This is a genomic window from Bacillus sp. UNCCL81 (assembly GCF_900112535.1).
Classification (GTDB): Bacteria; Bacillota; Bacilli; order Bacillales; family Bacillaceae_G; genus Gottfriedia; species Gottfriedia luciferensis_B.
Genome location: NZ_FOMF01000004.1, coordinates 57,672 through 115,152, shown reverse-complemented (window position 1 = coordinate 115,152; position 57,481 = coordinate 57,672). Strand labels below are relative to the sequence as shown.

The 57,481-nt window shown below is 33.2% G+C and carries 62 protein-coding genes and 2 pseudogenes (2 of these 64 only partly in view); 49 read left to right on the top strand and 15 right to left on the bottom strand.

Annotated elements, in window-relative coordinates; all coding sequences use genetic code 11:
- Window positions 1–59 carry the 5' portion of a hypothetical protein gene (locus tag BM319_RS10135; protein WP_091022426.1) on the bottom strand. Its footprint begins 436 nt before the window's first position, so the window shows 59 of its 495 coding nt (coding positions 1–59); it begins with the start codon at window positions 57–59; the stop codon falls past the left edge of the window.
- Between the two features lie 98 nt (window positions 60–157).
- Here BM319_RS10135 and BM319_RS10130 point away from each other — a divergent pair, with 98 nt between their 5' ends.
- The 4 genes from BM319_RS10130 (at window position 158) to BM319_RS10115 (ending at window position 4,006) form a co-directional block, all read left to right on the top strand.
- Entirely contained in the window at window positions 158–769 is a 612-nt protein-coding gene (locus tag BM319_RS10130; RefSeq protein ID WP_091022424.1) for a vWA domain-containing protein, read from the top strand.
- 109 nt (window positions 770–878) lie between these two features.
- Window positions 879–1,313: a DUF6526 family protein gene (locus BM319_RS10125; protein ID WP_091022422.1), complete on the top strand. Its 435-nt coding sequence runs from the start codon at window positions 879–881 to the stop codon at window positions 1,311–1,313.
- A 281-nt stretch (window positions 1,314–1,594) separates the two neighbouring features.
- Window positions 1,595–2,569, top strand: a complete 975-nt coding sequence (locus BM319_RS10120) for an LCP family protein (protein ID WP_091022420.1) — start codon at window positions 1,595–1,597, stop codon at window positions 2,567–2,569.
- 453 nt (window positions 2,570–3,022) lie between these two features.
- Window positions 3,023–4,006 (top strand): LysM peptidoglycan-binding and 3D domain-containing protein, encoded by a 984-nt coding sequence (locus BM319_RS10115; protein WP_091022417.1) that lies wholly within the window; start codon window positions 3,023–3,025, stop codon window positions 4,004–4,006.
- A gap of 57 nt (window positions 4,007–4,063) precedes the next feature.
- Here BM319_RS10115 and BM319_RS10110 read toward each other — a convergent pair whose 3' ends face one another.
- On the bottom strand, window positions 4,064–5,512 hold the full coding sequence (locus BM319_RS10110) for a L,D-transpeptidase family protein (protein WP_091022841.1): 1,449 nt from the start codon (window positions 5,510–5,512) through the stop codon (window positions 4,064–4,066).
- Window positions 5,513–5,984: 472 nt separating this feature from the next.
- On the opposite strand from BM319_RS10110, the gene BM319_RS10105 reads away from it, so the two are divergent.
- From BM319_RS10105 to moaC, 12 genes are all read left to right on the top strand, one after another.
- Window positions 5,985–6,983, top strand: a complete 999-nt coding sequence (locus BM319_RS10105; RefSeq protein ID WP_091022415.1) for an NAD(P)H-dependent flavin oxidoreductase — start codon at window positions 5,985–5,987, stop codon at window positions 6,981–6,983.
- 269 nt (window positions 6,984–7,252) lie between these two features.
- Complete coding sequence (fdhF, locus tag BM319_RS10100; protein ID WP_139226527.1) at window positions 7,253–10,180, top strand: formate dehydrogenase subunit alpha; 2,928 nt, start codon at window positions 7,253–7,255, stop codon at window positions 10,178–10,180.
- A 12-nt stretch (window positions 10,181–10,192) separates the two neighbouring features.
- Window positions 10,193–10,672 (top strand): helical membrane plugin domain-containing protein, encoded by a 480-nt coding sequence (locus BM319_RS10095; protein WP_091022411.1) that lies wholly within the window; start codon window positions 10,193–10,195, stop codon window positions 10,670–10,672.
- Between the two features lie 153 nt (window positions 10,673–10,825).
- Window positions 10,826–11,614: a formate dehydrogenase accessory sulfurtransferase FdhD gene (gene fdhD / locus BM319_RS10090; RefSeq protein ID WP_091022409.1), complete on the top strand. Its 789-nt coding sequence runs from the start codon at window positions 10,826–10,828 to the stop codon at window positions 11,612–11,614.
- A 54-nt stretch (window positions 11,615–11,668) separates the two neighbouring features.
- Window positions 11,669–12,694: a GTP 3',8-cyclase MoaA gene (gene moaA / locus BM319_RS10085; protein WP_091022406.1), complete on the top strand. Its 1,026-nt coding sequence runs from the start codon at window positions 11,669–11,671 to the stop codon at window positions 12,692–12,694.
- Window positions 12,695–12,953: 259 nt separating this feature from the next.
- Window positions 12,954–13,970 carry a molybdopterin-synthase adenylyltransferase MoeB gene (locus tag BM319_RS10080; RefSeq protein WP_069034323.1) on the top strand — a complete coding sequence of 339 codons (1,017 nt, stop codon included), beginning with the start codon at window positions 12,954–12,956 and terminating at the stop codon, window positions 13,968–13,970.
- A gap of 19 nt (window positions 13,971–13,989) precedes the next feature.
- Window positions 13,990–15,279, top strand: coding sequence for a molybdopterin molybdotransferase MoeA (locus tag BM319_RS10075; RefSeq protein ID WP_091022404.1), 1,290 nt, complete (start codon window positions 13,990–13,992; stop codon window positions 15,277–15,279).
- A 43-nt stretch (window positions 15,280–15,322) separates the two neighbouring features.
- Entirely contained in the window at window positions 15,323–15,793 is a 471-nt protein-coding gene (locus tag BM319_RS10070) for a molybdenum cofactor biosynthesis protein MoaE (protein ID WP_091022402.1), read from the top strand.
- Window positions 15,790–16,026 carry a molybdopterin converting factor subunit 1 gene (moaD, locus tag BM319_RS10065; protein ID WP_069034224.1) on the top strand — a complete coding sequence of 79 codons (237 nt, stop codon included), beginning with the start codon at window positions 15,790–15,792 and terminating at the stop codon, window positions 16,024–16,026. The genes BM319_RS10070 and moaD overlap by 4 nt, the downstream gene beginning before the upstream one ends.
- A 33-nt stretch (window positions 16,027–16,059) precedes the next feature.
- Window positions 16,060–16,554 (top strand): MogA/MoaB family molybdenum cofactor biosynthesis protein, encoded by a 495-nt coding sequence (locus BM319_RS10060; RefSeq protein WP_025568239.1) that lies wholly within the window; start codon window positions 16,060–16,062, stop codon window positions 16,552–16,554.
- The gene (gene mobA, locus BM319_RS10055; RefSeq protein ID WP_091022400.1) at window positions 16,551–17,120 is read left to right on the top strand and encodes a molybdenum cofactor guanylyltransferase; all 570 of its coding nucleotides are present in this window, start codon (window positions 16,551–16,553) and stop codon (window positions 17,118–17,120) included. Before BM319_RS10060 ends, mobA begins: the two co-directional genes overlap by 4 nt.
- 35 nt (window positions 17,121–17,155) lie before the next feature.
- Entirely contained in the window at window positions 17,156–17,638 is a 483-nt protein-coding gene (gene moaC / locus BM319_RS10050) for a cyclic pyranopterin monophosphate synthase MoaC (protein WP_091022399.1), read from the top strand.
- A gap of 40 nt (window positions 17,639–17,678) precedes the next feature.
- Here moaC and BM319_RS10045 read toward each other — a convergent pair whose 3' ends face one another.
- The gene (locus BM319_RS10045) at window positions 17,679–18,035 is read right to left on the bottom strand and encodes a Na-translocating system protein MpsC family protein (RefSeq protein ID WP_025568236.1); all 357 of its coding nucleotides are present in this window, start codon (window positions 18,033–18,035) and stop codon (window positions 17,679–17,681) included.
- A gap of 214 nt (window positions 18,036–18,249) precedes the next feature.
- On the opposite strand from BM319_RS10045, the gene mobB reads away from it, so the two are divergent.
- The 6 genes and pseudogenes from mobB (at window position 18,250) to BM319_RS10010 (ending at window position 23,991) form a co-directional block, all read left to right on the top strand.
- Window positions 18,250–18,783 carry a molybdopterin-guanine dinucleotide biosynthesis protein B gene (gene mobB, locus BM319_RS10040; protein ID WP_091022398.1) on the top strand — a complete coding sequence of 178 codons (534 nt, stop codon included), beginning with the start codon at window positions 18,250–18,252 and terminating at the stop codon, window positions 18,781–18,783.
- A gap of 43 nt (window positions 18,784–18,826) precedes the next feature.
- Complete coding sequence (modB, locus tag BM319_RS10035; protein ID WP_091022397.1) at window positions 18,827–19,483, top strand: molybdate ABC transporter permease subunit; 657 nt, start codon at window positions 18,827–18,829, stop codon at window positions 19,481–19,483.
- Window positions 19,484–19,622: 139 nt separating this feature from the next.
- Entirely contained in the window at window positions 19,623–20,270 is a 648-nt protein-coding gene (locus BM319_RS10030) for an MOSC domain-containing protein (RefSeq protein ID WP_091022396.1), read from the top strand.
- Window positions 20,271–20,536: 266 nt separating this feature from the next.
- A complete protein-coding gene (locus BM319_RS10025; RefSeq protein WP_091022395.1) occupies window positions 20,537–21,781 on the top strand; it encodes an NAD(P)/FAD-dependent oxidoreductase in 1,245 nt (414 codons plus the stop codon).
- A gap of 411 nt (window positions 21,782–22,192) precedes the next feature.
- On the top strand, window positions 22,193–22,843 hold the full coding sequence (locus BM319_RS10020) for an SMI1/KNR4 family protein (RefSeq protein ID WP_091022393.1): 651 nt from the start codon (window positions 22,193–22,195) through the stop codon (window positions 22,841–22,843).
- Between the two features lie 460 nt (window positions 22,844–23,303).
- Window positions 23,304–23,991, top strand: a pseudogene (locus BM319_RS10010) (ABC transporter ATP-binding protein).
- 413 nt (window positions 23,992–24,404) lie between these two features.
- On the opposite strand, the gene BM319_RS10005 reads toward BM319_RS10010, so the two are convergent.
- On the bottom strand, window positions 24,405–24,644 hold the full coding sequence (locus tag BM319_RS10005; RefSeq protein ID WP_175495590.1) for a hypothetical protein: 240 nt from the start codon (window positions 24,642–24,644) through the stop codon (window positions 24,405–24,407).
- A 304-nt stretch (window positions 24,645–24,948) separates the two neighbouring features.
- Complete coding sequence (locus BM319_RS10000; RefSeq protein WP_091022387.1) at window positions 24,949–25,968, bottom strand: substrate-binding domain-containing protein; 1,020 nt, start codon at window positions 25,966–25,968, stop codon at window positions 24,949–24,951.
- Window positions 25,969–26,424: 456 nt separating this feature from the next.
- Here BM319_RS10000 and BM319_RS09995 point away from each other — a divergent pair, with 456 nt between their 5' ends.
- The 9 genes from BM319_RS09995 (at window position 26,425) to manA (ending at window position 36,505) form a co-directional block, all read left to right on the top strand.
- On the top strand, window positions 26,425–27,747 hold the full coding sequence (locus BM319_RS09995; RefSeq protein ID WP_175495589.1) for an ABC transporter substrate-binding protein: 1,323 nt from the start codon (window positions 26,425–26,427) through the stop codon (window positions 27,745–27,747).
- Window positions 27,747–28,625 (top strand): carbohydrate ABC transporter permease, encoded by an 879-nt coding sequence (locus tag BM319_RS09990; protein ID WP_025568227.1) that lies wholly within the window; start codon window positions 27,747–27,749, stop codon window positions 28,623–28,625. The genes BM319_RS09995 and BM319_RS09990 overlap by 1 nt, the downstream gene beginning before the upstream one ends.
- Window positions 28,612–29,442, top strand: a complete 831-nt coding sequence (locus tag BM319_RS09985) for a carbohydrate ABC transporter permease (protein WP_025568226.1) — start codon at window positions 28,612–28,614, stop codon at window positions 29,440–29,442. Before BM319_RS09990 ends, BM319_RS09985 begins: the two co-directional genes overlap by 14 nt.
- A 24-nt stretch (window positions 29,443–29,466) precedes the next feature.
- Window positions 29,467–31,083, top strand: coding sequence for a glycoside hydrolase family 13 protein (locus tag BM319_RS09980; protein ID WP_286143713.1), 1,617 nt, complete (start codon window positions 29,467–29,469; stop codon window positions 31,081–31,083).
- Window positions 31,073–32,017 (top strand): MTP-1 family protein, encoded by a 945-nt coding sequence (locus BM319_RS09975; protein WP_025568224.1) that lies wholly within the window; start codon window positions 31,073–31,075, stop codon window positions 32,015–32,017. Before BM319_RS09980 ends, BM319_RS09975 begins: the two co-directional genes overlap by 11 nt.
- A gap of 35 nt (window positions 32,018–32,052) precedes the next feature.
- Window positions 32,053–33,114 carry a BtaManbiosPhlase gene (locus tag BM319_RS09970; protein ID WP_025568223.1) on the top strand — a complete coding sequence of 354 codons (1,062 nt, stop codon included), beginning with the start codon at window positions 32,053–32,055 and terminating at the stop codon, window positions 33,112–33,114.
- Between the two features lie 293 nt (window positions 33,115–33,407).
- On the top strand, window positions 33,408–34,637 hold the full coding sequence (locus BM319_RS09965) for an MFS transporter (protein WP_091022385.1): 1,230 nt from the start codon (window positions 33,408–33,410) through the stop codon (window positions 34,635–34,637).
- 27 nt (window positions 34,638–34,664) lie between these two features.
- Window positions 34,665–35,537: an ROK family protein gene (locus tag BM319_RS09960; RefSeq protein WP_025568221.1), complete on the top strand. Its 873-nt coding sequence runs from the start codon at window positions 34,665–34,667 to the stop codon at window positions 35,535–35,537.
- A 23-nt stretch (window positions 35,538–35,560) separates the two neighbouring features.
- Window positions 35,561–36,505 carry a mannose-6-phosphate isomerase, class I gene (gene manA, locus BM319_RS09955; RefSeq protein WP_091022383.1) on the top strand — a complete coding sequence of 315 codons (945 nt, stop codon included), beginning with the start codon at window positions 35,561–35,563 and terminating at the stop codon, window positions 36,503–36,505.
- 169 nt (window positions 36,506–36,674) lie between these two features.
- Here the strand turns inward: manA and BM319_RS09950 are convergent, their stop codons facing one another.
- From BM319_RS09950 to BM319_RS09940, 3 genes are all read right to left on the bottom strand, one after another.
- Window positions 36,675–37,193, bottom strand: coding sequence for a cysteine hydrolase family protein (locus BM319_RS09950; protein WP_069034211.1), 519 nt, complete (start codon window positions 37,191–37,193; stop codon window positions 36,675–36,677).
- A gap of 120 nt (window positions 37,194–37,313) precedes the next feature.
- Window positions 37,314–38,198: an RCC1 domain-containing protein gene (locus BM319_RS09945; RefSeq protein WP_091022381.1), complete on the bottom strand. Its 885-nt coding sequence runs from the start codon at window positions 38,196–38,198 to the stop codon at window positions 37,314–37,316.
- Between the two features lie 80 nt (window positions 38,199–38,278).
- The gene (locus tag BM319_RS09940) at window positions 38,279–38,914 is read right to left on the bottom strand and encodes a pentapeptide repeat-containing protein (protein ID WP_091022379.1); all 636 of its coding nucleotides are present in this window, start codon (window positions 38,912–38,914) and stop codon (window positions 38,279–38,281) included.
- 333 nt (window positions 38,915–39,247) lie between these two features.
- Here BM319_RS09940 and BM319_RS09935 point away from each other — a divergent pair, with 333 nt between their 5' ends.
- Window positions 39,248–39,640 carry a spore coat protein gene (locus tag BM319_RS09935; RefSeq protein WP_025568217.1) on the top strand — a complete coding sequence of 131 codons (393 nt, stop codon included), beginning with the start codon at window positions 39,248–39,250 and terminating at the stop codon, window positions 39,638–39,640.
- A gap of 307 nt (window positions 39,641–39,947) precedes the next feature.
- Window positions 39,948–40,316, top strand: a complete 369-nt coding sequence (locus BM319_RS09930; protein ID WP_069034208.1) for a DUF4180 domain-containing protein — start codon at window positions 39,948–39,950, stop codon at window positions 40,314–40,316.
- A gap of 3 nt (window positions 40,317–40,319) precedes the next feature.
- Here the strand turns inward: BM319_RS09930 and BM319_RS09925 are convergent, their stop codons facing one another.
- Window positions 40,320–40,859, bottom strand: a complete 540-nt coding sequence (locus BM319_RS09925) for a helicase (protein WP_091022376.1) — start codon at window positions 40,857–40,859, stop codon at window positions 40,320–40,322.
- A gap of 123 nt (window positions 40,860–40,982) precedes the next feature.
- Here BM319_RS09925 and BM319_RS09920 point away from each other — a divergent pair, with 123 nt between their 5' ends.
- Complete coding sequence (locus BM319_RS09920) at window positions 40,983–41,678, top strand: aspartate/glutamate racemase family protein (protein ID WP_091022834.1); 696 nt, start codon at window positions 40,983–40,985, stop codon at window positions 41,676–41,678.
- 58 nt (window positions 41,679–41,736) lie between these two features.
- On the opposite strand, the pseudogene BM319_RS09915 reads toward BM319_RS09920, so the two are convergent.
- Window positions 41,737–42,012 (bottom strand): annotated as a pseudogene (locus BM319_RS09915) (IS3 family transposase); the annotation flags it as partial.
- Window positions 42,013–42,089: 77 nt separating this feature from the next.
- Between BM319_RS09915 and BM319_RS25245 the strand changes: the two are divergent.
- The 3 genes from BM319_RS25245 (at window position 42,090) to BM319_RS25050 (ending at window position 43,727) form a co-directional block, all read left to right on the top strand.
- Window positions 42,090–42,353 (top strand): sensor histidine kinase, encoded by a 264-nt coding sequence (locus tag BM319_RS25245; protein ID WP_139226514.1) that lies wholly within the window; start codon window positions 42,090–42,092, stop codon window positions 42,351–42,353.
- A 21-nt stretch (window positions 42,354–42,374) separates the two neighbouring features.
- On the top strand, window positions 42,375–43,043 hold the full coding sequence (locus BM319_RS09910) for a response regulator transcription factor (protein WP_091022374.1): 669 nt from the start codon (window positions 42,375–42,377) through the stop codon (window positions 43,041–43,043).
- Window positions 43,044–43,595: 552 nt separating this feature from the next.
- Window positions 43,596–43,727, top strand: coding sequence for a hypothetical protein (locus BM319_RS25050; protein ID WP_282439847.1), 132 nt, complete (start codon window positions 43,596–43,598; stop codon window positions 43,725–43,727).
- 36 nt (window positions 43,728–43,763) lie between these two features.
- Here BM319_RS25050 and BM319_RS09905 read toward each other — a convergent pair whose 3' ends face one another.
- Entirely contained in the window at window positions 43,764–43,949 is a 186-nt protein-coding gene (locus tag BM319_RS09905; protein WP_025568211.1) for a hypothetical protein, read from the bottom strand.
- A gap of 748 nt (window positions 43,950–44,697) precedes the next feature.
- Between BM319_RS09905 and megL the strand changes: the two genes are divergently transcribed.
- Window positions 44,698–45,894, top strand: a complete 1,197-nt coding sequence (megL, locus tag BM319_RS09900; protein WP_091022372.1) for a methionine gamma-lyase — start codon at window positions 44,698–44,700, stop codon at window positions 45,892–45,894.
- Window positions 45,895–45,961: 67 nt separating this feature from the next.
- Here the strand turns inward: megL and BM319_RS09895 are convergent, their stop codons facing one another.
- A complete protein-coding gene (locus BM319_RS09895) occupies window positions 45,962–46,525 on the bottom strand; it encodes a hypothetical protein (RefSeq protein WP_091022369.1) in 564 nt (187 codons plus the stop codon).
- 526 nt (window positions 46,526–47,051) lie between these two features.
- The gene (locus BM319_RS09890; protein WP_025568208.1) at window positions 47,052–47,840 is read right to left on the bottom strand and encodes an HAD family hydrolase; all 789 of its coding nucleotides are present in this window, start codon (window positions 47,838–47,840) and stop codon (window positions 47,052–47,054) included.
- Window positions 47,841–48,056: 216 nt separating this feature from the next.
- Between BM319_RS09890 and BM319_RS09885 the strand changes: the two genes are divergently transcribed.
- The 4 genes from BM319_RS09885 to brfA all read left to right on the top strand — a co-directional run bounded on the left by BM319_RS09885 (window position 48,057) and on the right by brfA (window position 50,923).
- Window positions 48,057–48,623 (top strand): DUF1643 domain-containing protein, encoded by a 567-nt coding sequence (locus tag BM319_RS09885; protein ID WP_025568207.1) that lies wholly within the window; start codon window positions 48,057–48,059, stop codon window positions 48,621–48,623.
- A gap of 286 nt (window positions 48,624–48,909) precedes the next feature.
- A complete protein-coding gene (locus tag BM319_RS09880; RefSeq protein WP_025568206.1) occupies window positions 48,910–50,181 on the top strand; it encodes a helix-turn-helix domain-containing protein in 1,272 nt (423 codons plus the stop codon).
- A gap of 153 nt (window positions 50,182–50,334) precedes the next feature.
- Window positions 50,335–50,622, top strand: coding sequence for a hypothetical protein (locus BM319_RS09875; protein ID WP_025568205.1), 288 nt, complete (start codon window positions 50,335–50,337; stop codon window positions 50,620–50,622).
- A gap of 73 nt (window positions 50,623–50,695) precedes the next feature.
- On the top strand, window positions 50,696–50,923 hold the full coding sequence (gene brfA / locus BM319_RS09870) for a ribosome rescue factor BrfA (RefSeq protein WP_025568204.1): 228 nt from the start codon (window positions 50,696–50,698) through the stop codon (window positions 50,921–50,923).
- On the opposite strand, the gene BM319_RS09865 is transcribed toward brfA, so the two are convergent.
- Window positions 50,910–51,866, bottom strand: a complete 957-nt coding sequence (locus BM319_RS09865) for a hypothetical protein (RefSeq protein WP_025568203.1) — start codon at window positions 51,864–51,866, stop codon at window positions 50,910–50,912. The genes brfA and BM319_RS09865 overlap by 14 nt on opposite strands.
- 189 nt (window positions 51,867–52,055) lie before the next feature.
- The gene (locus BM319_RS09860) at window positions 52,056–52,973 is read right to left on the bottom strand and encodes an alpha/beta hydrolase (protein ID WP_254664601.1); all 918 of its coding nucleotides are present in this window, start codon (window positions 52,971–52,973) and stop codon (window positions 52,056–52,058) included.
- Window positions 52,974–53,161: 188 nt separating this feature from the next.
- Here BM319_RS09860 and nagZ point away from each other — a divergent pair, with 188 nt between their 5' ends.
- The 7 genes from nagZ to arsB form a co-directional block, all read left to right on the top strand.
- Complete coding sequence (nagZ, locus tag BM319_RS09855) at window positions 53,162–54,799, top strand: beta-N-acetylhexosaminidase (protein WP_049813507.1); 1,638 nt, start codon at window positions 53,162–53,164, stop codon at window positions 54,797–54,799.
- Window positions 54,800–54,902: 103 nt separating this feature from the next.
- Complete coding sequence (locus BM319_RS09850) at window positions 54,903–55,139, top strand: hypothetical protein (RefSeq protein WP_049813506.1); 237 nt, start codon at window positions 54,903–54,905, stop codon at window positions 55,137–55,139.
- Between the two features lie 78 nt (window positions 55,140–55,217).
- On the top strand, window positions 55,218–55,604 hold the full coding sequence (locus BM319_RS09845) for a RidA family protein (RefSeq protein ID WP_029715224.1): 387 nt from the start codon (window positions 55,218–55,220) through the stop codon (window positions 55,602–55,604).
- Window positions 55,605–55,733: 129 nt separating this feature from the next.
- Complete coding sequence (cdaS, locus tag BM319_RS09840; RefSeq protein WP_025568198.1) at window positions 55,734–56,360, top strand: sporulation-specific diadenylate cyclase CdaS; 627 nt, start codon at window positions 55,734–55,736, stop codon at window positions 56,358–56,360.
- A 201-nt stretch (window positions 56,361–56,561) separates the two neighbouring features.
- Window positions 56,562–56,879: an ArsR/SmtB family transcription factor gene (locus tag BM319_RS09835; protein WP_025568197.1), complete on the top strand. Its 318-nt coding sequence runs from the start codon at window positions 56,562–56,564 to the stop codon at window positions 56,877–56,879.
- Window positions 56,880–56,937: 58 nt separating this feature from the next.
- Window positions 56,938–57,375: an ArsI/CadI family heavy metal resistance metalloenzyme gene (locus BM319_RS09830; protein WP_025568196.1), complete on the top strand. Its 438-nt coding sequence runs from the start codon at window positions 56,938–56,940 to the stop codon at window positions 57,373–57,375.
- 19 nt (window positions 57,376–57,394) lie between these two features.
- Window positions 57,395–57,481 carry the 5' portion of an ACR3 family arsenite efflux transporter gene (gene arsB, locus BM319_RS09825; protein ID WP_025568195.1) on the top strand. It continues 957 nt past the right edge of the window, so the window shows 87 of its 1,044 coding nt (coding positions 1–87); its start codon is at window positions 57,395–57,397; the stop codon falls past the right edge of the window.

The window sequence follows — 57,481 nt, the reverse complement described above, 5'->3', positions numbered from 1 at the left end:
TCATCTAAATGACGTTTTACATATTGTTGTAATTCAATCAAAAATTCTTGGTTAAGCATTTTAAATTCCCCATTCCAAAATGTCTCTTTTAAGGCGACCTACCTACTAATTAATTCAGTTATTATTATAACATCAAGAATGAAGGGGCTGATTTAGAATGAACAAGAATAAAACAGAAATTATATTTTTAATAGATAGAAGTGGTTCAATGGCAGGGCTTGAAAGTGATACGATCGGTGGATTTAACGCATTTATGAAAAAACAAAGTAGTTTTGATGGAGAAACGAATGTAACAACAGTACTTTTTGACGATCAGTATGAAGTATTATGGGATGGGAAAGATGCACGTAAAGTAAAATTAACAGATAAAGAGTACTTTGTAAGGGGAACTACTGCACTTCTAGATGCGGTAGGTAAAACCATTTTAAATGTAGGCAACAGATTGTCTTTATGTAACGAGATGGAAAGACCTGGTAAAGTGATTTTTGTTATTACTACTGATGGGTTAGAGAATGCGAGTGTTGAATTTACGTATAGTAAAGTCAAACATCTTATCCATCACCAACAAGAAAAGTATAATTGGGAATTTATATTCATGGGAGCAAATATAGATGTAGCAAAAGAAGCCAGCAGCCTAGGAATTTTAGAAGAAAATGCTTATACTTTTGAATCTTCTAATGAAGGTGTTGAAAATATGTATAGTGTAATAAGCGAGGCTGTGTCTGAAAAAAGGATATATTATAAATTCAAATCTAGTAAGTCTTTTTGACTTATTAGATTTTTTTATTGTAAATAAAAATTCTTTAATGATAAATAAGTAGTAAGAATAATAATGTTAGAATAGGGACATAAAACAATTTTAGAGGAGAGATGTACATATGAAACCGCAAAGCTTAGATCATCACGTTAGATATCATCCAGTTTTCCACTTTTTTGGAGCACCATTAGCGTTAATCACAATCATTGGTTCAATCGTTAACCTATGCAGCGCAATAAAGAATAGCGATCATATTTGGTTAGCAGTCTTGATTTTAGTTACTTCGCTTTTATTAGTTGTATCGTTTTTTCTAACAAGACTATATTCCAACAAAGTACAAGACCGTGTCATTCGAATGGAAGAAAATTTTCGCCATTTTACACTAACTGGAAAACCTTTAAATCCTCAATTAACAATGGGGCAAATCATTGCATTACGATTTGCAAGTGATGAAGAATTTGTAGCGTTAAGTGAAAAAGCGGTAAATGAAGGACTGAGTTCGAAAGAGATTAAACAAAATATTAAAAATTGGCGAGCGGATGAGTATCGCGTTTAATTTTGTGCAGGGGACCTATTTTAGGTCCTTTTTCTTGTTTCGAGGGGAATTAGTCTATAAAGTTCGAGTAACAATACCAGCAAAAAAATTTGTTACCTATTAAATATAATAAATTCCCCTAATGCCGCTAACAATATGGATATAAAATAATCATTGCCTTGAAATACTAAATATGCTGAATAACTCTTAGTCAATTCTCTACTTATAAGCAATGCTTTAAATATTATCAGTCAAATTAATGGCCTCATACAAATATCTCTAAAGGAGCTCTTGCTAAACAAATGACAGAACAGAGAAATAAAATCAGAAAAACAAAAAGAAAGTCTCTTAGAATATTGCTATTGATCGTTCTAATTCTTATCGCATTTATTGGATATAAGGGTATAAGAACATATTATAAATTACAGAATGCTACCCAGGGGGAAGTTCTTCACTCAAGTTTGCGTAAACAAGAAATAAAAAATACTCAACCTTTTTCCATTTTATTTCTTGGAATCGAAAACTACGCAACAAAGGGGAAAGGTGGTAGAACTGATTCCATCATATTAGTAACTGTTAATCCCAAAGATAAAACAATACAAAAAATGAGTATTCCTCGTGATACATACGTGGAAATTCCAGATCAAAAAAGAAAATCTAAAATTAATGGTGCATATAACAGTGGTCTTCAATCAACTGTAAATACAGTAGAAAACTTTTTGCATGTCCCAATCGACTATTATGTTACTGTAGATTTTGGTGGTTTTAAAAATATTGTCGATGAGATTGGTGGAATTGATGTTGATGTTCCATTTGATTTTTGGCAATATTCGGATACTAAACCACGTTATAAAGTTTACTTCAAAAAAGGAAATCAACATCTAAATGGAACAGAAGCTTTAGCCTATGCTCGAATGAGAAAGCGCGATCCACGTGGCGATTTTGGACGTGAAGAACGTCAACAACAAGCTATGCTGGCAATTATCGATAAATTAAAGTCTCCGAAAACATTATTTAAAATAGATAAATATGCAAGTGTATTTAGTGAAAATGTCAAAACAAATATGAGCTTGTCTGAAGGCTTATACTTATTCAATGACATGAAAGAAGCTAATCCTAAAAACATCACGACATTAAAATTGGAAGGAAAAGACGATTATATTAACAGAATTTACTATTATATGCCGGATCAAACTAGCGTAAATGCAATAACAAAAAGTTTGAGAAATCATCTTGAGCTTGATAAATCACCAGCTAATTCAATTAAATCAAAATAAGTGCATGTATCATTAATTTTAAAAAAAGAGGTAAATGAGTAAGCATCTCATTTATCTCTTTTCCTTTTTATTTTAATATTCATGTTTAACTAAATAACAATTTACTTGATAAGAATATCAACAATCTACTCTAACAGAGCCCTCAAAGAAAAATCGCATTGTTGAAATTGTTTATCTATTGTAATCTATGTAATTTCCTTCGTCAGATTTTGTAATAGTCAGTAAAGAATAAAAGGAAGGGCTATATACCGAGTAATATGGGCTATTTACTTTGAAAAGAGTTTGAGAAAAAGCCCGTTTTTTTGCTGTTTGCTCAGTAATTTTAGTTAAACACCTGTAATAAACATGCGATGAAAGGAAATGATTTATCATCTCCCTGTTACTTTTTTGAGAAAAATCTATGTTACGATTAGTAAAAATTAGCAAATAAAGGAACATGGAGGGGAAAAAGAAATGATTAACAAAATTAAAGTTACAACCATTTTAGCAGCTGCTGCACTCTCAGTATCTGTAAGTGCTAATGTGCAAGCTGCTACCGTTGAAGTAAAAAAAGGGGATACTTTGTGGGATCTATCACGTGCGAATAATGCCACCGTTGAAAATACTAAAATGTTAAACGGGATTACTTCAGACTTAATTCATCCTGGTGATAAACTTATCATTGCATCAGAAAAACATTATGAAGTAAAAAAAGGTGATACATTATGGGATATTGCACAAAATCATGATGTAACAGTATCGCAAATTCAAGAATGGAACAATATACATACGGATCTAATTCAACCTGGATTAAACTTAGTCATTTTTGAAGGCGTAAAAAATATAGCTCAATCAAAAATGACAAATATAATTGCAACAAATTCTAAAACTACTTCAACAGTGAAGTCAGTACAAGAATCTCCAAAGATTGCATCGGCATCAAGAGAAGATGCTACTAAAACAAAGGAAATTGTACCAGCAACAAAGGAAAGTGCATCAACAACAAAGGAAAGTACACCAACAACAAAAGAGAGTGTACCAACACCTAAAGAAAGTACACCAACAACAAAAGAGAGTGTACCAGCAGCAAAAGAAAGTGTACCGGTAACAAAAGCTGATGCATCAACAGCAAAAGAAAGCGAATCTAAAACAAAAGATTCGGCTGGATCAAAAGTAATAATAATGGAAGCATCTGCCTATACAGCTTCTTGTAATGGGTGTTCTGGCATTACAGCAACTGGAATTGACTTAAAAAAGAATCCAAATACAAAAGTCATTTCAGTTGATCCAAGTGTCATCCCACTTGGAAGTAAAGTGAATGTAGAAGGTTATGGAGTAGCAATAGCCGGAGATACTGGTGGTGCCATCAAGGGAAATCGAATTGATGTATTTATTCCAAATAAACAAGATGCGATTAATTTTGGAAGAAAACAAGTGAAAGTAACGATCTTAGACTAAACATAAAAAAACACTGAAACGGTACATAGGGTTTCAGTGTTTTTATTATGCTATTTATTAGTAGATGACTACTGGCTCATACGTGCTGAGATTATCATATACGGTTTTCATTAGACTAGGTGGAGTGTTAACGCAGCCACCAGATCCTGCAGTCAGATAGGCATTGCTTGACCAGTTGCTTCTCCAGCTAGCATCGTGGAATCCTTGTCCGCTGTTTGTGAATGGTGCCCAATAATCGACCTTAACTTCATAAGAACCAAGACCGACATGTGAGCCCCTGAGGGTCGATGGTGTTCGTTTAAAAAGAATATACCAAACTCCTTTTGAAGTATCTTCACCGGTGATGTGTTTACCAGTAACAACATTCGTTGTGATAACCAATTTGCCATTTTTGTAAAGCCAAATACGCTGTTCGGCAATCGAGACTTCAGCATATGTATCGCCAATTCCATTGTTTGTGGTCGTATTATATCCATAACCTTCATTGTTCCAGCCATTTCCGATAATATGAGTAGGAGAGATAGATTTTTTTCCTGTTTCAAAAGCCTGTTGAACTAGTGTTGATTCTTTTTCAGCATCTAATGCCCAGCCATAGCCTTCTCCTTTAACTGAAATGACAGATCCTGAATGTGTCTTAAATGTAAAATTTTTATTTAATGTAGATTGAGAATTATTTATTTCAGCAATTTTGTTTTTAAGATTACTAGAGTCGATCGTAATTTTCATATCTTTTGACACAGAGGCGTTTTGAATTAATTCAGCCGCATTTAAAGAATAAACTTTATCTTGAACCTTATATTGAACTGTACGCCCTAGTAGCTCTTGCAGTTTATTCTTTTCATTTTTCACAATTTGATTGTCTTCTTTGATTGGTTGTATGTATACAGGATTTAGACGGATTATACTCGTATATCCTTGTCCATTATAGTCTTTTAATAGACGGTCGATATCATATTGCTCACCGCTAATGCTTTTAGAGACAATAATTTTACCTTGCTTCAATTGAACAGTCGCATCTTTTGGTGCTTTTAAGCTCTTATTAAGAGTGAGGAGCTTATCTTCAATCTGTTTTTTCATTGTGTGAATTTGATCTTCATCTCGCTTACTCGGCATTAAAGAATAATTTTTTTCTTTTGAAGAAGGAAAAAACGTCCGTTGGTTTTTTACTATTTTTTTAATGGCCGGTAGATCATTTTCCGTAAAGCTCATCTTTGTATCTTTTCCATCCAAGATTTTCTGGTCGCCCACATAAACGATGTTTTTAAGTTCACTAGTTTGTAATTTTTTTAGTGCCTCGTTAGCATTCAGACCACCTAAATTTATGCCGTTTACCTTGATTTGAGCATTAAAATGGTTAGCTCGATAGCTGAACACAATGATAAGCGTAATAATAATAATGATGCCAATCAAAATGAAATGCCAGGGCAAGGACCGTTTAAATGATCTTCCCCGTTGAATATTATTTCCTTTAACATTTAAAGTACTTTCCAAAACAATTCCTCCCATAACCAAGTAGTCCATCTATCAATGTTTACTGAAATTTAGATTAGAATATTACAATTATATTACATTATTTACTTATATGTGACTATTCTACAATTTTCTTCGGTCGAACTTTGTCACAATTTGTTCAGATTAAGAAATTTTTCCCTTTTTTTATTTTGAACGGGTTAAGAGAAAGGATCGGACTAAAAAGTTTAAATTAATTATATTATCGTTCACTGTAATTCTAATAATATTTTTCTATCTTCTATTGAAGTATAAGATTGTTAAATTTACGAATCTATTAATGTATTGAGCTTTATAGACTAGTTATTTATTATTCGAAAAATTATATTTGTATATCAAGTTAAGTAGCCCGGCTATTACGAATAGCCTTCAAAAAGCATTTTTACAGAGACAGTGTTGAAAATAATAGTTTACTAATGTATCATTATTAATAATCTGAATATTCCGCAAAGAAAAGAGGGACATGTAAATGAGTAAACAAATTCCTGAAAAATGGTGGAGTCAACTGAGGGTGCCAGCTATTTCTGCACCGATGTTTTTAGTTTCTGGTCCTGAGCTAGTAGAGGCAGCGTGTTTAAATGGTGTAATTGGGTCTTTTCCAGCACCGAATGCTCGCCCAATTGAGGTGCTTGATCAATGGATGGGGCAATTAAATAATCATCTTGCTTTAGCACGTGCAAATGAGCCGGAGCGTAAAATTGCACCATGGGCAATGAATATGGTCGTTCATAGCTCTTATAGTAGATTACAGGAAGAACTTGAGCTGTTGAAAAAACATAAGCCTGAGCTTGTTATTACTTCATTAGGTTCTCCAAAAGTAGTGGTTGATCTTGTACATAGTTATGGTGGACTAGTATTCTCAGATGTTAGTGATATGAAGTTTGCTAAAAAAGCAGCAGAGGCTGGTGTAGATGGACTAATTTTAGTTGCATCAGGTGCTGGTGGTCATGCTGGAAATTTAAATGGATTTGCGTTTGTTGATAGTGTTCGTACGTTCTGGGACGGCATTATTGTGTTAGCAGGTGGGATTTCAACTGGTAAGAGTATTTTGGCTGCACAAGCTGCGGGCGCTGATTTAGCTTATATGGGAACACGATTCATTGTTGCGAAGGAAAGCTTAGCAAATGATGAATACCGTCAAATGTTAGTTGATGCAACGCAAGATGATATCGTATTAACTGATGCAATCTCTGGCGTTAAAGCGAATATGTTAATTCCTAGCATTGTGAAAGCTGGCCTTGATCCTGAAACATTGAAAAAGAAAGATAAAGTCGATTTCGATGGAATGAAAAATGAATCCAGTGCAAAGGCTTGGAAAGAAATATGGTCTGCTGGTCACGGTGTTGGGGCAATTACAAAAATCAGTTCAATTGCTGACATTATAGATGAGCTGGAAGAAGAATATGTTGAGGCAGTAGAAAAACTGAATCGAAATGCTGAGAAGTTAAAATCAACTGTTAATAAATAAAGTATACATTTGTAAGCGTTTTACTTTCATATCGTGAATCTATTGTTTAATTATCATTTTAAGATTATAATTAATTTATTGAGATGGAATCATAGTATGGGAGATGTTATGACTCTATCAATATAGTAAACAAAAAAATGGATTGGTATGTTAGTACGATTTGCTAATAAACTATTCCACCATGAAGACATTAAACCTATTTATTGGGTATGTGTATTTCATGGTGGATTTTTTTATGGAAAAAGGGGAGGAAAACCGTGAAAAATAACATGGTTACAATCACGATTGACGGGAAAGAAGTAATCGCAGAGCAAGGTTCTACAATCTTACAAATCATCAATCAAAACGAAATTAGTCATCCACAAATTTGTTATGTTCCTGAAGTCGATCCATTACAAACTTGTGATACTTGTATTGTAGAAATTAATGGTGAGCTAAAGCGCTCATGTTCAACTGTAGCGATGAGCGGAATGAATATTCTATTGACTTCACCTAAAGCAAAGGAAGCTCAAACTGAAGCAATGGATCGATTATTAGAAAACCATTTACTATATTGCACAGTTTGTGATAATAACAATGGAAATTGTAAGTTACATAATACGGTCGAAGAAATGGGCATTGAACACCAAAAGTATCCTTATCAGCCAAAGGTAGCTTCTTGTGAGGTTGACTTGACACATCCTTTTTATCGATATGATCCAAATCAATGTATTGCATGTGGACAGTGTGTGGAAGTGTGTCAAAATCTTCAAGTAAATGAGACATTATCAATTGATTGGGAAGCTGAGCGTCCACGTGTTATTTGGGACAAGGGTGTTTCGATTAATGATTCTTCATGCGTAAGTTGCGGACAATGTGTAACAATTTGTCCTTGTAATGCATTAATGGAAAAGTCAATGCTAGGTGAAGCCGGTTTTATGACTGGATTAAACGACGAGTTACTTGATCCGATGATCGATTTAGTAAAAAAAGTAGAGCCTGGATATAGTGGGATTTTTGCAGTTTCAGAAGTTGAAGCAGCAATGCGTGAAACACGTACGAAAAAAACTAAAACAGTTTGTACTTTCTGTGGTGTTGGCTGTACATTCGAGGTGTGGACGAAGGATCGAAAAATTTTAAAAGTTCAACCAAGTTCTGATGCACCAGTTAATGCAATTTCGACTTGTGTAAAAGGTAAATTTGGTTGGGATTTTGTCAATTCAGAAGAACGAATTACAAAGCCTTTAATTCGAAAAAATGGCGTATTTGTTGAAGCGAACTGGAATGAAGCCCTTGATTTAGTTGCAAGTAAGCTTGGTTCCATTAAACAAGAATATGGAAAAGGATCTGTAGGATTTATTTCATCTTCAAAAATTACGAATGAAGAAAACTATTTAATTCAAAAGTTAGCAAGACAAGTATTCGAAACAAATAATGTTGATAATTGCTCACGTTACTGTCAATCACCAGCAACAGATGGATTATTCCGTACAGTTGGTATGGGTGGAGATGCAGGAACGATAAAGGATATCGCAAAAGCTGGGCTAGTTATTATTGTCGGTGCGAATCCAGCAGAAGGTCATCCTGTACTTGCGACAAGAGTTAAGCGAGCACATAAGTTACATGGACAAAAACTGATTGTTGCCGATCTGCGTAAAAATGAAATGGCAGAGCGCTCTGACATCTTTATTCGACCAAGGCAAGGGACAGACCAAGTGTGGTTAATGGCTGTAACGAAATATATCATTGACCAAGGCTGGCATGACTTAAAATTCATCAATGAGAATGTTCATTTCTTTGAAGACTTTAAAGTTGTACTTGAGAAATATACGCTTGAATATGCCGAAAGTGTAACTGGAATTTCAAAGGAAACATTAATTCAAATAGCTGAAATGATTCATGAAGCGGATGGAACTTGTATTTTATGGGGCATGGGCGTGACTCAAAATACTGGTGGTTCTGATACATCTGCGGCGATTTCGAACTTATTGCTTGCAACAGGAAACTATAGACGCCCTGGTGCTGGCGCTTATCCGCTTCGTGGTCACAATAATGTACAAGGTGCTTGTGATATGGGTACACTTCCTGGTTGGCTTCCTGGTTACCAACATGTAACGGATGATGCGGCCCGCATGAAGTTTGAAAAATCATGGGGCGTTGAAATCGGAGGAAAACCTGGTTTAGATAATATCCAAATGCTTCAATCAATTGAAAAAGGCGAAATGAAAGCTATGTACTTAGTTGGTGAAGATATGGCGCTTGTTGATTGTAATGCCAACCACGTAGATGAAGTTTTATCAGATTTGGACTTCTTTGTTGTACAAGATCTCTTCTTCTCAAAAACAGCGCAATATGCGGATGTTATTTTACCTGCTGCGCCATCACTTGAAAAAGAAGGTACATTTACAAATACTGAGCGCCGAGTACAAAGATTATATCAAGCATTACCAACTCTTGGTGAATCGAAGGCGGACTGGTGGATTGTCCAAGAAATTGCAAACCGATTAGGTGCAAATTGGAACTATCAACATCCAGGGGAAATATTCGCTGAAATGGCAAGTTTAGCACCACTGTTCTCTCAAGCTAGCTACGAAGTGATGGAAGGCTGGGATAGTTTCCTTTGGGGAAGTTTAGACGGGGCAAGTACGCCACTTCTTTATGAGGATGGTTTTAATTTCCCAGATAAAAAAGCAAGATTTGCTTTAGCTGATTGGATGGAACCAGTTGAGTTTGCAGAAGAGTTTGACCTATTAATTAATAATGGTCGTATGCTTGAACATTTCCATGAAGGGAATATGACGAATAAATCATACGGTATTCAATTAAAAGTGCCTGAGATTTTTGTAGAGGTTTCACCAGAGCTAGCGAATGAACGTGGCATTAAAGATGGCTCACTAGTTCGATTAGTATCTCCATATGGAGCACTGAAATTACCAGCACTGGTAACTGATCGAGTACAAAAAAATGAGTTGTTCTTACCGATGAATTCAACAAATAAAGAATCTGCAATCAATTTCTTAACAGGTCCAGCTAAAGATCATCGTACAAATACACCAGCTTATAAACAAACAAAAGTACGGATGGAAGTATTACGTGTAGAAGGTGAAAGTCCGTTGCCAAAGTCGAACCCACGTAATAAAAAGAGAAACCCTCAAAATGGAGTTGAGGTTCAGCGTAAATGGGAACGAGAAGGATACGTCCACTTAACGACAAAATAAAGGGGAATAAGAATGGCACAACCAATCACGACGATTCAAAAATACGTACCAACTAAAGAAGAGCAAAACCAACAGAAACTTGAGGATTTGAAGCTTTTATTAGCAGAAAATGAAGATTCATTAAATAAAATTTTAAACATCGTTTCTGAATTAAATGATACAGGTGTCCTTGAAGCTGCAAATTCAATGATACAATCTAAAGAGAAAATTACAAAAATTGCTTTAGAACAAATGAACCGCGAGCCAGTCACGAATATCATCAATCATATTATGGGAGCTGCTGGTGCACTTTCAAATGTGGATCCAGAAACAACAACAAAGCTAATTAATTCCGTAACAAAAGGAATCGATGAAGGAAATAAACATCTGGAAAAGGATGACAAAGTAGGAATTTTTGATTTAGTAAAAGTTTTAAAAGATCCTGATGTAAATCGTGCAGTTGGTTTTGGTATTAACTTTCTAAAAGGTATGGGAAAAGGTCTAAAAGAATAATAGAAAAAACAATTTGTATTTAATAGAAAAGAGTTTAATAATAAGAGATGAACCTTTTAATCAAAACACGAATTGAAAGGTTGATCTCTTAATGAATATTTTCCTAAAAAACACGATTTGAAAAATATTTCAAGAAGAAGGGAATCTTTAACGATGCTACCAACTGAAGTGAGAAGAAGAATTCTCCGCTTTGAAAATGGTGAAACAAACGATAGTGAAGACAGCGTTGTCACAGAATTTCCCGTCACAGTAAAAATCAATGGAGAAGAATTCGTTACAATGGTCAGTACCCCAGAATACATTGAGGATATGGTTGTAGGCTTTTTAGCATCCGAAGGGGTCATCCGAAAATACGAGGATATTGAAAACATATGGTTTCAAGAAAAAGAAGGCTTTGTCCATGTTAAAACGAAGAATATTAATCCATATTATAAAGATATTCAAAGTAAAAGATATATTACATCATGCTGTGGAATGAGTAGACAAGGGTTTGTTTTTGTAAATGATGCATTAACTGCAAAAAAAATGAAAGAAGTGAATGTTCAACTATCATTTCAAGATTGTTTTCGATTAATGAACGAGATGCAACAGTCTGCATTTTTGTTTCATGAAACAGGCGGCGTTCATAATGCTGCTTTATGTGATTTAAATGGGATTGTTTTGAATAGAATGGATATTGGTAGGCATAATGCATTAGATAAAATCTATGGATATTGTCTAAAAAATAATATTCGAATTTCAGATAAAATAATTGTTTTTAGTGGGCGATTATCTTCTGAAATTTTACTAAAAGTAGCTAAAATTGGTTGTGAGGTTATACTGACGAAATCAGCTCCAACCGAATTAGCTCTTCAATTAGCTGAAGAATTAGGTATTACAACAGTGGGATTTATTCGAAATCAGTCACTTAATGTATATACTCATTCAAAGCGCGTATTGTGAAATAGAGACTAAAAACAGATCATTTATGAAATAAAAAGAAGTGGGGCAATGGGTATGAAAAATGTTGCATTGGATAAACATCATCGACCTTTACAGGATTTACGTATATCTGTTACCGATCGCTGCAATTTTCGTTGCCGTTATTGTATGCCGGAAGAAATTTTTGGTCAGGATTATTCTTTTTTATCACAAGATAAAATACTTTCTTTTGATGAAATAGAAAGATTAACGCGTATTTTTGTATCTTTAGGGGTAAGAAAAATTAGAATTACTGGTGGAGAACCTTTATTACGTAAAAATTTACCTAAACTAATTGAACGATTAAATAAAATAGATGGTGTTGAAGATATTGCTTTAACAACAAACGGCACTTTACTTAAAAAGTTTGCAAAAGATTTATTTGAAGCCGGTTTAAGAAGAGTAACCGTAAGTATTGATTCTTTAGATGAAGAACGATTTTCATATATGACTGGTAATCGAGGAAATGTAAAGTCTGTGCTTGAAGGGATACAAGCTGCTTCTGATATTGGAATGAAGGTTAAAATCAATATGGTTGTTCAAAAAGGTAAAAATGAACAAGATATAATCCCAATGGCACAGTATTTTAAAGATCAAAAACATATTCTTCGTTTTATTGAGTATATGGATGTAGGAAATTATAACGGCTGGAGGCTCGATGAAGTAGTAGGAAAACAAACAATCATCGATACGATCAATGAAGTCATGCCTTTAGAATTTACAGAAGCTAATTATGTAGGAGAAGTTGCGAATCGATATCGTTACAAAGATAGTGATGATGAAATAGGCATTATTTCATCAGTGACCGATTCATTTTGTTCAACTTGTACAAGAGCACGTATATCTGCAGAAGGAAAATTATATACTTGTTTATTTGCAACAAAAGGTTATGATCTAAAAGAATTGGTAAGGTCTAACCAAGATGATGAACAAATAAAAGAAACGATTCTTTCGATATGGAGCAATCGAACTGATCGTTATTCAGATGAACGATTAAGTAATACGAAAAAAATGAATGATAAATCATCACATAAAATTGAAATGTCCCATATAGGTGGTTAATCATTACCAATAATAGAAGGTTTGGAGTTTATGCAATTTCTGTATGATGCTCTAACTAAAAATTAGAAAGTGATGATTGGTATCTCTGTTCGGTTAACAGAGAAATTAAGCAGCATTCAGAACTCCTTATATGATGAGGATTTCTTAATGCTGCTTTATTTAATAGAGGGAAAACAAGAAAAGCAAAAAATTGGTGAGGATACCCGGAGAAAACTTTTTATCTCTTTCGCTTGGTCCTGCTCTTAATGGAGGATATCTTATGTCAGAACGTTATTCACGTCAGCAGCTTTTTACACCAATCGGTGAAAATGGACAAGAATTAATTAGAAAGAAACATGTTTTAATTGTTGGGGCAGGCGCGTTAGGAAGTGCTAGCGCGGAGGCACTTGTTAGAGCTGGAATTGGAAAGTTAACTTTAATTGACCGAGATTATGTTGAAATGAGTAACTTGCAAAGGCAACAACTTTATACTGAAGAAGATGCATTTGAGAAATTGCCGAAAGTAATAGCCGCTAAAAAGCGTCTCCAAAAAATAAATTCAGATGTAAACATCAATGCACTAGTAATGGACGCAAGTGCAGATAATATGGAAGTCCATTTGAAGGACACTGATGTTATGATTGATGCAACAGATAATTTTGATATTCGATTTATCATAAATGATTTATCTCAGAAATATGACATTCCTTGGGTTTATGGCTCTTGTGTCGGGAGCTTTGGTATGTGTTGTACGATCCTACCAAGTAAAACGCCATGTTTAAATTGTATATTAAAAAGATTACCAGTACCTGGTGTGACATGTGACACAGCCGGGGTTATTAGTCCTGCGGTACAATTAGTGGCGGCATACCAGGTTGCTGAAGTATTAAAACTATTAGTTGAGGATTATTCAGCCGTTAATACAAAATTCCTAACATTTGATTTATGGAATAATCAACATTTTTCCTTTAAAGTGACGAAACTTAAATCAGACGATTGTCCTTCATGTGGAACAAATAGGACGTATCCTTATTTAGCCTTTGAAAATCAAACGAAAACAAGTACACTTTGTGGGCGAAACACGGTTCAAATTAGACCTTCAACTACTAAAAATTACGACTTTAATGAACTAGAAATTCAACTAAAACAACACGGACAAGTAGTACGGAACCCTTATTTGATCTCTTGTCAGATAGAAGATTATCGATTTGTTGTTTTTCAGGATGGACGGGTTTTTGTTCACGGAACACATGATATACAGGAAGCTAAAAAACTATATTATCGTTTATTAGGTTAATAGAGAGAGGATGAAAAGAATGGTTGAAAAACGAGTACCACTACCGATCGAAGAAGCAGTTCGTAAAGTGATGGATTTTGCCAAACACGGAACTAAAGAAATGGTATCAATCGATTTAGCATATGGACGAGTATTAGCTGATGACATAAAAGCTGATCAGGATATACCTGCTTTTGACCGTTCTCCATATGATGGCTTTGCGATTCGATCTGAAGATACTATTCTTACAAGCAATGAAAATCCAACAATCTTTGAAGTCGTTGGTGAAATTGGAGCTGGTTCAGTTTTTCCAAATGAAGTAGAACCATTACAGGCCGTTCGTATTATGACAGGAGCACAAATACCTCAAGGTTGCACGGCCGTTGTCATGCTTGAATTAGCAAAAGAGATTAAAACGGATGGTAAAACTTTTATTGAAATTAAACGCTCTTATCAAAAAGGCGATAATATTTCATTTCAAGGAGAAGAAACGCATAAAGGCGATATTCTTGTTAAAAAAGGAACTGAAATCAACCCAGGAGTGATCGCTTTACTTGCTACTTTTGGGTATAGTCAAGTTCCAGTAGCGAAAAAGCCAGTCATCGGAGTCATTGCGACAGGGAGTGAACTGCTAGATATCGATGAACCACTTGAACCTGGTAAAATTCGCAATAGTAATTCCTATATGATTCTTGCTCAAATTCAAAAAGCAGGTGCAATTCCAAAATATTTAGGAAAGTTTAGCGATGATTTGGATACTTGTTTTTCAGAAGTTCAAAATGCGTTAGAGCAAGTTGATTATCTAATTACGACTGGTGGTGTATCTGTCGGTGATTATGACTATTTACCAGATATTTATGCAAGATTAGGAGCTACCGTATTATTTAATAAAATTGCCATGCGTCCAGGAAGTGTAACAACAGTAGCGCATTTTGAAAATAAATTATTATTCGGTTTATCTGGAAATCCTTCTGCTTGTTTTGTTGGGTTTGAGCTATTTGTTAGACCGATTATCCAATCTTATTTATTTAACGAAACACCACATTTAAAAAGAGTAAGGGCAATTTTAGGCGAAAACTTTCCAAAGCCAAATCCTTTTACAAGATTTGTAAGAGGTAAAATTGTTTATCATGAAGGTCAATTAACAGCAATTCCAGCAGGTTTTGATAAGTCTAGCGCTGTATCTTCATTAGCTTATACAGATGCTTTTATTGTTTTACCTGGAGGAACAAGGAAATATGAAAAAGGTATGTCAGTCGACTTATTATTATTAGAAGACTATGAAGGAAGTAAATGGCCTTGGCATGATTTCATACCTGCATATAAGTAAATAAATAGAATGCTATTAATTTAAGAAAAGTGAAGTGATTTACTTGGAACAAACATTATTTAATATTGTCGATACACCGATTGTTGTCGAGGAAGTTTCAGATAAAGTAAAAAGTAGAAATGCAGGAGCTATTACTGTTTTTATTGGTACCGTTAGAGAGTTAACAAAAGGAAAAAAGACTTTGTCGCTTGAGTATCAAGCATATGAATCAATGGCTGTAAAAAAACTTGCCCAAATTGGTGATGAAATCCACGGGAAATGGCCGGAAGCAATTGTTGCGATTACTCATCGAGTTGGAAGATTAGAGATTAGCGATATTGCCGTTGTTATTGCAGCTTCTTCTCCGCACCGTAAAGTGGCTTACGAAGCAAATGAATACGCAATCGAACGAATTAAACAAATCGTTCCGATCTGGAAAAAAGAGTTTTGGGAAGATGGGACGATGTGGATTGGTGACCAATTAGAAAATACATCATACCAAGAAGGAAAACCAAGTGTGGAGGAATCAAAATGATTAAAGTTTTATTATTTGCTCATTTACGAGAGAAAGCGGGAACTGATGAATTAACAGTGACTGATAAAAATGGAATAAACGTAAAAGAGTTAAAAGACTGGCTTATGAATAAATATGATTTACCTCAACTGAATCAGATTATGACTGCTATAAATGAAGAGTTTGTAACGGATGAAGAAATTGTTAATGATGGAGATACTGTCGCATTTATTCCACCAGTAAGTGGGGGATGAAGGATTCCATAAAGCTTGAAAGTAGGTAGAATGATGCATAAACATAATGAAAAAGCGGTTGTTAATGCTGCCGTTTTAACAGTTAGTGATACTAGAACTGTTGAAAATGATGAGAGCGGAAAACTTATTAAAGCTTTATTAGAAGAGCAAAAACATATCGTCCATGATTATAAAATCACAAAAGATGATATAGCATTGATCGATTCGATTGTTAGAACATGGAGTGAAGACGAAACGATTCAAGTGATCATCATAACAGGTGGTACTGGTTTTACCAAAAGAGATGTTACATATGAAGCAATTTCAAAAATGCTCGATAAAGAAATGCAAGGATTTGGAGAACTGTTTCGTTCATTAAGTTATACAGAAATCGGTCCAAAGGCTATGTTTAGTAGAGCAATCGCCGGTAGCTTTCATGATAAAGCGATCTATGTAATTCCAGGATCAAAGAACGCTGTAAATCTAGCAATGACAAAACTAATTTTACCGACATGCCAACATTTTGTGGAAGAATTAAACAGGCAATGAATATAGCTGGCGTCGTTTTAGCAGGTGGGAAGTCATCCCGTTACGGTAAACCAAAAATGTTTGAAATGTATAAAGACAAATTATTGTATGAATATAGTGTAGAAGCCTTAAAGGAAAATTCGATTTCACCGATTATCATTTCAACGAACGAAAAACTAGTTCCGTATTTTAGTAAAAACGATTTAGACTTTGTCATTGAAGGAAAAGCCAAAGAATACCAAGGACCTCTGTATGCGATGTACAATGCATTTTCCAACAGACCAAACAATGACTGGTATTTTGTCCTAGCTTGCGACACACCCTTTATTACAGCTGACTTTGTAAAAAACATGATTGAAAGGGCAGCAAATACAAATGTTGATGCAATCGTTCCAATCCAGTCCGATAAACTTCAACCACTATTTGCGCTCTATCATCGAAATTGCATCGGAAAAATGAAAGAGATTTTAGATAAAAACAATCGAAAAGTTCAGTTATTATTCAGTGAAGTAAATATAATGACTGTTCAATTTTCAAGTGACGATCTCATCTTTAAGAATATAAATAGTCCGAATGACTGGATTTAATTAATCAAATTAAAGACTTACCCGGAGGTACTCCCATGAGTGAATTTTCACATTGGAATGAAGAAGGAAGACCTAAAATGGTCGATATATCAGATAAAGACATCACTACAAGAGTTGCAATTGCACAAAGTACAATTTCGATCTCAACGGAATTATATGAAGCAATTCAAAATGGATTAATTAAAAAAGGTGATCCACTAAATGTTGCACAAATCGCTGGAATTATGGGAGCTAAAAAAACTTCTGATATTATTCCGATGTGTCACCCGATCGCACTTTCAGGAACGGACTTTACATTTGAATATGTAGAGGTACCTAATGGTTATGATTTAATCATTCGTGCGACAGTGAAATGCAGCGGAAAAACTGGAGTTGAAATGGAGGCACTTACAGCTGTAAGTGTAGCTGGCCTTACATTTTATGATATGTGTAAAGCCGTTGATAAAAGTATGGTTATAAAAGAAACGTTTTTAGTTCAAAAAAAGGGTGGTAAAAGCGGCGACTTTTTCCATCAATAAGATTGGAACATAAGCTTAATTGATTAGAAGCATCTACGATCTAATCAATTAAGTTTTCCAATTTTTTATCAAAGACAAAAACTGAAATCGCAATATCTTCTTCAACTTTCATATCCGAGAAAAGGTTGATAAACTTAGCATCAACGATTTCTTCTAGTTTAACTGGATGATTTTTCGCATATACATCTTGAATCATCTTTGTTCTAGCATTATGTACAATATCACGGCCTTCAGAAGTTTGAGCGATAAATAGCTCAGTAGGTGTCAGATTTCCATACAAAGTTGAAACAGCCATATTTTCAACAAAAACAGTATGGATTCTTTCAGGGCCTTTACCAAATAATTCTTTACGCAGTTTTCGTATATAGTCATTAAATTCATGGATGACTTTAGCCATTACATATACCCCTTAAATTAATTCTGTTTTTCTTATCATAAAACAATGGTTTGAAAATTTAAAGGAAAAATCTTTTAGAGAACATCTTCTTAAAGACTTTACTAAACTGCTCCACCATCAATACAAGAATCGATTAATTTGATTTTTGTATTAATGGTGTTTTTTCAGTAGGCTCCTTGTAATAAAATTATTTAATAAAAAGGAATTGAGAGCGATGAAAAAGAACTATTCCATTTTGCAAATTGTAGGCTATCAAAATAGTGGGAAAACAACTCTTACTGAAAAACTCATTAAATTGGCCAACCAACAAGGATTATTAGCTGCTACTATAAAACATCATGGTCATGGCGGTGCGCCTGATTTAGAAATAGAACGCAAAGACAGTAGTCGTCACTTGGATGCTGGAGCAATCGTTTCTAGTGTTGAAGGTGATGGAGTCTTGTCATTGAGAACAAATTTTATTAATTGGGACTTAAAGAAAACAATTGAATTATATCGCTTTTTTTCAACTGATATCATTTTTATTGAAGGTTATAAAAGGGAAAGTTATCCAAAAGTAGTATTAATAAGAAGTGAGGATGATCTGAATTTACTAAGGTCATTAACGAATATTATTTGTGTGATCAGCCATTTTGAGATTGAAGAGGGTAGATTGAAAGATTATCAATATTTCCATCTATATGATGAAGAAAATTATTTAAATTTCTTGATGAATGAATTGTCAAAAGGTAATTTCATAGAAGATTAAAAAATAGAGGAAAATATGGTTTATTTTGAAATGAGGAATTTAATTGTTTGAAGAGTTTTTAATTCCCCTTAAGATTTCCCTTAAGGTTACGATCGTGGCAGGATTTTTCGTTATAATTTTAGGAACTATAGCTGGAAGAATTCTCTCTATGAAATCCTTTAAAGGTAAGACACTTCTAGAATCAATTTTAATGTTACCTTTAGTTCTTCCTCCTACAGTTGTGGGATTTTTACTATTAGTCATTTTCGGAAGACAAAGCTTCATTGGAAAAATGATTGAATGGTTAGTTAAACAACCTATTGTTTTTACATGGTGGGCTGCTGTAATTGCATCAATTATTGTAGCATTTCCGCTTATGTATCAATCCGCAAAAACTGGATTTCAAAGTGTAGACATTGAGATTGAAGAGGCAGCTAGAGTTTGTGGAGCAAGTGAATGGAATGTTTTTTTCTTGATTTCAATTCCACTTTCATTAAAAGCTATTATCTCAGGAAGTATATTAAGCGTTGCAAGAGTACTAGGCGAGTTCGGTGCTACACTTATGTTTGCAGGAAACATACCAGGAAAAACACAAACTGTCCCGACAGCTATTTATTTAGCAATAGATGCTGGGAATATGAAAATGGCTTGGCTATGGGTACTTTCGATGGTCTTAATTTCTTTTATTATGCTGTTAGCCGTACAGTTGAAACAAAAATGATTTTGCAGATTGGTATTGTCTCAAATTAGTATATAATGCTGTATGTGGGGTGTTTTTCCTTTTTATTCCAATATTTTAGTTTACATAAAATAAAACCGAGTTTTACAATTAGAAACTTAAAAATGAGAGGGTGGAAGGCATGGCAAATAAAGTTGAGTTAATTAATCTTGCAGTAGGATTACCGAGTAAAATGGAATACGGCGAAAACAAAGAAATGATAACGGGGATTTGTAAAGAAGGAATAGAAGAAGTTTACTTATCAAAAGAAGGCTTTAAAGGTGATGGAGTAGCTGACTTAAAACATCACGGTGGGCCCGATCGAGCTGTATGTGTGTACCCATATGAAAACTACGAACTTTGGGAAAAAGAGTTTAATCTAAATTTACCACTTTCAGCATTCGGAGAAAATATTACAGTCACAAATATGTTAGAAAAAGACGTATGCATTGGCGATGTCTACCAAATTGGCGATGCAATTATACAAATTACACAAAGCAGAATACCTTGTGACACAATTACAAGGAGAACGAATGTAGCACTTAAGAGAATCGTAGAAACTGGTTTTACAGGCTACTTATGCCGTGTATTAAAAGAGGGAACGATCAGAAAAGATTCGAAAATAGAATTAATTGAAACTCAAAAAAATAAAATTTCAGTTCTTTATTGCAACGAGATTTATTTCCATGATCCAAAAAATGTGGAAGGAATAAAAGCGATTTTGGAAGTTCCTGAGTTAGCTGAGGATTGGAGAATTCGATTAAATAAGCGTTTGGAGAGTTTAGTTTAACTATTTTATGATAACGGGTAGGAAGTCGCTTTTGTTGGAGCGGCTTCTTTTTTATTAGGGTCTATTAAAATATATTGTTGATTTTCTTATTGAACTAAAATGGCATATTTCCTCAATAATTGTTCAATTGGGAATAAATATTGTAAGAAATTAATTTGTTTCAATTATTTAATATTATACAGTGTTTTAGTAGAATTCTTTGCATACACAAAAAGAGGTTGGAAATAGTAACATTATACTTTTTAATAATTGGAGGATATAGATGAATGAATCTACACTCTGGAACCTATTATTGGCCTACTACATTTCCTGATGCTCCATCATATCCAACATTGGATGAAGACCTATCTTGTGATGTTTTAATCATAGGGGGTGGAAGTTCAGGGGCACAATGTGCATATTATCTTTCCGATACTAATTTAGATGTGGTTGTAATTGAAAAATCAACCATTGGCAGCGGCAGTACTAGTACGAATACGGCCCTCCTTCAATATTCCGGTGAAAAAATGTTTACAGATATGATTAACACCTTTGGTGAAGGTTACATAAAAAGGCATTTACAACTTTTGAAAGAAGCCATAAATGAAATTGAAGCAGCCTCAAAGAAAGTAAACATTAATTGTGAATTCAACAGAAGAGATACTCTCTATTCCGCAAGCTGTGTGGATGATGTTGAAAGTCTTAAAAAGGAATATGAATTTTTAAAACAGCAAAACTGTGAACTTACTTTTTTAACTAAGGAAGATATTGAAGCGAAATATCCTTTTAGCAGGGATGCCGCTATCTATTCATATAATGATGCAGAAATTAATCCTTTCAGATACACTCATGCACTTCTGGATTACTCCGCAAGCAAAGGAATCCGTATATTTGAACATACAGAAATGAACGGTCACCATTATGATAAAGAAGAAGATAAGATGATTGCATCTACAAAGAATGGTTTTTCTATCAAAGCACGATATATTATTTTTGCAGCAGGTTATGAAGGAGTAGAGATAAAAAAGGAGAAAAAAGCTTCCTTTGTAAGTACATATACGGTAACTACCCACCCAGTCAAAGATCTTTCCGAATGGTATAATAGGACACTCATTTGGGAAACCGCTCGTCCATATTTATTTATGCGTACAACTAGAGATAACCGGATTATCATAGGCGGACTTGATGATAATACTTCGTATTCTGAAGATCGTGATAGTAAACTGATTCACAAAAAGAAGAAACTGATTGAAGAGTTTAATAAGATGTTTCCAACTATTAAAGTACAGCCAGAATATTTCTTAGCTGCATTTTATGGAGGCACAATCGATGGCATTCCGATTATTGGGAAATATGAAGCATTTCCAAACAGTTATTTCCTATTCGCATTTGGTGATAACGGGACGGTTTACAGCCAGCTGCTATCAAAGCTTATTGCAAAGGAAATTGTTGAAGGGAACTGTCCAGATTTAGCTCTATACTTGCAAGAGCGACCTTTGCTAAACAATGGATTTTTTACTTCTTCCAATTAATTCTATTTACCAGATAGACTCTGTTAAACTTTAATGTTGATCATTACATAAAAATAGAGGAAACCCCATTTGAGGGTTTCCTTGATCATTGGGAAAAAGTAATTCCGATGAGTTTTGTATTTACAGGAATATCGAAAGATCAGAAGGTATTCTATGGCAGAACATTGAACAAAAAAGAAGGGCTACAACAAAGTTAACGGATTCTCCTTTGGGAGAGAAAAGATAAAAATAAATAATAAATTGGCAGACCGATTAGCAAAATTTTAGTCTGTCTTTTTTATTGCCAAATCAAGATTTTTTTCAAATTGTATTGAAATTAGCACAAAATTAGCATATAAAATGAAAGTGGACAATAACTATTGACCTTACCGTTTATTGTGCGATTTTAATGGATAATTTCGGGGTGATTAGATGGATTACGAACTTATACGAAAAAGAATTCAAGCTATTACTACTAGGATTAATGAGATTGGTGGAGAAGTTCAAGAAGTGGTTATCGATGAACCAGTTTCACTTGAACAAATAATCAAAACAGAGGAACAACTTGGGGTTACTCTCCCTGAAAGTTTCAAGAAAGTTCTCAATGAGTTTTCTGGGAATTTCAGCTTACGTTGGTTTTTACCCGACAATATGGAGCAGCCGAATGAATTTAGAGAAATCTTCTGCGGAACACCACACTGGAGCTTAGAACTTCTTCCCCAATTTGAAGAAGACTGTATAGGTTGGATTGAAAATGTTTTTCCTAATCCAAAAGATGATTATGATGTAGTTTGGCATAACAAATTAGCTTTTTGTGAGGTAGGCAATGGTGATTACTTAGCCTTTGATATGAAAAACAGTGGTGATGCCCCCATTGTCTATCTTAGTCACGACGATGGAGAAGGTCACGGGTTTAAAATTGCAAATAACTTTGTGGAATTCATCGATAATTGGTCAAGATTAGCATTTGTAGGGTGTGAGGATTGGCAATGGCTATCTTTCACAACAAGCCCCGAAAGTGGGATAATTTCAGATGGAGTGGCTGCCAATCGGTTTAGAACTTGGCTTGGATTAGAAATATAATTAGTGAAAAGAGCATTGAAGGTTTATTCAATGCTCTTTTTTATACTAATTTACTGTTAAATGTAATGCTAATTGCAGTGCTAAAAATACTGAGATTTACAACAATATAATTAACTTTCCCTCCGAAAAGAGAACCCGTTACAACAAAGTAGCCTTCTCTTTATTTTAAAATTTAACGGATGCTTTCGGTAGATAACCGACGTATTTTCCAGCATATTTGACGTATACATAATCATGTTTGATGCCATATCCAGTACTCATCACATAAATTGTGGTTGGTATTGCATTCACTTATTTGACTGCTCTTGCATTTCCAGAAAATATGCCTTTTGATTTAGATGCTAAACTTGTAGGAATATATGCACTAGGATTATTAGTCATTAGCCTATTAAGTTCAATTATTTCAGTAAGACAAATTACTAAAATTGATCCGTTAACAGCTTTAGGGAGGGTGGAATAAATGTGTGGTATTCAGCTACAAAAAGTTTCTAAACAATTTACAGAGGGACATTCGATTGTAACAGCCTTAAAAGAAGTTTCTTTTACCGTGAATTCTGGAGAGTTGGTTGCGATTGTTGGTCCTTCTGGTTCTGGGAAAAGTACATTATTATCAATAATTGGCGCATTATTAAAACCAACGTCAGGAATAGTAAGTGTAAATGATCAGGATTTAACAACGTTAAATGCTAAACAACTTGCAGACTTTCGTTTAAATGAAATTGGGTTTAATTTACAATCTTCAAACTTAATTCCGTACTTATCTGTATATGACCAGCTCATATTAATAAAAAAAATGGGAGGAAAGTTTAATAAAAAAGACCAGCAATATGCAGTTGAAATACTAACTGAACTTGGATTAGGTAATAAGTTGACAAAAATGCCAAATGAATTATCTGGTGGTGAACGTCAACGTGTAGCAATTGCTCGAGCACTATTTAATCAACCAAGTATTATCCTAGCTGACGAACCCACTGCAAGTCTAGATTCAAACCGAGCCCATGAAGTTGTAAAATTAATTGCCAGTGAGGTAAGGAAAAGAAAAAAAAGCTGCAATCATGGTGACCCACGATGAACGAATGCTAGGTTATTGTGACAAAGTTTATTATATGGAGGATGGGGTACTATCAATAAAAAACTCTGTAATATAGGAACTAGTAATTACTAGATTAAAATATGGCGTGATTTTAAGATATCCATCCTTCTAATTGTAAAGAATTGAACAACAAGTATAAAAATTGAGGGCTATGATATTGAGGATTTAAACTCGAAATGTTTAAAAATATGCTTTTTAAATTATTTATAGAATAATAGAGAATTGTTGGTTGACATGGTAGTAAAAAAGCACAGAAATATTTCTGTGCTTTCCTACCTTTTATCTAAGTGATTAATGTAAAATGATGATTTCTTGTACAACTAAAGCAATGCGTTGGTTCAATAAAGAAAAGTTAGACCACAAATATATTTTGTGGTCTTTTTCATTTAGTCAAAGAAATTGATCCTATCATTCAATCAATTAATAGTATAGGAAAAAAACGAATTTCCTTTTTCTGCTTTTTTGAACTTAAAAGTTCCACCATCTGTCACTACGACGACCGTTATTATCGCGTCTTTCATTGTCGCAACGATCTACTGCACGACAGAATTCTTCTTGATTAACCGTAACTTTCGCATTAAATGTAATCTCTCTATCTCTTCTGTTATTTCTATTGTTATTTCTATTATTATTCCAGTCATTATTTCTATTATTATTCCAATCATTATTTCTTTCATTATTTCTTTCATTATTACAGTTACAACTCATTATAAACACACCTTTTCCTTTTAATTTCATCTCAACATCATATCCTATGATTGGACAAGCAAAAAGAAATGGACAAGTGTTTGATTTTAATAAATATGTTCCTGATGTATTTATTTATTGTTAAGTTTAATAATTCAATAAGAAGAATATAACTCCTTATTAAACTAATCTGCATTCAGTTAAGTAAGAAAATAGACAATTATTTGTTAATAAAAAAACACCCTTACCTCAAAATGAAGTAGGGGTGTGTAAATAAGTGATTGTATTACTTAAAGTTTCCATTCTTCTAAAACCCTGTTTGTACTTATTTTCTTAATTCACCAGTAGATTCCCTAATAACCAGTCTAGTAGGCAATAAGATTTCATGGATTGGCTCGTCTTTATTTTCAATTCTCCAGCATAATTGTTCAACTGCTTTTTTACCGAAGAAGTTTAAGTCGATATCCATTGTCGTCATTTTAGGTGTTGCAATTTGAGAAAGCTGACCATTGTCAAAGCTACATACAGATACGTCATCTGGTACTTTGTATCCTCTTCGTTGTAATTCAGTTTGAACTAGAAAACCCAGTCCATCATTTACACAAAAATAGGCTGTAGGTTGTTTTGAAAATTGATCAAGTAAAGTTATAATATGTGCCTGTTCTTCTTTAGCGTGATTTAACAGTAGGTCTTCATCATGTTTTATTCCATATTTTTTAAGAGCCAAAAAATATCCTTCTAATCTTTCCTGGTAGCTTGGTGAAATGTCTACATCTCCAACGAAGCTAATTTCTTTATGTCCTAATTTAATTAAGTGCTCTACAGCTATAAATGCTGCAAAGCGATTATTCGTTAAAATTGAATCAGCATGAAGGAATGGTTCATGGTGGTCAATTAGAACGGTAGGAATACCTGAGCTAATAACTTTTGCTGTGTAGTCTGTATTAATATGAGACAAAATCAACAATCCATCAATTTCTTGATTCGTTAATAAAGTAGGCATAATTAAATTTTCAACCGAATGCTGATCAATTGACTCAATTAAAAAGTTAATGTCCTTCGTTTTTAATTCTTTTTGAATACTTAAATAAATTTCACCAAAAAATCCAGTTAAAGAAAACGCAAAATCTGAAGCTATTAATCCAATTGTTTTAATTGTTTTTTCATCAACTTGTTTTTGGGTACGAACATTTGAATAGAAATAACCTAATTCATCTGCAGTATCTTGAATCAGTTTTCTTGTCTCTTCGCTAACACCAGGTTTTCCGGATAAGGCCTGTGATACTGAGTTTTTTGAGATATTTAATTGTGTCGCAATGTCTTGCATTGTAACTTTCTTTTCCATTTATAAATTTCTCCCCTAAATCGATCTGTATAAATTATATCCTAAAATTAATTGTAAGTATATTGTAACGTTACAAAAATGGTAATGCAACTATTTGTAATGTTGTTTAATTAACTTATTTATTAAAAAACAATGAAAACTGTAAAAATTCACTTGACTAAAATTATGTTAGGTGGAATAATCAGCTTATAAGTTGATTAATAACGTTACAAATTACTATTTTTATATTTTTGTAATGTTATTGTCATGTTTTTTGTGAGTTTTTAGTGATAAGTGAATAAAGGGCACAAATAACTATTTTTATGAATGACCTAACAACTATTATACCTTTTTTTCATGTATTTGTTAGCGCTTCCAGATTAATGAAGTACATAAGTGAAAAATATAAAAATAGTCAACGTGTTTTTCTTTTTAAAAGAATTTTGATTCTATCTTAATCATTGGAGGAAATACTAGATGAAAATGAAAAAAGTATCATCAGTCTTATTAGCAGCTTCATTATCTGTTGCTGGTTTATCAGCTTGTTCTACTGGTAACAAAGAAGTAAAAGGTGGAGCAAAAGATGGCGTAACGACCATTGAATTTTGGGCTGCACCAAATCCGACTCAACAAGTTTATTGGAAAGAAGTGGCTGAACAATTTACGAAAGAGAATCCAACTATCAAAGTAAATGTAAGTCCGATGAAAGAAAGTCCAACATCTGAAGCTAGTATTCAATCTGCAATTGCAGGTGGTAGCGCTCCGACAATGTCTGAAAATATTAACCGAGGATTTGCAGCACAGTTGGCTGATAGTAAAGCACTAGTTCCTTTAGATGAATTAGATGGATTTGACAAAGTGAAAGAAAATCGTCATATGAACGATACAATGAAAGGTTGGCAGTTTGCTGACAATCACCAATACGTGCTACCAATTTACTCAAATGCAATGCTGTTTGGTTGGCGATTAGACATTTTAAAAGAATTAGGATTTAACGCTGCACCTAAAACTTATAGTGAAATGTTAGCGGTTGCGAAAAAATTAAAAGAAAAATATCCAGATAAATATGTTTGGGCAAAGGCAGACCTTGCAGACCCTACAGCTTGGAAAAGATGGTTCGACTTTTTCATGTTATATGATGCAGCATCTGAAGGTAACAAATTCGTAGAAGGTTCTAAATTTACAGCTGATAAGAAAGCCGGGGAGCAAGTATTCGATTTCGTAAATGAATTACGTAAATCAAATGCATTACTAACAAGACAAGCTAAAGATCCATTTGAAACTGGATTAGGCATCTTTACCGATATCGGCCCTTGGACAATCTCTTATTGGGCAGATAAATTCCCTAACATGAAGTTTAATGAGACATATACATTATCTACACCACCAGTACCAGATGGTATTTCTACTGAAAATGTAAAGACATTTGCAGATACAAAAGGTTTAGTTATCTATGCTTCTGCTACAAAAGAACAGCAAAAAGCAGCGATGAAGTTTATCAATTGGGTGTATTCAAATCCTGAAAATGATTTGAAATGGCTTGAGAAAACGAACTTACCACCAGCACGTGATGATTTAACAACAAATGATACATTTAAGTCGTTCTTTGATAAAAATCCAGCATTACAACCATATGCAGCAGCCGTTCCTAATGCAATCCCGCCAATGGATAACGCAAAATACAATGATATTCAAACTTATATTGGCCAATATGCATTCAATCCTGTAGTAAAAGGTGAAAAGAATTCTAAATCTGCATGGAAAGACATGAAAGAGGCTATTGAGGGGGCTCTTAAGTAATGAGCACTAAACAAGGAAGGTTGGGCTGGCTGTTTGCCAGTCCTTATCTTATTTATGCAATTGTTTTTTTCCTAATTCCGCTAGTGTGGTCTTTGTTTCTATCACTAACTGATTGGAATTTAATTGCTCCAACATTTAGTTTTGTTGGAATCGAAAATTATACAGAAGCGTTTAAAAGTCCAGGTGTACAGAGCGCATTTTTCGTAGCTTTCAAATTTATGGCACTTTTTGTACCGATGGTTGTAGCGTCTTCAATCATTGTAGCTTTAATCGTTCAAGGTTTACCTAAGTTTAAAGGTTTATTTTTAATCGGATTTTTTCTTCCGTATTTAGCATCAGGTGTAGTTTCTTCATTAATTGTAAAAGGGCTTTTATCATACAACAGCCCTATTAATGAATTCTTAAGAAATTCATTCGGTTTAGATATTAACTGGTTAGGATCGCCGTTTGGTGCTTTATTCACAGTAGCGGTTATTATTGCTTGGAAATTTACTGGATACTATGCCCTTATCTTAACTTCCGGTTTTGATAGTATCGATAAAGAAGTATACGAGGCAGCATTAATTGATGGTGTAACACCAATGCAACGATTTTGGAAAATTACATTCCCTCTATTATATCCTGCATTATTTACAGTACTTATTTTAGCAATCGGTGTAACATTTGGTATTTTCACAGAGGTTTACCAATTAACAGGTGGGGGCCCGAATTTCGCAACAAATACATGGCAAATGGAGATCTTTACGAGAGCGTTCTCGAATCTTCAAGCTGGTTATGCATCTGCAATTGCGATTATTGCCTCTGTAGTAACATTTATATCAATCTTTATTATTCGAAAACTTTTAGAAATGTGGGGAAAACGAAATGGTTGGAACTAAGAAAAAAGGACTATGGTTTCGTTACCTGATTGCTTCGATTCTCTTACTAGTTATGATTTTTCCTTATATTTATATGGTTTTAAATTCATTCGCTGATTGGAGTCAAGTAGACCGAAAATTAATTCCAACAGGTTTTACGTTGAAATCATATAGTTGGTTATTAGCTGGTGGTGAATCAGCAATACCAAGGCCTTGGATTAATGCGTTTTTTAATAGTTTCTTTGTATCAGCTGCATCTACTTTATTAATGATGGTTACAGCAGTTATGGTAGCTTACGCTCTTGCTAAAATTCCTTTTAAAGGAAGAAACTTTATAAATAACTTTATTTTATTTCAAATGTTTTTCCCTGCGATTATTTTATTAATCCCTACATTCCTTGTCATTCAAAAAATTGGAATGTATGACTCATACTTAGGAATGATTTTGCCGAAAGCAATGAGCTTATGGGCAGTCTTTATGTACACAAACTTTTTCAAAGCAATTCCTGAAACATTCATTGAAGCAGCAAAACTAGATGGGGCAAGTGAGTGGCAAATCATGTTTAAAATCGTCTTGCCGATGTCTAAATCAATCACAACTGTTATTTTCCTCTTCTTATTTATGGAAAGATGGACAGAGCTTTTATGGGACATGCTAGTTGCAAAGAGTGATAACATGCTAACACTAAACGTTTTATTATCACAAATGTTTGGACCTTACGGTGGTTATCCCGGACCAATGTATGCAGCAGCAGTATTACTAACATTGCCTATCATTATTATCTTCTTATTATTCGCTAAAAAGTTTAAAGAGGGTATGCAATTTACACTTAAGTAATTCAAGGATCGGAGTTCTAACAAAATGGCAAATTGGTGGAAGCAAACTACTTTTTATGAAATTTATATGCCTAGCTTTAAAGATGGTAATGGAGATGGAATTGGCGACTTTACTGGTATTATTTCTAAACTCGACTATTTAAAAGAATTAGGAATTGGTGGAATTTGGTTAACTCCGTTTTATCCATCACCAAAAGTTGATAATGGATATGACATTTCAGATTATTATTCAATTGATCCTGATTATGGAACGATGAATGATTTCGAATTATTTATTGAAGAGTCACATAAACGAGGAATACGTGTTATTGCTGATTTGGTTTTAAATCATACATCTTCTGAGCATAAATGGTTCAAAGAATCAAAATCAAGGGTGAATCATCCAAAACGAGATTGGTATATTTGGAGAGATAAACCAAATAACTGGGAATCGTTCTTTGGTGGGACAGCGTGGGAATATGATGAGGTCACAAACCAATATTATTATCATGCATTTGCAAAAGAACAAGTTGATTTAAACTGGTCAAATCCAGAAGTAAAACAAGCTATGTTTGATGTAATGGACTTTTGGCTCCAAAAAGGAATAGATGGTTTTCGATTAGATGTCATCAATTTTTTAAAGGTAAATAATACGTTCAAAGATAATCCAAATGATGTTCACAAGAATGAACAAATTCATTTGCATGATAAAGATCAAGAAGGAATTCTACCAATTATTTCTGAAATAGCCGAGTTTGTTAATCGATATGAGGATAAGTTTATAGTTGGCGAAGTTGGATCAGAGGATATATCAATTCTTAAAGACTACACAGGAGTTAATAAATTAGATGTAGTTTTTAATTTTAATATCGGAAGTATTGCAGAGTTTGATGCAAATAGGATTTTTAAACAATTATATGAAACGGATCAAGCATATGATCAAAACCAAACTCCTACACTGTTTTTCTCAAGTCATGATATGTCCCGTTTTATTTCAAGATTTGGTGGAGATGAGGAGAGATCAAAACTAGTAGCTACATTGATGCTTACAGCAAAGGGTGTTCCATTTATTTATTATGGTGATGAAATTGGCATGAGAGATTGGATTACCGATGACATAAAAAAAATGAAGGATGTTCAGGGACTGACTGCATACGAATTAGAATTGCAATCGAATAAGTCAGAAGAAGATGCTTTAAAAGTAGCAAATGAGAAATCGAGGGATAAATCTCGAACACCAATGCAATGGAACTCCCAAGTCAATACTGGTTTCTCAAATGTTGAACCATGGATCACAATCCCAAGTCAAACACTTGATATTAATGTTGAAAATCAAATACACAACTCAAATTCAATCCTTTCTTATTACAAGAGCTTATTGAAATTAAGAAGTCAGCATATTTCATTGCAATTAGGGCAGTACGAATTATTAAAGTATGAAGAAGATCTAGTCTATTATATGCGATCGCATAATGAAGAAAAAATAATCGTTACCTTAAACTTTACAAGTGAACCAAAGACGATAGCGTTAGATTCTTTTACAGAATTTCAATTTGAACTAATTCTTTCATCTAAGCGAACGGATTTAGAGAATTCAAAAGATATAGAGGTTTTACCAAATGAAGCATTAATTTTTAAAGGGGAATATGAGAATGACATTTAATCAGAAGCAAAATGCTCAAACTTGTGAAGAGTTAATTCTTGAATTCACGACGAAAAAGCAGCCAACTAATCCAGAAAAAATCGTTTTTACTGGTATCGGAACTAATGATGTTTACAATATCAGTGCTCCTTTTGAAGATGAAGGAGAGTTAGTTATAGCAGGTAGAGTTGAATCTCGTGAGAGTGAGCACTCAGTTGTTTATTTCTTCGTTGAAAAAAATGGTGAGTGGGTACGTAGAGAAGGTTCACCTATTCTTGAATTACAAGATCCATTTTTTACGAGAATCGCAGGAGAGTTAGTGGTTGGGGGAGTACAAATCTTTCCACATCCAGAAAAAGAAGGACAATTAGGCTGGAGAACGGTTTTTTACAAAGGTGATTCGATTACAAATTTAGAAGAATTTGCAAAAGGTCCTGAAGGAATGAAAGATCTACGTTTAATCGAGTTAAAAGATAAAAGTATTGGTGTATTAACTAGACCACAAGGTGAAAAAGGCGGTAGAGGAAAAATTGGTTGGACAACGATACCAACACTTTCTGATTTAACGCTAGATGTAATTAATCATGCGCCATTACTTGAAAGTCAATTTATTGATGAGCAGTGGGGAGGAGCAAATGAAGCACATCTTTTATCGAATGGAAAGATTGGTGTGTTAGGTCATATTGCTAGTTTTGATGAAGAGGGAAATCGTCATTATTATCCAATGATATTTGGCTTTGATCCTGAAACAGAAGCATTTTCAAAGATGGAATTAATTGCGACAAGAAGTCACTTTTTACCGGGTCCTACAAAGCGCCCAGACTTAATTGATGTTGTATTCAGCGGTGGATTAGTTCGTAATGCTAATGGTACAGCTGTACTTTATGCAGGAATTAGTGATGCAGATGCTCAAAAAATTAGGATAGTCGATCCGTTTATGCAATTCGAACAATAAGTACTAATCATACACAAACAAAGGAGCTAATAAAAATGAATGTATATAGATATGAAGAAAATCCATTAGTAACACCTGCTAAAGTAAAACCACATCGTCCTGACTTTGAAGTAATTGGCGCTTTTAATGCAGGTGTCGCTAAATTTAATGATGAAATTATCATGCTTCTACGTGTTGCAGAACGCCCAATTAGTGAAGATCCAAATATTATTAAATCACCTGTTTTTAATCCAACTACAAATGAACTTGAAATTTTAGAGTTTAATGTAAATGATTCGAAATATGATTTTTCAGATGTACGCACGATTAGTGAACATGGCGATAAACAAGGGTTTAAATACTTAACATCACTTTCGTATTTAAGAATTGCTCGTAGTAAAGATGGGCATCAGTTTACTATCGATGATAAACCATTTCTATACCCTTCAAATGAATTAGAATCATTCGGGATTGAAGATCCACGAATTACTCAAATTGATGATACATACTACATCTATTTTAGTGCCGTTTCACCAGTAGGTGTTGGTGAGTCAATGGTGTCAACGAAGGATTTTGTATCAGTTGAGCATCACGGAATGATTTTTGCACCTGAAAATAAAGATGTATTAATTTTCCCAGAAAAAATTAATGGGAAATACTATGCACTTCACCGTCCTGTACCGAAAAGTATCGGTGAACCAGAAATTTGGATTGCTGAATCTCCGAATCTATTACATTGGGGGAATCATAAACATTTATTAGGCTTAAGAGAAGGTATGTGGGATAGTGCTCGAATGGGAGGAGGAGCTGTTCCATTTAAAACAGAAAAAGGTTGGCTTGAATTATATCATGGTGCGACTGAAGATCACCGTTATTGCATGGGTGCAGTTTTACTAGATTTAGAGGACCCAACTAGAATTATCGCTCGTTCTAACCAGCCAATACTTCAACCAGAAGCCGACTATGAAGTAGAAGGATTTTTTGGAAATGTAGTCTTTTCATGTGGAGCACTAGTTGAAGGTGACGTTGTAAGAATGTTTTACGGTGTGGCAGACACTTCAATGGCATGTGCTGAATTAAGTTTACAAGAAATATTAGATTCACTAGCTTATTTATAAACATTATGTTTGTAGAAAGGATGTCATAAAACAAGGAATTGTCATTTACCCCAAATCTAACGAAATGAAATTTGTTTATTGGTGTAAAAGAATCTTGCTTTATGCATCCTTTTTTTTATCTAAAAATGATCTGGAAGGTGAAACCGATGAAAGAGTATTACGGCAGGAAGTTATCAAATTTAAATATAGAGGTAGCTAAAGTCAAGGAGCTAGCGTCTCAAAATAGATTGATATTTTTAGATGGCAGTAATCGTCCTTGAAAATAGCCCCTCTAAGGTAGAGGAGAATAATTAATGCTTCAAATTTATAAATCTTTTTCAACAGAATTAAAGTTCTACTTATTGATGAATACTTTTTTTACATTTGGAGGAGCGTTATCAGGTATCTTTCAAAGTGTATTTCTATGGAAGCTTGATAAAACATACTCACTACTAGCATATTTCAGCTTATATTGGTCAGTTGCAATTATTTTTTGCTTTGGTATTTGTGCATGGATTGCTAGAAAAACTAGTCCAATGATCACGATGCGATTAGGTTTTATCTGTTATTTAATAACCTATTTAATCATGCTATTTTACCATTCTACATTGAATGAGCATATCTTGTTATTAGGATTTTTAAATGGATTAGCAATGAGTTTGTATTATGTTGGCGTTCATTTAGCCATTTTAGACTTAACGACTAATGAACAAAGAGACAAGTTTTTGTATATTCAAGGGATCTTAATGACAATCGGAGGAGTAATCGCACCTCTTCTATCAGGAATTATTATTTCCCAATTTAATGGAATGACGGGATACTATGTCATTTTTACTGGTACTTGCTTATTTTTCTTTATTTCTTTTTTAACCTCTTTAAAGGTAAAAGGAAAACCAGTTTCTTCCAAAAGTCATTTTTGGGAAGTTGTAAAAAAACCTACTATGGAATGGAAAAAGATGTACTTAGTCATGTTTTCTGATGGAATAGTTTCTGGGGTATACACAACCTTTTTAATTACTATGATGACGTTCAAAATAGCCGGCGGGGAATTAAATCTAGGAATCTATAATACCGGAGCACAGCTTGTGGCGGTTGTTGCATTTTATTATTTAGCTAAATTAACGAATCAAAACGATCGAATTAAGATTTTTGCCGTTGGGTCGATTTTTATACTGATAAGTTCTATTCTAATTTCTACTTTACCTTTCCTTATTTCACTAATTATTTTCGGGATCGTTTCACCAGTTGCGATGAATATGATTAATACATCCATGAATGCGATGATTTATGAATCAATTGAAAGAGATCCAAATTATAAGAATAAACGCTTGGATTATATTATCATACGAGAAATTCCGCTTGGTATTGGAAGAATTATAGGGGTATTTATTTTTCTACTTATGGGTAAATACTTTGATTTCAAAGTACTTTTACCAATTTCGTTTAGTTTCTTTCCAATTATATATGTAGTAATGATTCCAATTCTTCATTTGATTTGGAAGAAACCAATTACAAAAGTTGTGCTTGAATCAAAGGGAATATAAAAAATATTTTAAATGGGAGGAAAATGTATGTTAGGTGCAATTGAAGCAGGGGGAACAAAATTTGTATGTGCTGTTGGAGATGAAAATGGAAATTTAATTGAGAGAATTCAAATTCCAACGACTATACCGGACGAAACGATACCAATGGTGATTGAATTTTTTAATAAATTTCCAATAAGAGCAATTGGAATCGCTTCATTTGGTCCAATTGATGTAAATAAAGAAAGCGCTACCTATGGAAATATTACATCAACGCCAAAAACAGCATGGAAGAATTATCCTTTTCTTCAAGTATTTAAAGACCATTTTTCTGTCCCAATTGGTTTTAATACGGACGTGAATGCAGCCGCACTAGGTGAAGCTACTTTTGGAGCAGCGAAAGGCTTAGATAGCTGTCTTTATATTACTGTTGGTACAGGTATTGGTGCAGGCGCAATTGTTAATGGCGAGTTACTCCAAGGAATTACTCACCCTGAGATGGGACATATTTTAGTAAGACGTCACCCATTAGATCAGTATGAAGGTAAATGTCCTTATCATCGTGATTGTTTAGAAGGATTAGCTGCTGGTCCAGCAATTGAAGCCCGTTGGGGAGAAAATGGTGCAAGCCTTGTTAATCGAGAGGAAGTTTGGGACTTAGAAGGCTACTATATTGCGCAAGCACTTATGCAATATATTTTAATCTTATCACCTAAGAAGATTGTTCTTGGTGGAGGAGTAATGAATCAAAAGCAAGTTTTCGATAGCATCTATAAATATTTAAATGAACTAGTTTGTAATTATGTTAGTTTACCAAAGTTATCTGAATTTATCGTACTGCCAGAATTAGGTAATAATGCTGGAATCACCGGAGCTCTTATGCTTGCACACAATGCTTTAAATAAAAATGCACTAGTTTAAATAGCCTATAGGAGGAAATTACCATGCAACCATTATTTTTAAAACCAGTATTTAAAGAACGAATTTGGGGAGGAACAGCTTTAAAATCAGATTTTAACTATAATATACCGAATGAAAATACGGGTGAATGCTGGGCAATTTCGGCTCATCCTAATGGTGCTTCCATTATTGAAAATGGTCCATTTACAGGTATTGCATTAAATGAATTGTGGAAAAACCAACCAGAATTATTTGGTCACCCAAAGGAAGAAGTTTTTCCACTTTTAACGAAAATATTAGATGCAAATATGGATTTATCTGTTCAAGTACATCCTGAAGATTCTTATGCAAAAGTGAATGAAAATGGTGATCTCGGTAAAACAGAATGCTGGTATATACTTGACTGTAAAGAAGATGCACATATGATATTTGGCCATAATGCCAAAACAAAAGAAGAACTAATTAAACAAATTAAAGAAGGTGAATGGTCAGATTTACTTCGCCGAGTAAAAATAAAGCCGGGTGATTTTTTCTATGTCCCAAGTGGAACGATTCATGCTTTATGTGAAGGGACTCTCGTATTAGAAACTCAACAAAGCTCTGATACAACTTACCGGGTTTACGATTATGATCGAAAAGACCATAAAGGAAATTTAAGAGAGCTTCATTTAAATAAAGCAATCGATGTAACAACAGTTCCTCATCAAGAAACAGAAGTGGAATTTAAGACGGAAGAAAAGGAAAATATAAAGATTAATACATTCGTAGATTCTGAATTTTTCACCGTATATAAATGGGATATTACTGGTAAGGCTTATTTAACTTATAATGATCAATATCTACTTTTAAGTGTAATAAACGGTAATGGAAAACTGATCCATAGCGGAGAAGAATATAGTTTATCAAAAGGCTCAAACTTCATCATTCCTGTTGGATTTGGGGAATTTGTTTTAGATGGAGATTGTGAAATAATTGTTTCGCATACTTAAAAATTAAAGGAAAACAAAGGCATCCTTTCAGAAGATTTTCAGACTGAATGCAAGCGCTTGCCTTATGATGTGTGAATTTCTCTAAGGCTTAAAAAGCACCGCAGATAGGGTGAGGCAAATAAGTAAGTGAGGGTTTGTTAAGAAAAAAGGCAGCTTATTAGCTGCCTTTTTAAAATACAATTTCAGAAGTAGTTTTAGGCTCAGCTAGCCAGCGCAGAGTCTGATTATGGTGTTTAATAATTTGATCAGCCGTAAGCTCATCTGAATCCCATGTACTATGAGCATCCGTAACAAGTGTAATTTCATAGCCATTTCCAAAGGCGTTTCTAGTCGTTGTATCAACACAGATTTCCGTTTGAATTCCCGCCATTACTAAATGATTAATTTCCTGTTTTGCCAGCTCTTCTTTTAAATTCGTCTTGAAAAATGAGTCTGGTGTTGTTTTATGTATAATGATATCTCCATCAATTGGAGCTATATCTGACTGAATTTCCCATCCAGGTGTACCGTATTCAAGTGGAGAACCTTCTTCAGAATGTTGGATATAAAATATTGGCGTATTTGTAGCTCTTGCTTTATCAATCAATTTGTTGAGATTATTTAATAATGTTTTCCCGTTATATACCGGATTAGATTCCGAGAACATAAAAGCCTGTACATCAATTACTAAAAGAGCTGTTTTTTTCATTTATAAATCTCCCCTTAGAAAATTGGCTATTTTTTACACCTTATAGAAGAAAATATATCATTATTAACAACATAGGAGAAGGGTTATTTCCAGAAGATTTCGCTTGTTGTAATTTAAAAACTATTTTGCAGTTAGTTGAATACCGTGCCAGTTGCTTACATCACATTGGCCAAATTCATTACTGCCTACAGCTACAACTGTGCCATCTGATTTAAGTCCAAGAGTATGTGTACAACCCGCCGAAATCGCTACAATATCGCACCAGTCACGTACATTACATTCGCCATGACTTTTCAAGCCGGTAGCCATAACTGTGCCGTCCGCTTTAAGTCCGATCGTATGATTACTACCAGCCGAGATCGCTATCATGTCGTGCCATTCGCTTACATCACATTGACCATCCTTATTCAATCCCACAGCGACAACTGAGCCGTCCGACTTTAGCCCGACGGTATGGAGATAACCTGCTCCAACCGCTACAATCTCTTGCCATCCACTCACTTTACATTGGCCATACCGATTATTACCTACAGTTGTAACTGTGCCATCCGCTTTAAGTCCAACAGTATGCCAGTCACCTGCCGCTGTTGCTACTATATTGTGCCAATCACTTACATTGCACTGACCATCGTTATTTTGACCTACAGCTACGACTGTACCATCTGATTTAAGCCCGACGGAACGACGCCAACCAGCCGCAATCGCTACGACATCACACCAGCCACTTACATTACATTGTTCATGCTTATTCCATCCCACAGCAACAACAGTACCGTCTGATTTAAGTCCAATTGTATGAGAATTACCTGTGTGAGCGTTACCAGCAGCAACCGCCACAATATCGCGCCAATCGTTTACTTCTAGTTTGCCATATTTATGATCACCAACAGCTGTCACAGTACCATCTGATTTAAGCCCGACGGAATGACGATAACCAGCAGCTATAGCAGCTTTAGGCCACATTTTCACTATTAACTCCACTTCGTTTGGTGAAGTATAATCCATGTTTTTACCACTCCAATTCCTAATAGGATTTAAATCGTACTTCTAACTAAAAATCTTTAGATTTAATCAAATACTTACTTCTAATCTACAATCTTTAGACCCATCAATGTTGCAAATTGAACAGCTTGATTTGATGAAACTTTACAGCCATTTAGATTACTAATTGAAACTGTTAATTCATTAAATGTTGAACTACTAATATCTATCCCATTGAGAGATGTTTGTTCAAAATTTGCTCCATCAATATTACAGCTATTAAAATCTACTTTTTTGAATTTACAATCATAAAAATCAGTACTTTTTAGAACAGAGTCTCGAAAAATTACTTTTTCTAGTTTTGATTCTCCGAATAGTGCCAAATTTAGGACGGAATTTTCAAATTGTACATTACCAATGCTAGATTCCGTAAAATTTGCACCTAATAATTTACAATTTTTAAAGATAACTTTGTGGATAGAAGAATTTCTCATATTGCAATTTGATAAATCACAGTCCTCAAAATATACATCAGTCATACTGATATTTTTAAAATCTGTATTCGTAAATTTACAATTCTTGATAACGGCTTTATATAAAAATACTCGATCTACAACTTCATTTTCAAAAACAGAGCCAGAAATCTCACACATTCCTAATTCTGGGTCCTCTTCATAAAAAATATCATAAAAATTTCTAGCTATTAATTCTTTGGGGATAGTAGGTGTATCGATTTTCATAGTGATTCCTCTCTTTAAATAAGTTGGATGAAACATCCATTCATGATTAACTACTCATTACTATAAAGAACTTTGAGTTTTAAAAAAAGACTATTAATTTTAGTAGGTCTGTGTACAAAACACCTTATTTTATGAGGTGGAAACGTTAACTCTATTGTCAAATTCTCTCCTTTTATAAATAAAATTTACTATTGAATATTAAGTCACTTATTCTAATTTTTGCTTTTTAAAAAATCGAAATCTATTAAAAATTCCATATTTATACTAGGATACTTGTCCAATCTACTTTCTATTATTTTGAATAAATTATATTAAAACTCAGGAGGTGATTTTATGAATTCAATGCGTCCAGTATCTAGAGCTAGTGTAGCTCAAAGACAAGGATCTTTTAATAGAATAGAAAATGCACAAGCAGAATTGCAACGTTTAGTAATCCGTGATTCACACAACATTACAGTTGCTCAGACTGAAGCTCAAGCTTTAGTTTTAGTACAACTTTCACTAAGTGCAGCAATTGAAGCTGTAATTCTAATTTTTGGTGATGATCCAAGAATTAGTCAGCTACAAAAAGTTGCTCAGTCCTTAGAGAACCTTCAATTACAATCACAATCTGTTTTGATTGAAAAAGCTGATACAATTGTAGTAACACAAACTGAACTTCAATTTGAAGCAGTTATTCAAGCTGCAATTGCATTATTAGCACAAATAGTAGCAAAAATCGGCTAATAATTTTTGGAGAAGAAAAGGACAAACTGTTTATGTCCTAAACCTCTTATACAAATTTGTTAAATGATTTTTTGCTAGGGTTTATGACTTTTTTTGAAGATGTTGGTAGTCTCCCGTCTTCAAAGAAAGTTATCCTGATTTTGATTTTAATACCATCTATTTTTATCAATCCGACAAAAATAGATGGTATTTTAGTGTTCATCTATCATTAATTATTAAAAATAAAAACAAAAGTATCGCTTCACGCTACATATTCTTTGTTTTAAAATAGTAGAAATAATAAAAACTTTGAAAAGGGGAAGAGTAGATGAATATTAAAACAACAGAAGTAAATGGGCAAGTAATTGCAATCGCCAATGCTGATTCAGTAATTCTTATGGATGAAAAAAGTGCTTTAGATCTTATTATGACAATAAGTTATGATTATAGAAGTAATCATATAGCACTTAATAAAGAAGCAATTTCAGAAGACTTTTTCAATCTTAGTACGAAACTTGCAGGAGCAGTGCTTCAAAAGTTCGTTAATTACAATATTAAGTTTGGGATTATAGGTGACTTTTCTAGTTATACAAGTAAGGCACTAAAAGATTTCATTTTTGAGTGTAATAAAGGAAATAATGTATTTTTTGTATCAACAGAACATGAAGCAATTGATCGATTATCAAAAGCAAATTAAACACTATTTTTGACAAAAGATAAAATGATTATCATTGTTCCAAACATGGAGATGATCAGCACGGTATCCTCGAAGCCATAGTACACCATTTATCCGTCTAATGTAAAAACCTTTTGGAAAATCTTCATCTTCAGATAATGCCTCAGATGCAATTGTGATAGAACCGGATGGAGCTTGATGCTGCTTTACAGAATTCCCTGCAAAACCTTCTGGTTGATCTAAGTATGACAGTCTTAAGTAAGGTCCTAGCTCGAGAGGGCACAATTGCAAATTTAGTTCCTTTGCTTTTTTATAAATTTGAGGTGTTGTAGCTCCTTCTAAAAATCCAAGATCGCCAACAGTTAGTTCAACTGTTTGAAGGCTGTACTTTGATTTTGATATTGTAAAGTGCTCATCTTTTAATAGCATCTCACCATATTCATTCATTGAGATAGAAGCTTGTTGAAGTTTCTGGATTAACTGGGATTTCGTTTGGCCACTAATTTCTACTATTCTAGTAATAAACGGACAATTAGGGTATATTTTTTCTTTTTCTACATGCATTTTGGTCTCTCCTACATCATAATATTGTGCTTAAACTATTCGATAGTTCTCGTTAAATTTCCTTGGTAAACTTAAGAGATAATAATAGGTCAAAACTTAAAAAGAAATTGGAGTTGAATGATGATGAAAACAATCGGTCTGATTGGTGGTATGAGTTGGGAGTCTTCATTACTGTATTATCAAATGATGAACGAACGTGTAAAAGAAAAGCTTGGCGGTCATCATTCCGCAAAAAGCTTACTGTATTCGGTCGATTTTCAAGAAATTAAAACGCTTCAATTTGAGGATCGATGGGATGAGTTAACGAAAATAATGATTGATATCGCTAAAAAGCTGGAGAAAAGTGGAGCAGATTGTCTTGTTATTTGTACGAATACAATGCATAAGATGGCAAAGGAAGTTGAAGAATCGGTCAAAATTCCTTTATTACATATTGCTGATGCAACTGCTAAAGAAATTGTTAATAATGGAATTAAAAAAGTTGCTTTGTTAGGAACAGCATTTACAATGGAGCATGATTTTTATAAAGGAAGATTAATTGAGCAGTTTGGTTTAGATGTTATCGTCCCAAATGAGGCTGAAAGAAAACTAGTACATAATATTATTTATGAAGAACTTTGTCTTGGCATTGTAAAAGAAGAATCTAAGCAAGTTTATTTAAACATAATCGATCAGTTAATTGAACACGGAGCGGAAGCGGTTATTTTGGGGTGTACTGAAATAACGATGTTAATCTCTCAGGAAAATTGCAGTATCCCTGTCTTTGATACAACAAGAATTCATGCTGAAAGTGCTGTGGATTTTGCTTTAAGTATTTAATCATAAAAGAAACCCACAAGGTATGAAGTGAACCCAAATAGTTCGACACGTAATTTAATTATGCTGCTAGGGAGGATTGGACCCTGTATTGTACAGGGTCCAATCCTTTTAATTTTGTCTTAATTCGTTTGTGATTGTAGTAGTGGATATACTTTTCTAATTCTAAAATGAAATCTTCGATACTCTTAAATTCATGAAGATAAAATAATTCAGACTTTAATAAACCAAAGAAGTTCTCAATAACTGCATTATCTAAACAGTTACCTTTTCGGGACATACTTTGGATAATTTTGTTTTCTTTGAGTAGATGCTGATATTTTTTCATTTGGTAATATGCGTAAAACTCACGATTAAGTAGATTTGGAGCTATTCTACCAACGTTTCCACGATAAGAACGATACTTTTTAAAAAATACTGTTTAGAATTTTACAAGAATCAATTACAAATGTTATACGTCATTCTCAAGCTACAAAACTAGATGTTGTACTGAAAAAGGAAGCTGATGTTATCAATATGACTATAAGGGATAATGGGGATTTACAAAATGTTCAAAAAATTAATGAAGGATTTGGATTAAAATCAATGAGAGAAAGACTAGAGAAAATGAATGGTAGTCTTTCGTATTCAGTTATTTTTCCACATGGCTTTGAAATCGTTGCAAAAATACCATTGTGACGAAGGGAAGGGTGAGAAAATATGTCAAATGAAAAAATAAAGGTCTTACTAGTTGATGACCAAACGATGATTAGGCAAGGGTTTAGTTATGTAATAAATCTACAAGATGATATGAACTTAATTGGTAAGGCATCTGATGGAATAGAAGCAATCAAGATAGCAAAAGAAAAACTCCCACATGTCATTCTGATGGATATACAAATGCCAAATCTTTCAGGAATAGATGCTACAAAAGAAATAATGAAACAATTACCTACGACGAAAATTGTTATTTTAACTACATTTGATGATCAAGAATATATTTACCAAGGAATTCGCTCAGGAGCTGTAGGGTTTTTATTAAAAGATGCCGAAGTTGAAGAAATGCTTGATGCGATTCGCTCAGCGTATCAAGGAGAAGCTATTTTTAAAACAACTCTTGCAGCTAATGCACTTTCTAGAGCGATTGTTTCTGGATTTGCAATGCCAAGTAAAAAAGGTGAATCAATCCTAATCGAAAAACCAACTGATCGTGAACAGGAAATCCTCCAGGAAATGGCCTATGGACTTCGAAATGACCAAATCGGTAAGAAGTTATTTATAACGGAAGGTACTGTTAAATCACATGTCCATCGTATATTACAAAAATTTGGCTGTGAAGACCGAACACAAGTAGTCGTAACGGCACTTAGGAATGGAATGGTGAAGTAAGAAGGACGTTTTGGAAAGTAAATAAAAAAGTAGATGTTATTTCTATCTGAGATAACACCTACTTTATTTGGACCGAAATCTACATAAATGAAATTTTTCAAAATGGCTTGTATTACTTTTAAAATCAATTCGGGGGAATAAGTTGAAAGGATAGTTTAGGAGAAGACATTTCGAATTGAAAAGTGCTTATTTTAGATTAAATTTAAGGCTAGAAGAAGTAATTATAAGGATGACTTTATAATTAGTAATAAAATGTTATAGAAAATCTTCGTTATATAGACTCGGTGATAAATGTGATCATAAAATACATCTAATTAATTAGATATAATATTAAATGGTCGAAAGCAAGAGTTTGTTCTAGACACTGAACTATTTTGTACAAGTTTTTTTATGAAAAAAAGAGGGAAAATTAAAAAAACTACGAACTATTATTATTATTAATTCATTCGTTAATCGAAGTAATTTTTTCATTAAAAATTGGATATGTATTTTATTAAGTAAGTTTGTTAACAATACAGAAATTAAATAAAATTTACTAAAGAGGTGTAGTCAATGAGCTTCCATGATCCAAACGAATTTGATGAATTGATACCAAATGATACCGATTTAAATTTTATTAAGAAATTTCCAGAAGTTGAAGAAGCGATTGGAATTGATGAAATTCTGAAGTGGTTAGAAGATTAACGAGATGAGAATAATTTGAAAATAAAAAAGTACTTTCTAGATTTTTAGAAAGTACTTTTTTTCACGCTGTTGAAAAACAACCTTGTCAATTAAATTACCAAATTTTCGTAAAAGGGGTAAAGTGATGTTGATTTCCACTACAGGATGCTCGCTTTCCATGGGGCGAGATTCTTTAGCCTCCTCGGCAAGCCTGCGGGGTCTCAGCCTTCCCGCATATCCCATAGGAGTCGAGCACCCCTCCGCTCCAATCAACTTATTCATCGAAAAAAGTCTGCAATAAATCATTATCAAATTGCCTTTACTTAGAGTAACCCAACTATTGTATATTAATCAGCCTATAGGTCAATAAATATCGAACTTTAATTAAACTAATCAACTAAATTTGTTTTTCTAAAAATTAGTCCATCGTATTTTTAACTTCTGAAAAAATTCATTACTAGTGATTAATGGAATCATGAAATTATTCAACCATCTTAACATTTAAAAACATTAATAGATCACCCCAAAAATGATAATTTCATCATTAAATTAATGTTCATTTAATGTCAGTTTTCTCGTTTTTTCTATAGATCAATTTATATTTCAACACTCTGAAAAAAGTACTTTTTAGATTTTTAGAAAGTACTTTTTTCCATTTTAAATTAAGATTATCAACCTAGTTAAAGAGGAAGATTTAATCATTACAATTCAACCGAACGAAAAAAGTAATAGGAAAAAAGTTAGGTAAGAAATGTTAATAAATACAAAGAACCAATATGAAATTGAACAATTTGCTACTTTCTATTTTGTATTTAAGTATTTTATTGAATTAAGATCGTGTAATTTTGCCTATAGTAGGATCTATTAAAAGGTATTGCTTTCCTATTTCTAGAAGTAGTCTAAGTGAATATTTTGTAAGGGCTTTCATTTTGGTTTTTTGCTTTAATTAACGTTTGATCAATACGTACTTAATTAAGGAGGCTAATTAGAAATGAAGAAAAATCAGTTTGATACAAAGTTGATTCACGAAGGCTACAAAACTAGTGAGTATCACGGGAGTTTAACTCCTCCATTATTTCATACGTCTACTTATACGTTTCCTACTGCACAACATGGAGAACAGTCCTTTGCTGGTGAAAGAGATGACTTTATTTACTCAAGGTTAGGAAATCCAACTGTACAAATTTTGGAAGAACGAATGGCTGCGTTAGAAGAAGGAGAAATAGCGTTAGCATTTGGTTCTGGAATGGCTGCTGTGTCTGCTACAATTTTTTCTTTAATTAGCACCGGGGACCATATTTTATGTTCAAAGGGTATTTATGGATGTACGTATGGTTTTTTAGAAATGCTAGAGAATAAATTTGGAATTGAACATAATTTTTGTGAAATGGATACTGAGGAAGAAATTCAAAACTTAATCCAAGAAAACACGAAAGTTATCTTTATTGAAACACCGATCAACCCTACAATGAAAGTAATTGATATCGAAATGGTGGTCGAAGTTGCAAAGAAAAATAATATTACTGTCGTAGTTGATAATACATTTTGTTCACCTTATTTACAAAAGCCATTAACACAAGGCTGTGACATTGTGCTACATAGTGCAACGAAATATATTAGTGGTCATGGTGATGTAGTTGCAGGAATTGTTGTTTGTAAAACAAAAGAGCTAGCTGATCGAATGATTCCCATCCGAAAAGATATAGGAGCAATTATGTCACCATTTGATGCATGGCTCCTGCTTCGAGGATTAAAGACATTAGCTGTTCGAATGGACCGTCAATGTGAAAATGCAAAAAAGGTCGTTTCATTTTTACAATCACATCCAATGGTAAAGGAAGTATTTTACCCTGGAGATTTTAAAAGTCAAAATTATTTTATTGCAAGTAAGCAAATGAAAAAAGGTGGAGGAGTCTTCGCATTTACAATTGACGGAACGAAGAAAGATACGCAGGAATTTATTAACCACTTAGAGATGATAAAAATAGCTGTAAGTCTAGGTGATACAGAGACATTAGTTCAGCATCCAGCGACGATGACACATGCAGTCGTTCCAAAAGAGTTACGAGAAAAAATGGGCATAACAGATAATATGCTACGCATGTCAGTTGGGTTAGAAGCATGGGAAGATATCGTAGCCGATTTACAACAAGCATTAATTAAATCTAATAGCAATACTGTATATTAATCGCTAGTTGATAAAAAAGTACTTTCTAAAATTTTCTTAGAAAGTACTTTTTATTTTCGCTCTAAAATTAATTTGGAAAATCAACAATTTCATAAATAATATTTTTATCAATCCTAAACTCAATAGCAAAATGCGGATCAAAATCGATTAGTTGGTGGACTGTTATATATGAATCATGAATTTCATTAATGCAAACTACATAATGATAAATTAGTGTTTTTACGATGACTACCTCACCCTTAAACTCTTTGGCAAGACGATTAATCCTTTTTTGTGTTTGAGGAGACGTTCTTTCAGATACAGTTATATAATGTCGCTTCGCCTGCGATGACTCATCACTTGTAAAATCTCCTTGCTCATTTCTTGAAGAAACACTTTTACAAGATAATTTTCCAATCTCAATCACCAACGCTAAATCAATTCTAATTTGTCTAAACACCTCATCAGAGGCCAAAATGATCAAATTTAATGAATGGTCTTCATTAATTGATACTAATCTTCCTCTATAATTAAATAAAAAAGTCTCCAAAAAAACCTTTTTCCCAATTAATTTCTGAGCTCTTTTTAAAATATGACTTCTATTCTCTGGTGAAGTGCTTTTAGATATGCTAATTCCATGTTGTTCCGACAATAGTAGTTAACCTCCATGAGTTTGATACTACATTTTATGAAACGAATCATATAAGCCGAAACGGTCATTATCATTAGTTTAAAAATTTTTTTGGACGAGCAGTCGGTCAAAGGGAAGATTTTTAAGATTTTTGACATAAATAGGGGGTATATCTAGTCAAAATCGTAATAGTTTATAATAATGTCGTTGTGAAATTGCAAGTTTGATTTGATTTTTGGCTCAATTGACTGGTTAGACTAAAATATTCATTTAAAGACACCAGTTTAAGTTGAAAAGAGGCCAAAAATACAGATACTAGTATTGGTATATATCTAGTTTAATTGCGTTTTTCATACTTTTAATTGCAGAAATGCCATTTTTAATTGCGATACCGGGAATTTAATTGCAGAAATGCCATTTTTAATTGCGATACCGAGAATTTAATTGCACTTGCTTGAATAAATTACGACTTAATCCAAATTCCAATCAATAAAAAAAATCCAGCAAGTCCCCATAATAATGGACCACTAGATTTTTTAAACAAAACCTACTTATTCAAAGAATCAATAATCGGATAAAGCTCTTCTAAATGAGTAATTTCATATGTAGGTACAACTTCATTTCGCTCTTTATTATGCCTATTAATCCATACGTTTTTCATTCCAATTCTGCTTGAGCCTAAAATATCAGTCATAAGATTATCTCCGACCATAATGACCTCTTCTTTTGATAGTTCCATTAATGATAAGGCATGTTCAAAAATACTTGGGTCAGGTTTACCTTTTCCGAAGTCTCCAGAAATTAGAATTTGATCAAAATATTCTTTAATCTTTGGTGTAATTGAAAGCTTCGTATGTTGCAAATCAGGGGAGCCGTTTGTTAGTAAGAGTAGTTTATATTGTCCATTTAATCGATCAAGCACATCAAATGTTTCATCGTATACAAAAGGATTTCCTTTGCGTTCTTCAGGGAATGTTTCGGCTAATAAACGACCAAATTCTGGATCATCTATTCCGAATGCTTTTAAGCCAAGCGTCCATGCATTTTTTCGATAGGTAGGTGAATTTTCCTTCATTTTTGGAAATTGATCATGATCATCTAAAAAATTCCCCCAAAGTCCTTCGAATGGATTAATGCCAATTAATTTTGTGAATTCGTATGTATCGTATGATTCATAAAGCTTTCTAGCCGCATCACGAACGGCATTTTCAAATTCAGTTGGATCAATACCGTATTTTTCTGTTGCTAGCTTACATGTATTTGCGAATGCAACTTGAACACTTTTTTGGTCCCAAAGTAATGTGTCATCCAAATCAAAAATGATTCCCTTAATCATAAAAAAGCCCCTTCCTAATATGAACTGTATAAATTATCCACTATCGTACTAGGAAAATATGAATTAGTAAATAGTAAGCTACTAAAATTTAACTTTTTTTTTAGATACAAAGTATGGATTATTTATTTTAAATTAATAATATAGTACAAATGACGATTAGATGGAATATAATACTTTGTTGATTTTGTTTTAATTAATGATGAAAAGAGTGAGTATATGTCATTTGAAGATTTTGTAAACTGTCATTCAATGCAAATTCATACGAAGGCGGTCTTCGATAAACAAAATAAATTAATGCGATATTCGCTTACAAGAACTTGGGATGAATCAAAAAAGAAAGCTACGCTTGTATTACTTAATCCTTGTCGAGCAAATCATCTAAAGAGTGATTATATATTGGCGAGATGTCTTAACTTTTTTATAGATTATAAGAAAGGTAACTTCGGATCGCTAGAACTAGTAAATCTTTTTGCATTAATGGAACCGGATTCAACAAAGCTAAAAGGAAAAGAATGCGAAGTTGGCGAGCATAACGATGAAGCGATTAAATTAGCGATTAGTAATGCAGACATTATTATAGTAGGCTGGGGTTCAAGTAAACGATTTAAATGGCGAATAAAAGAAGTTCTAGATCTGCTAGAACCTTATAAAGATAAATTATTTAATTTTTGTGATGACTCAAATCGGAAGGATATCTTGATTCACCCAGTTATTTTAGCGGAGCGACATTGGTTAGAAAAATTAAATTTTGAAGCACTTTATGAATGGACTACAAAAGATTAATCTAAATAATCTTTATGAAGACAACTCATTTTGGGTTGTTTTTTTTATTACTTGAAAATTCAAATACTTATATTTATAAAAATTGTTATAATAAATTGAGCATTAAGTTAAGTACAAGGCAGAAAGCTACACTTTAAATTAATTACAAAACTTTACTAAAATTGCTGACTTTCTAGAAACTCAATTATTACTTGAGTCCATTTTACCTCAATTCAAGTAACACTTGATTTTAACTATTCAATTAACTAGATACAATGAAATTAACTTTTAAATAGAGGTGAAAGATATGTTTGATATGAAAAAAGTAGGTAGACAAATTGCTCAATTAAGAAAGGCAAACAAAATTACACAGATGAAACTAGCTGATCAATTAGGTGTTAGCTTTCAAGCTATTAGTAACTGGGAACGTGGAGAGACAATGCCTGATATTTCGAAATTACCAGAGCTTGCTGAGATATTTAATGTAAGCATTGATGAAATTTTAGGAAATGAAAAAGGTGTTAAGTTGATCAATAATTTAATTGAAAAAGATGATCCTGATTCTTCAAATGATTTAGAAGTTGAAAAAGAAGAATTTTTAAATGTTGCACCGATTCTTAATATCGATCAAGCCGACTTAGTTTTTAGAAACGTTGAAAATGACCTTACGATTTTTGATACAGCGGATCTAGCTCCATTTGTTAGTGAAGATATAATCGATGAATGTGCAAAGAAAGAATTTGCTTCCAATGGAATCAAAGAATTATCGCGGATGGCACCTTATATTAGTAACGATGTAATAGATGAAGTTGCGAAGAAAGAGTTTGAGTCCAATGGAATTGAAGAATTATCACGAGTTGCACCGTTTTTATCTCAAGAGTTAATTGATGAATTAGCGAAGAAAGAGTTTGAAACGAACGGTATAAAAGGATTTACAACTTTGGCACCATTTATTAGCGAAGAAGTAATTAATGAATGCGCAAAGAAAGAGTTTGAAACGAATGGTCTTAAAGGATTAACTGGGGTGGCACCATTTATCAGCGAAGAAGTAATTAGTGAGTGCGCAAAGAGAGAGTTTGAAACGAATGGTATTAAGGGATTAACTGGGGTGGCACCATTTATTAGTGAAGAAGTAATTAATGAATGCGCAAAGAAAGAATTTGAAACAAATGGTATAAAAGGATTAACGTCTATGGCACCATTTATTAGCGATGAAATCATCGATGAGTGTGCAAAGAAAGAGTTTGAGCAAAATGGCATAAAGGAAATAACATCTATGGCAGCATTTATCAGTGACGAAATAATTGATGAATGTGCAAAAAAAGAGTTTGAAACAAATGGTATAAAAGGACTAGCATCGATGGCACCATTTATAAGTAGTGAAATAATTAATGATTGCACAAGAAAGAGTTATGAATTAAACGGGATTAAGTCATTAACACCAATTTGTCCATTTATTGAAGGTGACTTACTTAATGAACTGGCTTTAGATGCTATATCAAAACATGGCATTAATGAAATTTTTTCAGTGATTCCATTTTTAGATTCAAAAATTGTAAAAAATGCAGTAATTAAATAGTTTCAAATTGAACTTGTTTTTACTTTAAGGGGTCGCAATTAAGACCCTTTTTTATTTTTTCTAGACATTTTATTAATAAAAAAAGATATTTTCTGGACAATTCAGTAATATCCTTTATCATATAATTAGTAAAAATAATGAAAAGGTGACTTTATGAAAAAATTACTTGTTATCGGAGTTTTAGCAATCTGTCTAATTATTTCTGCACAAACAAATCCATCAAAGGGAGAGTTTGTCACTTGGGCAAAGGATCAACTTAAATTGGAATCAAAAAATAAATATCTGGATTTTGGAATTGACTTGCTAGGAGAAAAACTTATAAGTAAGGTTACAACTAAAAAAGATTATGTCTTTTTTTCAGTTTACGAGGTTAAGGCTTTAGATAAAGACATAAAAGTGGTCGGTTTATTTAATCACTTTATTCCAATTTCAAAAAAATAAATTACGAAGTGGTAGTGGAAAACATTGATTGCTTGTATATAATAGAAGAATAAAGTTAAAAGAGGTGGAAAGAATGAGCAAATCAAAAGCAAGAAAATTACGAGACAAACTAGTTAGAGAAGGTAAACGAAATCCAGAATTAAGTAGAAGTTCATTTGCGATGTTAGATTTAAATACACGTAGAACAAAAACGAAACAAGAAAAATTAAATCAAGTTAAACATAAAAAACAGTCCTTTGGAAAAGATGATTTTCATACAAAGGACTGTTTTTATTTAGATGCTGATCTTATTGTTGTGTAGATGGCGCTTTTTTTACTTTATTAGCAAATTTAACTGTTAGATTTGTTTTATATACATCGGCCGCAGCTTCAAATTGATTGTAAGTATTATTAAATTTTTTATAAACGGCAGTATAATTTACAAGAGCAACTTTTGCTTTTGCTACATCTCTTTTTTGAAGTGCATAATCTAAGCTTTCATTATCTTCTACATCATAGATCTCATCAAAACCATTTTTAAAATACTGATCAAACATAGAGTCTAGATCTTTTTCGATTTGACGATGTGTTGTGTAATCCATATCAAGAACATCATATGCATAGCTAATAATTTCTTGTTCTTTAGATGTCATTCCAAAAAAGCGTTGATTTACTAAAGTCTTTTCAGTTTCATAGTTTTTATATTCAACAGGTAACTGCTTACGAATATAAATTTCATTTTCAGTAAGAATTTGGTCTTCAATATCGTATACATATGACTCGATCGTATCGTATGTGTGGTTTTGGTAATTTCTAATTGCCATCAATTTATTTTTTTGTGTAGTAAAGTAAGTTTTAGCATTTTTTGAATCTACTTTTTTAATATATGTATTAAATTGTGCTGTTATTTTTTTCATATCTACTGCTGCATTATCTTTACGAGCTTTATCAATTCTTGTTTTAAAGCTGGTAGTTTTTGTCACTAGTGCATCTTTACCTGTATATCCGTACTTATTAAATAAAGTAACATCAGTTTGTAATTCTTTATAATAATCATAAACCTCTTGATCTGTATAATAGATTTCACTTTTTAAATTGTTCAAAACTTTAATATAAGAGCTAACTTGTTTTTTTAAATCATTTTGAGCTTGGACAACTTTAGTATTAGTTGCAGCTTGTGTTTCAGTTGGTAGCATACCTAATAGAATACCTGCTGATAGAGTTGTTGCAGTTGCTATAGTTGCGATTTTCTTTATTTTATTCATTTCGGTCTCCTAATAATATAATATTAAAATTTTTCATACTATTAGTATATTACATGTTACAAGAATATTAAATATATATTAATAGGATTAAATCTAATTTAAATTACCTTTAAATGAAGTTAAGAAAATTCACTTCACTTAAAGGTAAGGAAATTAAGTGATACAATCATAAACTAGCAAAGTCCATTTTTAGTCTCGTGACGCATTTACAATTAATTGTGCCATTCTTCTTGGGTATATTTTTGCAGTTGACATATGATCGCCACTTCCTTGTATAAAACGATAAATTCCTAATCTACTAGCCATATGAGGGTACCAACCAGAATTTTCTCCTGCGGGTACTACTGTATCCTCTTGTAAATTAATAAAGCTTCTTGGAGTAGATAATTGGTAAAACGTTTTTAAATCTAGCTTTTCGACTAGAGGCATTACTGGTTCCGGTGTTGTCGCATTATAAATTTGCCTTGCCGTTTGTAAATCAGCCAAGTTAACAAACACATCCCTGAAGTATTGAAATGGTAGTTTGATTGTATTATCAGAAGATTGTTTTGCTAAGTCTAAAAGGAATTTTTGTGCTTGTGGTGGAAATTGATCAGCTAAGCTTTCGCCGTCATTTAAAACAAAAGCATTCCAAAAAACTAATCGTTTAATTCGGTCGTGAAGCTGCTCAGCGACTTTTTGAATGACCGTGCCACCAAAGCTGTGACCGATCAAAATAATATTATTAAGCTTATTAGACGTTATATAGTGAACAACTTGTTTTGTAATCATCTCATGATTTACATTTTTATCTTTATCTGTACCATGTCCAGGCAACTGTGGTGTGTGAACAATATGTCCCATTTTTTGTAGTTCTCGTGTTATTCCATGCCAAAAGAATGGATCAACCCATGAGCCGTGAACTAAAACGAAAGTAGCTTGAGCATGCTGACGGTAAAAAATGTCAGATTGGTCAATTGAATGATGCTGTTGATGAATAGGATATGATTGATATTCGTTATACCAATATTGGTGATAATCATAGTAAGGATTATTCTGATTTGGATGCATATTTTGATTTTTGTAGTTTATAGGTTGAATTATTTCATGGGATTTTTTATTGGTCATGCTAATTAGTCCCTCCTCGTTAATCTTTCTCATCGTATGCACCTATTCGTTAGAAGGTGCCCACTTAACTAATGGAAATATAAGTAAGTAAAGAGGGGAAAATAATATTTTAGGAGGAGAATATTATCAAAAAAACTGTTTTTTTAATAATACTATTGTTAATTATCTGTACAAGTGTTTACTTTGCGGTGAAAGATAAAGTTTTCCAAGATTCATCAAAATCGAATCCAAATAAAAATACAAATCATCAAACGGAGACTAATCATTCGAGTCAACTTTCAACCGAAGAAATTTTAAATAATATACTTTCAAGCGCTAAACAAGGAGAAATTCCAAACCAAAAAAATATACAAGTAGGGAATACTTCTTTAAAGGAGCTAACGGAGCAGTTTGGGGAGTCTACTCAAAAAGATCAGGTAGCTAATGGTACGTACTTAACTTATCAAAAACAGGGATTTACAGTAGGATATGATCATCAAAATCGAATTTATGAAGTAAGATCATATGATTCTAATTTACAACAAATTCACTATGACGATATTATGAAACAATTAAAAAAGCCATCTAAGGTTAAATATTATAAGGATCAACAAGTTGATCAAATTATTTTAGTTTATGAACTTCCAAATCAAATTGAATTGAAGTTTATCTTACCAAGACCAACTAGTGAAAATAATAATCCAACACTTCATCATACGTCTGTATCTATGATTGACGAGCTTACTCCTAGTACTGGCACTAAACTAGATCAGCTTTTAAATGCGATGACACTTCAAGAAAAAATAGGTCAAATGATTATCTCAGGTTTTTACGGACCGAATTACTCAAATAGTTTAAAAGAACTAGTTGAGCAATATCATATTGGTGGATTTATTTTTTACAATGAAAATTTAACGAATAACAGTCAAACCGTTAAACTTGTAAATACAATAAAGGCTGCTAATCAAAATAATCATTTACCGATCTTATTCGGAGTTGATCAAGAAGGTGGAAGGGTTTCTCGTTTACCAGGAAATCTTGGTCAGATACCATCAAATGAAATAATTGGAAAGAAAAATAATGGACAATTCTCATTTGAAATTGGCCAGATACTAGGAGAACAATTACAAGCTTTTGGTTTAAATATGGACTTTGCGCCTGTTTTAGATGTAAATAGTAATCCTAAAAATCCGGTTATTGGTGATCGTTCATTTAGTAATAATCCAAAAACTGTAAGTAATTTAGGAATACAAACAATGAAAGGGATTCAATCAGAGAAAATCATCCCAGTTGTAAAGCATTTTCCGGGCCATGGTGATACTTCAGTTGATTCCCATTTAGAATTACCAGTTGTAAACAAATCGTATACTGATTTAAAATCATTGGAATTAATACCGTTTAAGGACGCGATCAACCAAAACGCAGATGCTGTTATGGTTGCACATATTTTATTACCAAAAATTGATCCTAAATACCCTGCTTCAATGTCTAAAATGATCATTACTTCAATGTTAAGGGATGATTTAAAGTATAACGGAGTAGTAATGACGGATGATATGACGATGGATGCAATAGGAAAAAATTATAATTTAGAAAAAGCAGCGGTTACTTCCATTTTAGCTGGAAGTGATATCATTATGGTTGCCCATGATCCTAACAAAGTAAAAGCTGTTTATAAAGAAATCGAAACAGCCGTGAAAAACAAAACAATTTCAGAGGAACGTATAAACGAGAGTGTAAAACGAATCATTTTACTTAAACAAAAGTATAAACTAGATAATAATCAGGTAAAGCCGGCAGATCTTCAAAAGCTCGTTGAAAAAACAAATAAGTTATTAAATAAGTAGAAAAATTAGCAAAAAAAGGAAATTACCACCTTTTGTCGAATAAATAGTCTGAAAGGTGGTGTTCTTTCTGGGTAGTAAGATTTCAGATGCAGGATTAATGCTATTGGCCATTTTTAAAGAACTTCAAGAAAAAGAGCCAGATTTTGAAAAAGGGCTTCATAATGAAGTAGGAGTAGAAATTGATGATGTCGAACCTGCATTAATTGAATTAGAAATGCAAGGATTTATAAACGGTTTAACTTGGATTAAAAGTGATATAGATCAAAAGGAAATTGCTTCATTATTTAATATTTCAATAACACCTACAGGGTTAGCGAGAGTAATAGAATTATTAAGATAATATGTATACATAAAAAATGACTACCTCAAATGTTTAAGACATTTGAGGTTTTTTGAAAGAAAAAAGGAGGAAATAAATATGAAAATTAAAAAAGTAAACCCTGAATCTGTTGCCGCACCTGTTGGCCAATATAGTCATGTCACAATTGTCCCAAGACATGCAGAGCTAGTTGTTTTATCAGGTCAAGTAGGGAACGACAAAAACGGAGTATTTCCAAATGATATCGAAAGTCAATTTGTCAATGCACTTGAGAACATAAAAAACATACTTAAGAGTGAGAAAGTCGAGCTTACTAATCTTTTTAAACTAAACTTTTGGTTAACAGAGAAAATCGATCGTCAATTCTTTCTAGACTGTTGGAGCCAATTTCATTCTGGTAATCCACCTGCAACAACTTATGCTTATGTATCAGCTTTAGCAAATCCAGACATTAAAATAGAAGTTGAAGCATGGGCAGCAAGATAATCAACTAAGTTCGTTACAAACCATCAATTATTATTGAAAAAACAAGGTGGTAATGATTGGTATAACATAGCCAACTTTGGGAAACTTAAGTGGAGGTAATTCGGTTCGAAAGCGAGATGAAAAATTGAAATGGATGAATTCGAGTCTCAATTAAATCCCACTTTAAGAAAAAATATAACAAATACATTAACTCAACTTAATTTAAAAATCGACGGTATGATTGGAAGAATTGAAAATAAAGGATGCGGCATATTAACGGAATTTGAAAATATTCATCGTGTCTTTAATGATTTACAAATGGATGCTGCCTCATTTTATTTAAATTCATACCTAGCTCCGTATACTGATATCTTTGATGAATTGACAATCACAGTTCAACACTTGTCTAAACGCAAACATGGCGGATTAATTGTTGTAAAAAGAGACGACTCGCTTGAAGAATTGATGAGTTCAGGGATCCACGTCGGTGCAAAACTATCTCCAGCATTGCTAGAATCAATTTTTTATCCAGGTAGCCCGTTACATGACGGAGCAGTACTTGTTGAAAATAACATGATCATTTCAGCAGGTAATGTACTTCCACTTTCTAAAATTACATACGATAATAAAAAACTTGGAACAAGGCACCGAGCAGCAGTTGGAATTTCCGAACAAAGCGATGCACTTGCCCTAGTTGTATCAGAAGAAACAGGAAATATATCTTTCGCTTATAAAGGAAGCTTATATCCTGTTAAATATGGAGCACCTATTAATTGAAACTGAAACGGTCATTTTTGATCGTTTTTTTGTTGGATTTGCAAAGTAGATTGGTGATTTTGGATTTAACTAAATGGCAGTTTAGTTTCATAAGAAGTTATAAATCAACTTTTTTTGATTTATATATTGCATTTATTTGATAAACTAACATATACTTAATTCATCAAGAAAATTTGATTAAGGAGTAATCACATGACTGAGATGACACAACAGTTCCAGAAATATGAGCAGAAATTTAAAGCGTTAGCTGATCAGAAGCGTCTAGAAATCATGTATGAGCTTTGCCAAAGAGGAAGTACATGTGTATGTGATTTAACGGAAACGTTTGATATGACACAATCAAAGCTCTCTTATCATTTAAGAATCTTACTAGACGCAGGGCTCATTATTAAAGAGACAAAGGGGACATGGAGCTATTACGATTTAAACGATACAGAAGTTAACAGCTTGTTATCAGAAGAGCTTTGTTGTATTTTCCGAAAATCAGATAACGGTAAACGTAACAGTAATTGTTGCTAATTTTTTTAATCGTTAAATCAACTTTATTTGATTTAACAAATTAAGGGAGGAATTCTGTATGAAATATGTTCATGTAGGGGTTAATGTGACTAATTTAGAGGCATCAATCGCTTTTTATCAAAAGGTATTTGGATTAGTACCTGTTAAAGTGAAAGAGGGATATGCGAAATTTCTGTTAGAAAATCCAGGTCTTAATTTCACATTAAACGTTCGTGATCAAGTTGAAGGGAATCAAGTAAATCACTTTGGTTTCCAAGTTGAAACAGCTGAAGAAATCTTAACTCATAAAGAAAGACTAGAAAAAGAAGGTTTCTTTGCTCGTGAAGAAATGGATACAACTTGTTGCTATGCGGTACAAGATAAGTTTTGGGTAACAGATCCAGACGGAAATGAGTGGGAATTCTTCTATACAAAAGCAGATAGTGAAGTTCAAAAAATAGAAAATACGTCTTGTTGTAAAACTGCCACTGAATCTAAAGTTAATTCTTGCTGTTAGTGTGTAAAAGGAGAAGCGAATGAAACGATTATCATTTTTAGACAGATATTTAACCCTTTGGATATTCGTAGCAATGGCAATTGGGATAATACTTGGTATTTCAACA

What these genes read in the sequence shown, in the direction of transcription:
- BM319_RS10020 (WP_091022393.1), top strand. Translation starts at nt 22,193, where the DNA reads ATGGATTACGAACTTATACGAAAAAGAATTCAAGCTATTACTACTAGG.
- fdhD (WP_091022409.1), top strand. Translation starts at nt 10,826, where the DNA reads ATGCTACCAACTGAAGTGAGAAGAAGAATTCTCCGCTTTGAAAATGGT.
- BM319_RS09890 (WP_025568208.1), bottom strand. Translation starts at nt 47,840, where the DNA reads ATGATTAAGGGAATCATTTTTGATTTGGATGACACATTACTTTGGGAC.
- BM319_RS09945 (WP_091022381.1), bottom strand. Translation starts at nt 38,198, where the DNA reads ATGGATTATACTTCACCAAACGAAGTGGAGTTAATAGTGAAAATGTGG.
- BM319_RS09930 (WP_069034208.1), top strand. Translation starts at nt 39,948, where the DNA reads ATGAATATTAAAACAACAGAAGTAAATGGGCAAGTAATTGCAATCGCC.
- BM319_RS09920 (WP_091022834.1), top strand. Translation starts at nt 40,983, where the DNA reads ATGAAAACAATCGGTCTGATTGGTGGTATGAGTTGGGAGTCTTCATTA.
- BM319_RS09980 (WP_286143713.1), top strand. Translation starts at nt 29,467, where the DNA reads ATGGCAAATTGGTGGAAGCAAACTACTTTTTATGAAATTTATATGCCT.
- BM319_RS10120 (WP_091022420.1), top strand. Translation starts at nt 1,595, where the DNA reads ATGACAGAACAGAGAAATAAAATCAGAAAAACAAAAAGAAAGTCTCTT.
- BM319_RS10025 (WP_091022395.1), top strand. Translation starts at nt 20,537, where the DNA reads ATGAATCTACACTCTGGAACCTATTATTGGCCTACTACATTTCCTGAT.
- BM319_RS10030 (WP_091022396.1), top strand. Translation starts at nt 19,623, where the DNA reads ATGGCAAATAAAGTTGAGTTAATTAATCTTGCAGTAGGATTACCGAGT.
- BM319_RS09910 (WP_091022374.1), top strand. Translation starts at nt 42,375, where the DNA reads ATGTCAAATGAAAAAATAAAGGTCTTACTAGTTGATGACCAAACGATG.
- BM319_RS09990 (WP_025568227.1), top strand. Translation starts at nt 27,747, where the DNA reads ATGAGCACTAAACAAGGAAGGTTGGGCTGGCTGTTTGCCAGTCCTTAT.
- BM319_RS09985 (WP_025568226.1), top strand. Translation starts at nt 28,612, where the DNA reads ATGGTTGGAACTAAGAAAAAAGGACTATGGTTTCGTTACCTGATTGCT.
- BM319_RS09965 (WP_091022385.1), top strand. Translation starts at nt 33,408, where the DNA reads ATGCTTCAAATTTATAAATCTTTTTCAACAGAATTAAAGTTCTACTTA.
- BM319_RS10080 (WP_069034323.1), top strand. Translation starts at nt 12,954, where the DNA reads ATGTCAGAACGTTATTCACGTCAGCAGCTTTTTACACCAATCGGTGAA.
- BM319_RS09830 (WP_025568196.1), top strand. Translation starts at nt 56,938, where the DNA reads ATGAAATATGTTCATGTAGGGGTTAATGTGACTAATTTAGAGGCATCA.
- BM319_RS10095 (WP_091022411.1), top strand. Translation starts at nt 10,193, where the DNA reads ATGGCACAACCAATCACGACGATTCAAAAATACGTACCAACTAAAGAA.
- cdaS (WP_025568198.1), top strand. Translation starts at nt 55,734, where the DNA reads ATGGATGAATTCGAGTCTCAATTAAATCCCACTTTAAGAAAAAATATA.
- BM319_RS09925 (WP_091022376.1), bottom strand. Translation starts at nt 40,859, where the DNA reads ATGCATGTAGAAAAAGAAAAAATATACCCTAATTGTCCGTTTATTACT.
- BM319_RS09880 (WP_025568206.1), top strand. Translation starts at nt 48,910, where the DNA reads ATGTTTGATATGAAAAAAGTAGGTAGACAAATTGCTCAATTAAGAAAG.
- megL (WP_091022372.1), top strand. Translation starts at nt 44,698, where the DNA reads ATGAAGAAAAATCAGTTTGATACAAAGTTGATTCACGAAGGCTACAAA.
- BM319_RS09905 (WP_025568211.1), bottom strand. Translation starts at nt 43,949, where the DNA reads ATGGGATATGCGGGAAGGCTGAGACCCCGCAGGCTTGCCGAGGAGGCT.
- BM319_RS10005 (WP_175495590.1), bottom strand. Translation starts at nt 24,644, where the DNA reads ATGAGTTGTAACTGTAATAATGAAAGAAATAATGAAAGAAATAATGAT.
- BM319_RS09860 (WP_254664601.1), bottom strand. Translation starts at nt 52,973, where the DNA reads ATGACCAATAAAAAATCCCATGAAATAATTCAACCTATAAACTACAAA.
- BM319_RS10130 (WP_091022424.1), top strand. Translation starts at nt 158, where the DNA reads ATGAACAAGAATAAAACAGAAATTATATTTTTAATAGATAGAAGTGGT.
- BM319_RS09950 (WP_069034211.1), bottom strand. Translation starts at nt 37,193, where the DNA reads ATGAAAAAAACAGCTCTTTTAGTAATTGATGTACAGGCTTTTATGTTC.
- brfA (WP_025568204.1), top strand. Translation starts at nt 50,696, where the DNA reads ATGAGCAAATCAAAAGCAAGAAAATTACGAGACAAACTAGTTAGAGAA.
- BM319_RS10115 (WP_091022417.1), top strand. Translation starts at nt 3,023, where the DNA reads ATGATTAACAAAATTAAAGTTACAACCATTTTAGCAGCTGCTGCACTC.
- BM319_RS10060 (WP_025568239.1), top strand. Translation starts at nt 16,060, where the DNA reads ATGCATAAACATAATGAAAAAGCGGTTGTTAATGCTGCCGTTTTAACA.
- mobB (WP_091022398.1), top strand. Translation starts at nt 18,250, where the DNA reads ATGAAAAAGAACTATTCCATTTTGCAAATTGTAGGCTATCAAAATAGT.
- BM319_RS09845 (WP_029715224.1), top strand. Translation starts at nt 55,218, where the DNA reads ATGAAAATTAAAAAAGTAAACCCTGAATCTGTTGCCGCACCTGTTGGC.
- fdhF (WP_139226527.1), top strand. Translation starts at nt 7,253, where the DNA reads ATGGTTACAATCACGATTGACGGGAAAGAAGTAATCGCAGAGCAAGGT.
- BM319_RS09935 (WP_025568217.1), top strand. Translation starts at nt 39,248, where the DNA reads ATGAATTCAATGCGTCCAGTATCTAGAGCTAGTGTAGCTCAAAGACAA.
- BM319_RS10110 (WP_091022841.1), bottom strand. Translation starts at nt 5,512, where the DNA reads ATGGGAGGAATTGTTTTGGAAAGTACTTTAAATGTTAAAGGAAATAAT.
- BM319_RS10075 (WP_091022404.1), top strand. Translation starts at nt 13,990, where the DNA reads ATGGTTGAAAAACGAGTACCACTACCGATCGAAGAAGCAGTTCGTAAA.
- manA (WP_091022383.1), top strand. Translation starts at nt 35,561, where the DNA reads ATGCAACCATTATTTTTAAAACCAGTATTTAAAGAACGAATTTGGGGA.
- BM319_RS25050 (WP_282439847.1), top strand. Translation starts at nt 43,596, where the DNA reads ATGAGCTTCCATGATCCAAACGAATTTGATGAATTGATACCAAATGAT.
- BM319_RS09970 (WP_025568223.1), top strand. Translation starts at nt 32,053, where the DNA reads ATGAATGTATATAGATATGAAGAAAATCCATTAGTAACACCTGCTAAA.
- BM319_RS10045 (WP_025568236.1), bottom strand. Translation starts at nt 18,035, where the DNA reads ATGGCTAAAGTCATCCATGAATTTAATGACTATATACGAAAACTGCGT.
- BM319_RS09940 (WP_091022379.1), bottom strand. Translation starts at nt 38,914, where the DNA reads ATGAAAATCGATACACCTACTATCCCCAAAGAATTAATAGCTAGAAAT.
- moaA (WP_091022406.1), top strand. Translation starts at nt 11,669, where the DNA reads ATGAAAAATGTTGCATTGGATAAACATCATCGACCTTTACAGGATTTA.
- moaD (WP_069034224.1), top strand. Translation starts at nt 15,790, where the DNA reads ATGATTAAAGTTTTATTATTTGCTCATTTACGAGAGAAAGCGGGAACT.
- BM319_RS09975 (WP_025568224.1), top strand. Translation starts at nt 31,073, where the DNA reads ATGACATTTAATCAGAAGCAAAATGCTCAAACTTGTGAAGAGTTAATT.
- BM319_RS09960 (WP_025568221.1), top strand. Translation starts at nt 34,665, where the DNA reads ATGTTAGGTGCAATTGAAGCAGGGGGAACAAAATTTGTATGTGCTGTT.
- BM319_RS09875 (WP_025568205.1), top strand. Translation starts at nt 50,335, where the DNA reads ATGAAAAAATTACTTGTTATCGGAGTTTTAGCAATCTGTCTAATTATT.
- BM319_RS09885 (WP_025568207.1), top strand. Translation starts at nt 48,057, where the DNA reads ATGTCATTTGAAGATTTTGTAAACTGTCATTCAATGCAAATTCATACG.
- BM319_RS10125 (WP_091022422.1), top strand. Translation starts at nt 879, where the DNA reads ATGAAACCGCAAAGCTTAGATCATCACGTTAGATATCATCCAGTTTTC.
- BM319_RS10105 (WP_091022415.1), top strand. Translation starts at nt 5,985, where the DNA reads ATGAGTAAACAAATTCCTGAAAAATGGTGGAGTCAACTGAGGGTGCCA.
- mobA (WP_091022400.1), top strand. Translation starts at nt 16,551, where the DNA reads ATGAATATAGCTGGCGTCGTTTTAGCAGGTGGGAAGTCATCCCGTTAC.
- BM319_RS09835 (WP_025568197.1), top strand. Translation starts at nt 56,562, where the DNA reads ATGACACAACAGTTCCAGAAATATGAGCAGAAATTTAAAGCGTTAGCT.
- moaC (WP_091022399.1), top strand. Translation starts at nt 17,156, where the DNA reads ATGAGTGAATTTTCACATTGGAATGAAGAAGGAAGACCTAAAATGGTC.
- BM319_RS09995 (WP_175495589.1), top strand. Translation starts at nt 26,425, where the DNA reads ATGAAAATGAAAAAAGTATCATCAGTCTTATTAGCAGCTTCATTATCT.
- BM319_RS10000 (WP_091022387.1), bottom strand. Translation starts at nt 25,968, where the DNA reads ATGGAAAAGAAAGTTACAATGCAAGACATTGCGACACAATTAAATATC.
- BM319_RS09865 (WP_025568203.1), bottom strand. Translation starts at nt 51,866, where the DNA reads ATGAATAAAATAAAGAAAATCGCAACTATAGCAACTGCAACAACTCTA.